A 57,671-nucleotide genomic window follows, 5' to 3' on the forward strand; every position below is an offset into this window, starting at 1 on the left:
TTCCTATGCGCTGGTCGCGGATGCGGGTGCCGGCAAGGTCACCCTGGGCGGTCCCGTGGGCGCCACCCAGGCGCTGAAGCTGTTGTCGGCCGGTGGGTCCACCGTCACCCTGGGCGCCGTCACCACCACCGGCCTTCAGGATTATGCCGGTACGGTCACGCTGGCCGGCGATCTGGTCAGCACCACGGGCGGTTCCATCCGCCTGGGCGGCCCCGTCACCCTGGCGGGCGACAGCGCCATCGTCACCGCCGGCGCCGCCACTGACGATATCCGCATTACCGGCGCGGTGAACGGCGCCCACGGTCTGCTGGTCGATGCCGGCATCGGCAAGGTCACCCTGGACGGCGCCGTCGGCGCCGCCAGTGCCCTGAAACTGTTCTCCGCCGGCGGTTCCAGCGTCAGCCTGCGCGACGTGACGACGACAGGCCAGCAGGATTATGCCGGCGCCATCACCCTGAACGGCAATCTGGTCAGCACCCTGGGCGGCACCATCCGCCTGGCCGGTCCCGTCACTCTGGCCGGCAACAGCGCCATCGTCACTGCCGGTGCCGCCACCGATGATATCCGCATCCAGGGCGCTGTCGATGGCGCTTACGCCCTGGTGGCCGATGCCGGCCGCGGCCGGGTGCTGCTGGGCGGCCCCGTCGGTGCCACCCGCGCCCTGACCCTGCTGTCCGTCGGTGGTGCCAGCCTGACCCTGGGCAATGTCACCACCAGCGGTGCCCAGGATTATGCCGGTGCCGTCACCCTGAACGGCAATCTGGTCAGCACCAATGGCGGTACCATCCGCATCGCCGGTACCACGCAGCTGACGGGCAATAGCGCCATCGTCACCGCCGGTGCTGCCACCGATGATATCCGCATCTCCGGCCCCGTCGATGGCGCTTACGCCCTGGTGCTGGATGCCGGCACGGCCCGTGTTGACCTGGCCGGCGCCGTGGGGGCCAGCCGCGCCCTGTCCAGCTTCGCGGCCGGCGGCGGCATCCTGTCGCTGCGCGGCGTCACCACGTCGGGCCTGCAGGATTATGCCGGCGCCCTGACCCTGTCAGGCGATCTGGTCTCCACCCTGGGGGGGGCCATCCGCGTCGCCGGCCCCGTCACCCTGGCCGGCGACAGCGCCATCGTCACCGCCGGTGCTGCCACCGATGACATCCGCATCAGTGGCCCCGTCAATGGTGCCTACGCCCTGGTCGTCGATGCCGGTGCCGGCAAGGCCGATCTGGCCGGTGCGGTGGGCGGCACAACGGCCCTCAAACTGCTGTCCGTCGGCGGTTCCACCGTCGCCCTGCGCGGCGTCCGGACCACGGGCCAGCAGGATTACGCCGGCACCATCACCCTGAATGGCGACCTGACCAGCCTCACCGGTGGCGCCATCCGTCTGGGCGGCCCCGTCACCCTGGCCGCTGACAGCATGATCACCACGGCCGGTTCGGCCACCGACAATGTCGTGGTCACCGGTGCCGTCACCGGCCCCTATCGCCTGACCGTGCGGGCCGGCACCGGTGCCGTCGGCCTGGGTAGTGCCGTCACCGGCCTGACGGGCCTGGATGTGGCCGGCGGCACGGTGGCCCTGGCCGCGCCGGTCAGCGTCACCAATGCCCTGATCGCCAGCGCCACCCGCCTGACCACCGGTACCCTGTCCGCGGCAACCGTCACTCTTGCCGGGACGGATGCGCTGACCGCCGGTGCCATCACTGCCAGCCAGGATGTTCGCGTCACGGCTGGCAAGGGCGCCACCCTGGCCGCTATCACCGGTCGCAACGCCACGGTGACGGCCGGCGACGCGCTGACCACCGGTGCCGTCACCACCACCCAGGACACCACCGTGACCGGCACCAAGGCCGTGACCCTGGGTGCTGTCACCGCCCGCAACCTGACCGCCACCGCCGGCACCAGCCTGACCCTGGCCGGCATGACGGGGGAGGGGGCGGTGCTGAGCGCCGCCACGCGGATCGCGTCCACCGGCACGCTCAGCCTGTCGCGCAGCCTGGTGCTGGAAACGGCGGGCACGGCCACCGGCCTGGATGTGCGGGCGGGCGCGCTGACCTATCGCGGCACGGGCCGTTTCGCCGCGTCCGGTACCGTGGCGGGCGTGTCAGGCACCGATGCCGCCGACCTGATCAGGATCGACGGTCCGCGTTCGGGCACCTACCTGTTCACCGACCGGCCGGTCTTCGGCGTGGCCACACTGGTGGAACGCCACCGGCTGGATATTCCGCAGGCCGATACGGTACCGGCGGATGCGGGTGATGTCCGCTCCGCGCCCTTGGTCCTGGACCCGGCCCTGGTAAAGGATGATCTGATCAGCTTTGCGGATTGATCGGGGCAACCCCCGGTCGTTCGGTCGCAGCAACTGGGCATTGACCCCGACCCCGCTTGGGATCATTAAAACAACCATGACCGGGGCAATTCTTTCTCGACCAGCGATGTTGGCGCGGTGTCTGGCACCGTGGCTGCTGCTGCTCGCCCTGCTTTTGCGCGGCATGATCCCCGGCGGCTACATGCCGAACATCGATCCGGACAATGGCAAGGGCTGGCTGGTCATCTGTACCGGCGCCGGTTCCTCCCTGATCCAGGCTGATGGCGGGGACGCGGACGCCCCCGCCGATACCGGCCATCCGGGACTGTGCCCCTTCATGGCCATGGGTCTGCTGGGCCCCGTTTTGCTGCTGCTGGCCCTGCTGCTGCCGGTGCGGCGCGATGGCCGCGCCTTGCGAGCCTTTGCGGTGCCGCTACGCCGCCGCCTCTGGGCCGGCGCGCCTCTGGGCGCGCGCGCGCCGCCAATGTCCTGGGCCGTCTGACACCTTTTCATCCCAGGATCATTCCCGATATGGCGCCGCCCGCTGGAGACCTTCGTGCTCGCGGGTCCGGCCGCCGGAGGATTTTGCAGTGCCCCGCACGTATTTTCGCGCCCGCAGCCTGGCTTCGGTCGCGCTGATCGCCCTTTCCACACCCGCCGTCGCCCAGGAAATCCAGGTGGCCGATGCCGCCCCGGTGCAGGAGGTGATTGTCATCGGCCAGCGTGACGCCCCCATCACCATCGTCCCGCGCGGTCTGTCCGTCTCGCTAGGGGCGGAACAGTTCGCGGCCATCAATGCCGTGAATGTCGAAGACCTGATGAAATACGCGCCGAATTTCTTCGTGCGCAAACGCTTCATCGGCGATGCCAACGCCGTTCCCGGCTTCCGCGGCACCCATTCCACGCAATCGGCCCGCTCGCTGGTGCTGGTGGATGGTTTCGTGGTGACCAACCTGCTCGGCAACAGCTTCGGCTTCCCCCCGAAATGGGGTGTGGTCGGGCCGGGCGAGGTGCAGCAGTTCGATATCGTCTATGGCCCCTATTCCTCCCGCTATCCCGGCAATTCCATGGGCGGCATCATCTCCATCACCACCAAGCCGCCCCAGGAAGGGCTGGAGAGCTTCGCCACCGCCCAATATTTCATCCAGCCCTACAAGCAATACGGCACTGATCGCAATTTCGACGGTTACACGGGCGAGGCGGGGTTCGGCTGGAAACAGAAGGATGGGCCGTGGAGCGCGCGCCTGTCCTATCGGCGGCTGCAGAATGACGGCCATCCCCAGCAATTCTATCAGCTGACCCCGGCCACGGGCACGGCGGCATCGACGGTGGTGACCGGCGCCGTGAATGATCCGGGCCTGATCACCAAGGCGCCGGTATCCGGTGCCTATTCGGTGGAAGACACGACCCAGGATCAACTGCGCGGCCGCATCGGCTATGATTTCGGCGATGGCTGGAACGCCTCGCTGCTGGCCGTGCTGTGGACCAGTGAGTATGATGGCACCACCCCGACGACCTATCTGCGTGACGCCGCCGGCAACCCGGTCTTCACCGGCCGGGTGAGCGTGGATGGCAAGCAATATACCATGCCCGCCATCAACCTCTCCGTGACCGAGCGCCGGGAGATCCTGGGCGGGGCGAAGCTGGAAGGCCCCATCGGCGACTGGCAGGCCACCTTGAACCTGTCGCGCTTCGTGATCGATAAGCAGCGGGCCCGCGCCTCCACCGGCTATGTGAACGGCATCAACAGCGGGGCCGGCACCGACACCCGCCAGGGCGATGCCGGCTGGTGGTCCGGTGACGGTCAGCTGGAGCGCACCTTGGGCGACCATGAACTGGCCGTCGGCTTCAACAGCTCGCTCTATGAGACCGACCAGACCATCTATGGTGTCACCAACTGGCGCACGGGTGCCACGCCCACCTTCACCACCCGTACCAGTGGCCGCACCAGCCAGATCGGCGCCTTTATCGACGATGCCTGGCAGGTGATGCCGGGCGTGAAGCTGACCGGCGGTGTGCGCGTCGATCAATGGCGGGCCTTTGACGGGCGCATCGGCACACGGGTGTCGGGCAGCCCGAAATACCAATCCTATACCGACCGCAAGGAGACGGCGTTCAACCCGTCCGTCGGCATCCAGGCCGATCTGCCGGACGATTGGGTCGGTCAGTTGAGCTTGGCCACCGCCACCCGCTTCCCCACGGTGGGGGAGCTGTTCCAGGGTAAACTGGACGGCAATAGCAATTTCGACATCAACAGCTTCGATCCCAATCTGAAGCCTGAGAAATCCCGCGACGCCAACCTGATGCTGCGCCGGGCCTTTGAAACCTTCCGTTTCACGGGCAGCGTCTTCTATCAGCGGGTGGAGGATGCGATCTTCAGCCAGCAGGGCTTCAACCAGTTCGGTGTCGTCACCTCGTCGTTCAAGAATATTGATGTCGTGCGCCAGTGGGGCGTGGAGGGGATTATCGAAGCCTCGGATGTCGGCGGCATCGACGGGCTGAATGTCGATTTCAACGCCGCCTGGATCGATGCCCAGACCGTGCGCAACCTGTCGGTGCCGGCGTCGGAGGGCGTGCAGTTCCCGCGCATCCCCAAATGGCGCCTGAACGGCAATGCCCGTTATCGCTTCGCCGATGATTGGCAGGTCTCCACCGGCTGGCGTTATGCCTCGCGCCCCAACACCAACCTGGAAGGGACGCAGCGCGGCGATACCTATGGCTATACGTCGGAACTGATGATCTTCGATGCCAAACTGTCCTGGGACATGACGCAAGAAACCCAGCTCAGCATCGGTGTCGATAATATCGGCAATGACAAGGCCTGGGTCTTCCATCCCTATCCGCAACGCACCTTCACGCTTGAACTGAAATGGAAGGGCTGACGCCATGACGGACCTGTCGATCAAGGCCCCGAGCAGCGCCGGAACGGGCAAGTCTTCCGGCGCCGCCGGAAAGGGCTGGCTGGATTATCGCACGATCTGGCGCTGGCATTTCTATGCCGGCCTGTTCTGCGTGCCCTTCATCGTGGCCCTGGCCCTGTCCGGTGCGCTCTATCTGTTCAAGCCGCAGGTGGAGGCCCTGATCGACAGGCCCTATGACAGCCTGACACTGACCGGCCCGGCGGCCGACGCCAACGCGCAGGCCTTGGCGGCGGTACAGGCCGTGCCGGGCGCGGCCTTGAAAACCTATATCCTGCCCGTGGCGGCGGATGACGCGGTCCGCGTGCTGGTCCGCGACGGGCAGGGGGAGATGTGGCGGGTCTATGTCCATCCCCAGACCCTGGACATCCTCCACAAGATCCGGGAGGAAGACCGGCTGATGAACCAGATCAAGACCTTCCATGGCGAATTGCTGATGGGGGACCGGGGGTCGTGGCTGGTGGAACTGGCGGCCTGCTGGGGTATCGTCATGGTGGTCAGCGGGCTTTATCTCTGGTGGCCGCGTGAGCGGTCCGGCTGGGCGGGGGTGCTCTACCCCCGCCTGTCGGCCGGTGGGCGCACCTTCTGGCGTGATCTGCATGCCGTGGTCGGGCTGTGGATCTCCTTCCTGGCCCTGTTCCTGCTGCTGACCGGCCTGCCCTGGGCCACCGTCTGGGGCGGGGCATTCAAGGCGGTGCGGCAGGCGACGGGCACCGCCGCCGTCAAACAGGACTGGACCACCAGCCGCAGCGCCGAACGCGCCGCCCATGACGCGCATGAACATGATGAAGACGCGCCCATGGACCATGGCGGCCTGTCGATGGCGGACATGATGGTCGGGGCCGCCACCCTGTCCGACGTGGTGGCCCGCATCACGCCCCTGAGCCTGCCGGCGCCCGTACATGTGAACATGCCCGCCAAGCCCGGTGGTCCCTGGGCCGTGCGTTCCATGACCGCCAACCGGCCGCAGCGTGTTTCCATCGACCTGGATGGTGCCACGGGCGAGTTGCTGCGGCGGGAGGAGTTCGCCGACCGCCATGTCATTGACCGCGTCGTGGGCGTCGGCATCGCCGCCCATGAGGGGCAGTTGTTCGGCCCCTTCAATCAGTTCCTGGGCGTCGCCGCTGCCCTGGGCTTGGTGCTGCTGTCGGTCAGCGGTGTGGTGATGTGGTGGATACGCCGTCCCGCCCGCCATCTGGGCGCCCCGCCGCCCCTGCGCATCAAGGGCAGCCCGGCGGTGATGGGGATGATCCTGCTGGCCTTCGCCCTGTTCCTGCCGCTCCTGGGCCTGTCGGTGATCATCGTGGCGCTGATCGACCTGGCCCTGCTGCGCAACTGGCAGGCGGGGCGTCGATGGTTAGGTTTGCGTAATTAATACCAGATCCCGGTGAGTGCAACTTATCGGAATCTGGTACGGCGGCGACTGCCGCCGCGCCGCTCGTGCGGCGTGAAGCCAAGGGCGCGGATGCGCCCGCCCGGCTTTTGAGGGAACTGCCAACCGATCCAGCGCGCATTTGCATATATTCGCCAATCAAATGCCATGCCTGCCCTGCGTGCAGCACCTTTGACAGGGGTGCTGCGATGCGGGATAAAGGCGGTGCATGAAAGAGACTGATTTCGACGCTTTGCATGAAAGCGCCACCGCGTTCCCCCGCATCGGGGCTGGCGCGGACATGGACCGGGCGGATGCTACGGTCATCCCCTTCCACCGTTATACCGATTTCGACCGCCGCTGGCCCGTGCCGGGGCTGGGCGAAGTGCTGGTCGTGCCGCTGGGCGGCCTGGGCCGCATCGGCATGAACTGGACCCTCTATGGCCATGACGGCGCCTGGGTCCTGGTCGATGCCGGCATCGCCTTCCCCGATCAGGGGGTTGAGGACGTTGATTGCGTCATTCCCCATCCGGCCTTCTTGGCCCCCATCCGCGACCGGTTGCTGGCGCTTGTCGTCACCCACGCGCATGAGGACCATATCGGCGCCATCGACCGGCTGTGGCCGCAGGGCGTGGATTGCCCGATCTGGGCCACGCCATTCGCGACCAAGATGATCGCCCGCCGCCTGGATGAAGCCGGCGTGCTGGACAAGGTGACGCTGAATACCTACCCGGTGGGCGGGTCGTTCAACATTGGGCCCTTCGGCTTCCGCACCATCCGCATGACCCATTCGATCCCGGAGCCGGTGGCGCTGGCCATCGACACCGAAGCCGGCACGATCCTGCATACGGGCGACTGGAAGTTCGATCCGGAGCCCGGCATCGGCCTGCCCACCGATATCGACGCCCTGCGCAAGCTGGGGGACGAGGGCGTGCTGGCCATGCTGTGCGACAGCACCAATGCCCACAAGGACATGCCGCAAACGTCGGAAGCGCAGGTCCGCCGCGCCTTTGACAAGCTGTTCGCCAGCCGCAAGGGCCAGATCGCCATCTGCTGCTTTGCCACCAATGTGGCGCGCGTGGCCTCGGCCATTTCCGCCGCGGAGGCCGCGGGCCGCCATGTGGCGCTGGCCGGCCGCTCCATGCGCAACAGCGAGGAGACGGCGCGTGACCTGGGCCTGCTGGACCATGTGCCCGTGCCCCTGGCCGAACCCGCCCACCTGAAGGGTCTGGACCGGAACAAGATCGCCCTGATCTGCACGGGCGGGCAGGGTGAGGAAAAGGCCGCATTGGCCAAGCTGGCGCGCGGTGAACGCCGCTTCCCGCCGTTCGGCGCTGGTGACACCGTTGTTCTGTCGGCCCGCGTCATTCCCGGCAATGAGGAATCGGTGGAAAAGGTTGTCTCCAAGCTGCGCGCACGCGGCGTGGAGGTGCTGATGGGGACCGAGCTGATGGGGGGCGAGCCGCTGCACGTCTCCGGCCATCCCGGCGCCAATGAGCTGCGTGAACTCTATGCCCTGGTCCGCCCGCGCATCGCCCTGCCGGTCCATGGCACGGAAATGCATCTGGAGGCCCATGCCCGCCTGGCCCGCGCCGCCGGCTGCCAGTCCGCCATCATGGCGGAGGAGGCGGAGGTGATCCGCCTGTCCGACGGTGGCTCCCGCGTCCTGGGCCGCGTCACCGCCCCGCTGCTGTCGCTGCAAAGCGACCCCCGCGGCGACCGCGTGACCTATGATCCCGGTAAGGTGCTGGTCGCCGGACAGGTGTAAGACCCGTCAGATAAGCATTCTCCCGTCATCCCGGCGAAAGCCGGGACCCAGGGGCGACAGGACCAAACCTCTACGCTGCTTGGATCAAAGCTGCCGACAGGTTGGGCATTTGGCCCCTGGGTCCCGGCTTGCGCCGGGATGACGGAAGAGAGGTACATTATTCAATTGCGACGGAATGTGCTGTCCTCACTCACCCCCGCCCCTTGGTATTGACCAGCGCCACCCCGCCCAGTGCCAGCACCCCGCCGGCAAGCGTCGTCCAGACGGGCAACTCGCCCGTCAGCGGCACGGCCACGGCCGAGGCGACGACGGGCACCATATAGAGAAAGTTCGACCCGCGCGCCGCGCCGAAATGGCCCAGCGCATAGGTCCAGGCGGCATAGCCGATGGCGGCGGGGAACAGCGCCAGGAACAGCAGGGCCGCCTGCACCGGCGCCGCGGCCACCAGAAACTGCCGCACACCCTCGCCCAGCCAGGGCGACAGCCACAGGGCACCGGTCAGCAGCGTCAGGGCCGACGATGGCAGCGCCCCGTACCGCCCCACCAGCGGCCGTTGCAGCACGAAATAGGTGGCCGTACACACGGCGGCCCCCAGCAGCAGGCTGGCCCCGCTGCCCAGGCGCAATCCCCCCGGCTGGCCCGATGCGATCAGGCCGACGCCCGCCATGCTGATCCCCATGCCCACCCAGGCCCAGCGCCGGAACCGCTCCTTCAGGAACAGGGTGGCGAAGATCACGGTCAGCACAGGGGCGACATTGACGATGAAACTGGCCGCCCCCGCCGATACCGTCTTTTGCCCGGTATTCAGCAGCATATTGTACAGCGCGATGCCGATGCCGCCACAGGCCGCGAAGCGCATCGCGTCCAGCCCGCGCGGCAGCGCCGGCCGCTTCCACAGCAGGAAACCCAGCACCAGCAGCCCGGCCAGCGCGAAGCGCAAGGCCGCCAGCGGCAGCGGGTCCATGCCGCCCAATGCCACGCGAATGGCGGGAAAGGCGCTGCCCCAGCTGGTCACCGTGACCAACACGGCCAGGGCCGGCAGCAGGCTGGGGCGGGGCGTTTCGCTACAGATGGCGGTCATGATGGGTCCGTGGATGGGGCTCAGGGGTCAAGCATGCCCCATCGCCAGCTGTTGACATAGCGCACTGATGGGGTCACAGCTGTACGTATGACGCACAGCTTGTCCCTGCCGCCGCTGGAAAGCCTGACCGCCGTGCTGGCGGCCGGGCGCACCGGGTCCTTCTCCGCCGCCGCCTTGGAACTGGGCGTCACCCATGCCGCCATCAGCCGCCGGGTACAGGCGGCGGAGGCCTGGCTGGGGGTGGCCCTGTTCGAACGCCACGGCCGCGGCGTGCGCACCACGCCCGATGGCGACCGGTTCATTGCGCGGGTGGGGGAGGCGTTCACCATGATCGCCCGCTCGGGTGACCAGTGGCGGCACAGGCGGGGGACGGAGATCGTGCGCCTGTCCATCCTGCCAGCCTTCGCCAAGCTCTGGCTGTTCCGGGCGCTGGACCAGTTGCAGGATGCGCATCTGCGCTTCGACATGGTTGTGGAACATCGCCTGGCCGACCTGGACAAGGGCGAGGTGGACATCGCCGTGCGCTGCGGCAACGGCCAATGGACGGGCGTCAACAGCACGCCCTTGTTTCGGGAGATGGTCTATCCGGTCGCCGCCCCCGCCCTGGCCGCCCGGCTGGGTCGTGATGCCGCTGTGCCGGCCATCCTGGCCGAAACCCTGGTGCATGACAGCACTGTCACCTCCTGGCGGGCCTGGCTGGCGGCGCAGGGCGTGGCCTATAGCAAGCCGCGCCCGCAGGATATCAGGTTCGAGGATTACGATACCGTCCTGGCGGCGCTGGAGGTGGGGCTGGGCATCGGCATGCTGCGCTCGCCCCTGGGCGATCCCTGGGTGGCCGATGGGCGGCTGGTGCCGGTCAATCCGCTGTGGGTGCCCAACCCCTATCTCTATCATTTGGTCACCCGCACCGGCACCCCGCGCCCCGCCGTGGCCGAGGCGCGGGACCGCATGCTGGCGCTGGCCGCCCGGTTCACCCCTGTGGCGCCACCATCAGCGCGTTGACCTGACCATAGGGCATGACATCGGCGCAGATCGGATCGGAAATCCCGTCCGCCAGGAACGAACCCGACAGCGACGCCACCCGGCCCCAGACATGTTCGGCCAGGGCCGATCCCGCCGACAGCCGCTTGACCCCCAGCCGGCCCAGTTCCGCCGCCGGCAGCAGCCCGGGCCGGGCCATCACATTCAACGGCAGGTCAACATTGTCCGATATATGTTTGATTTCCATAGGATCGGTCACGCCGGCCGGGAACAGGCCGGACGCCCCTGCCGCTGCATAGATCGCCCCGCGCTGCACCACCTCCGCCGCCCTTTCCCCCGCCGGGGCCAGCCCGCGCAAGTAAACATCGGTGCGGGCATTGATGAACAGGCCCGGCCCCACGGCGGCGCGGATGGCCCGAATCTTTGCAGCCAGCAATTCCGGCGTGCCGGCTCCATCCTCAATATTCACGCCGACAACGCCGGTATCCACGATGCGCCGTGCCAGATCGGCCACGGCGGCGGGATCGTCGCTGTATCCGGCCTCCATATCAATGCTGACCGGCAGGTCCGGCACCACCCGCACGATATTGGCGGCGGCATGCAGCAGCAGATCGGCCGGAAGCTTGTTGCCATCCGCCACGCCCAATGCCCAGGCCAGCCCGGCGCTGGTGGTGGCGATGGCCTTGGCGCCTAAGCTGCGCATCATGCGGGCACTGCCGCCGTCCCAGACATTGCAGAGGATCAGGGGGCTGTCACCCTTGTGCAGGGCGTGGAAGGTGGAGAATCTGTCGCTCATGATGCCTTTTCCAGAAAAAGCGGGATGTCGGGAAGGTTCAGGTGGCGGCGCGCATAGGCCCCCCAGGGATGCCATCGTCGTTCCCCCTGATCAATCGGGTCCGGCCCGTCCCAGGGCGCCGGTACGCGCCGTCCGGGTCGGTCGGCCACCAGCGGGGCCAGCGCCGGGTCCTGGGCCAGATGCGCGTTGATCGTGGCCATGTCCGCCGACAGGTCGAAACGCCGCCGCAGCCGGGTGGCGATACCCGATAGGGATGTGATGTCGCCCGTGCGGATCACGGCCTTCAGCGCATCCTGACCGGCCAGGGCCGTGACCATCACCTCGCCATCCGTCAGCACCCGGTGCCAGACCCCGTCCACCACCCGTTCCGCCGGGTCCGCCTGTGCTGCGATGGCGTCCAGCAGGTCCGCCCAATCCAGCGGCGGGCGATAGCGCAGGCGCAGCACCACGCCGTCCAGGGCCACGCTGCCCGCCGCCTTGTCGGATGCCAGCGCCTGACGCCGCAACTCCCGCGGCGCCCGGCCATACAGCGACTGGAACGTCTCGTTGAAGCGCCGGATGCTGCCGAACCCCGCCGCCAGCGCCACCTCGGCCATGGGCAGCGCCGTCTCGTGCAGCAGCTGCTTGGCGAACAGCACGCGCCGCGTCTGCGCCACGGCGATGGGGCTGGCGCCCAGATGCTGCTTGAACAGCCGGCGCAACTGCCGCTCGCCTAAGCCCAGCCGCAAGGCCAGCGCATCGACGGAGCTATCCTCCCCGTCCAGCGCCCCCTCGGCAATCAGGGCCAGCCCGCGCGACACGGTGTTGGACGTGCCGCGCCACACGGCCAGGTCGGGTGCCGCCTCCGGCCGGCAGCGCAGACAGGGCCGGAACCCCGCCTCCTGCGCCGACGCGGCCGTAGGGTGAAACCGGCAATTCTCCGCCTTGGGCGTGCGTGCCGGACAGATGGGCCGGCAATAGATGCCGGTGGTCAGCACCGCTGTGAAGAACCGCCCGTCAAAGCGGGCGTCCCTGGTCTCAACGGCGCGGTAGCAGGCGATGGGGTCGAGCGTTTCCATGGGCCCGATCCTGCCATGGACGGGGCTTCACGGCTCGCGGTTTTCGGACACGGACGATCATTCCACAGCCCGCTTCGGCAGCAGCACCCCCGCCAGTCCCCCCGCCACCAGCACCATCAGCAGCGGTACCGCCCACACCGGTGCGGCGAATTTCAGCAGCAGCCAGCCCAGCCCGGTCAGGGCAAAGCCCAGCAGCATCTCCCCGAACAGGGCAATGATATTGCTCTGATAGCGTTTCTGGAATGCCTTTCGCCCGCCCAGCACCGGCCCCTGCCGCATATCCATCAGCAAGTACAGCGTCACCGACAGCAACATGACCAGCCACAGGATCAGCGCCGACCAGGGCGTGGCGGTCGCCACGTAAAGGCACGCGACCGTCGCCGGCACGATGGCCGGCAAGGCAGCGGCCAGCAGCCGGTCGCGCAGCATCCGCCGTGCCGGTACGGGTGCCGTGCCCAGCAGGTCGGGCGCATCCTCCCCCGCAAAGGCCAGCCAGACCAGGGCGCCGGCCAGCAGGCCGGCCACCGGCACCACGCCCATCCAGCCAAACGCCATCACCTCTCCCGACGCGGTGGTGATGGATTTGCCCAGGCTGGGCAGGGCGATGGGGGCGGCGACCAGCAGGATGGAACAGACCTGGGTCAACAGGCTGGGATCGCGCAGGATCAGGCGCCATTCCTTCCACAGCACCGTTCCGGTCACGCCCCGCACCGCCATGGCCAGAGGGCCGGTATCGGCGCCGGCCTTGCGGCGCGGCGTGGCGTCGGTCCCGGCGGCGGCATTGATCGAGCGGACGAAGGCCGGGCCCAGGCGCATGGTGACCAGCGCGAACCCGCCGATGGATAGGATCAGCAGGATCAGCAGCGGCAGCGGCTCGCCGGTGATGGCGGCCCCCAGCCAGCGCAGCGGTTCCAGCGCTGGATTGTCGCTCATGTCGGCCAGGGCCTGGAAATTCCGTCTCTGCGTGGCCTTGTCGGCGGTGCTGTTCATGTTGGGGATCTGGGCGGCCAGGGCGGCACCGATGCCGATCACCCCGCCCATCACCTGCGCCACCGTCCGCGCCCGGCGCGCGCCGACGATCCTGACCAGGGCCAGCACCAGCAGGAAGGACAGGGTGACGGACAGCAGGCAAAGCGCCGGCAGGGTGACATAGCCCACCAGCCAGCGCACCGATCCCACGATGGCGCCGGGATTCATGAAGCAGGCGGCCATGGTCAGGCTGCCCACCATCACCGTCAGCCCCACGGCCAGCAGCCGCACCGGCAATATCGTGCCGGGCTTCAGCGGGGAGGACAGCAGCAGGTCCAGATCGCCGCGTGTATAGATGGCATTGACGGTCAATTGCAGCGATGCCGCCAGCATGATGGCGGCGGCGAACATGCCCATGCTGCCGAAGATCAGCTGTATACCCTCATCCGTCACTTTCAGCTTGGACAGTCCATAGATCGACAGGAAACCGATCCCGTGCATGAACAGCACGCCGACGATCAGCAAGGCCCAGGCCCAGGGCCCCGTCTTCTTGGTGCGGAACGCCAGCCGCAGCTCATGCCGCAGCAGCCAGGGCAGGCTGCCCGGTGCCATCAGGCTCATGCCGCCACCGCCTTGCCCGACACCAGGTCCAGGAACAGCTCCTCCAGCGATGCGCCGTCGCGCCCATGGCGCTGGCGCAGCTCCGACAGCGTGCCTTCCGCCAGCAGCCTGCCATGCTGGATGATGCCGATCCGGTCGACCAGCCGTTCCGCCACCTCCATGATATGGGTGGTCAGGATGATGGTGCAGCCGGCCCGCGCCTTCTCCGCCAACAGATCCTTCACCTGCCGGGCGATGGCGGCGTCCAGCCCGGTCAAGGGCTCGTCCAGGATCAGCAGGCGCGGATCATGGATCAGGGCGCCGGCCAGTGCTGCCTTCTGCTTCATCCCGCGTGAGAAGCCTTCGCACCGCTCATGGCGATGCTCATGCAGTTCCAGCCGGGTCAGCAATTCGTCGGCCCGGTCGGCCGCCGTGCGCGCATCGATGCCCCACAGCCCGGCCACGAATTCCAGATATTCGATGGGTGTCAGCTTGTCATACAGCATCGGCTCGTCCGGCAACCAGGCCACCTGCCGCTTGGCGGCCACCGGGTCGGTCGCATTGTCGATGCCGAACACCCTGATGTCGCCGGCACTGGGCGTCAGCAGCCCCACCACCATCTTCAGCGTCGTGGTCTTGCCGGCACCGTTGGGCCCCAGCAGCCCATAGAATTCCCCCGGCCGGATGCTCAGATCGATGCCTTTTACCGCCTCCTTCTCACCATAGGATTTGCGCAATCCGCGGATTTCCAGGGCGGGGGCGGTGTCGTTCATGGGATGCCAACCGGGGTAATGCCGAAGGGAAGCTATAGTTAACAATATTCCCGAACAGACAGAAGCCTTGATGCTTCCTATCCCCGCGAACTGCGCATCCCCGGCCGCTTTTGTACCACCGGATCGGCCAGCAGGCCGGCATAGGCCTCACTTTCCATGGCGACCAGCGCTACGCGCTCATGGGCGTCATGGTGCAGGCCGTACCCTTGCTTCTTGACCAGCGGAGAGGCGCGCAGGCAGGCCTGGGCCTTGGCGAAAAAGGTTTCCGCCGTGACCGGCTCCTTGCGTTCATTCTCCACCGCCAGCAGCAGCGCGTCGGAGGTCAGCTGATAGGGATTCTGGCTCAGCAGGGCGAATTGCCGGTGAGCGATTGTGCCGGGCTTGGCGGGTGGGGTGCCGACGCTCACCGGGCAATCTGCCGACACGGTGATCAGAGTGTTGTGATAGTTGGTGCTGTGCATCCCGGTTCCCCCCGCATCGCCGTTGAACCGTCAGCATAGCAAAACGCCGCCGTGGATTCTTCCACGGCGGCGTTCCGTACCTCAACCCAAACCTGAAAAATCGGGCTTACGCGGCGTCCATGTCGGCGGCGACGGACAGCTTGATGATCCGGTCGGGGTCCTTGACCTCGCCATTGCGACCGGCGCCGCGCTTGATGGCGTCCACATGCTCCATCCCGTCCGTCACCTTGCCCCAGGCCGTATACTGGCCGTCCAGGAAGCGGGCATCGGCAAAGCAGATGAAGAACTGGCTGTCGGCGCTGTTCGGGTTGGCGGCGCGCGCCATGGAGCAGGTGCCGCGCACATGCGGTTCGCGCGAGAATTCCTGCGGCAGGTTCTGGCCGGAACCGCCCATGCCGTTGCCATCGGGGCAGCCGCCCTGGGCCATGAAGCCCTCGATGACGCGATGGAAGGTCAGGCCGTCATAGAATCCCTCGCGCGCCAGCTCCTTGATGCGGGCAACGTGCTTGGGCGCCAGATCCGGGCGCAGCTGGATGGTGACGCGGCCGCCGGCCAGGTCGAGATACAGGGTGTTTTCCAGGTCCATTTCAATCATCCTTCGCGCCGGTTGCCCCGGCTCTCGGTTGCATGCCGATCCGCACCATAGCGATATGTCGCCGGTATGTGAACAGGGGGGAGGGGATGGCCCACCTGCTATTTCGGGGGAGGTTGCGGCTTGTTTAAGGGGGCGGTCGCCGCCGGTTTGGATGGGCGGGGCGGGTCGGACTGCACGCGGATACTGATGATCCGGTCCGCGTCCTTCACCCAGCCATCCTTGGCCTTGTCGCCGGATTTCAGCTTGTCGATCAACTCGATGCCTTTCACGACATGGCCCCACAGCGTGTAATTGCCGTCCAGCGTGGGTTCCTGCGACCGCATCAGGATGAAGAACTGGCTGTCGCCACTGTTGCGGTTCAGGCCGCGTGCCATGGACACCGATCCGCGCACATGCGGTTCCTTGCTGGGCTCCAGTTCCAGCCAGCGGCCGGTGCCGCCCCTTCCCGTGCCGCTGCGGTCGCCGGCCTGGGCGATATAGCCGGCCACGACGCGATGGAACGGCACGCCATCATAGAATCCGCGCCGCACCAGCTGCTTGATCCGCGCCACATGGATGGGGGCCAGATCGGGACGCATCTGGATGATGACCGTTCCCGTCTTCAACTCCATGACCAGCGTGTCATCGGGATTGGCCGGCGGCCGTGCCGCCCCGGCCATCGGCACGGCCAGGAACAGGCAGAACAGGATCAGAAGGCGTGAAAGCATGGGCGGTATCATCTCTACCTCGTTGCGCCCGCCACGATAGCGGCCGCATCCTTGCATGGAAAGATCGGGATGCCGCACCGGGCGGCGGAATTTGCCGGGACGATCGATTTGCGGCTGAAACAAAAGGTGATGATCGCGGCCGGTGTGACGGCCCTGGCATTGCTGGGCCTCTGGCTGGCGCTGCCCGGTCTGCTGGCGGCGCGCTGGACGCAGGAATTGCGCGCCCTGGGCTATCCGCAGGCCGAACTGGCGGTGGATGATCTGGGCTGGACCCGTGCCACCGGAGCCTTCTCCCTGGGGGGGGAGGACGGGGCGGATCGGTTCGAGGCTGACTATACCCCCTTCGGCCTTTGGCAGGGGCGTCTGTCCGGCCTGACCGTGCGGGGGCTGCGGCTTTCTCATCCGGTTGGCCTTTCCGCCACCGGTCTGCCCGCCAATCTGCCGCTGGATGGGCCGTTCCATTTCCAGGATGCGCGCCTGACCCTGGCCTTGCCCGGCGGCATCGGCACGCTGCCGCTGACCCTGGATGCCGGCTTTACGCCCGTATCGGGCGGCTGGCATGGCGAAGGGCAGGGAATAGTGGCCCTGGGTGTGACCGGCGTGCCCGCCCGCTTCACGGCCGATTGGCGGGACGGGGCCTTGTCCACGGCCGGCTTCTCCTTCACGCCCACGCCCGGCGGCCCGCGTCTGGCCGGGCAGGGCCATCTGCGCTGGCTGTCGCCCGGCGGCGGCTGGACCGGTGACCTGGATGTGACGGCCGCCAGCCTGCCCGACGGTCTGCCGGACCTGTCGCTGCGGTGGAAGGACGGGCAGGGGCAGGCGGTGCTGGACTGGAAGGGGGCCGCCCGCCTGGACGCGCTGCTGGACCCGGCTGGCCAGGGTCGCCACCGGCTCAATGCCAGGCTGCGCGTCACCGACCTTGCCGGTTTTGCCGCCCGCCTGGGCCTGCCCGACCCCGGCGTCACCGGTGGCCCGTTGGAAGCCGACCTGACGGCCCCGGACGTCGTGCTGGCAACCGTGCCCGCCATCTGGCCCGACCTGTCGCTGCGGCTGGAGGCGCGCGGCATCGGGATCGGCCAGGGGCCGCGCGACAATGCATTGCTGCTGGGCGCCATGGCCCGGCGCATCGACGGCCAATGGTGGCTGTCGCCCCTGCCGGACCTGCCGGGGGCCCTGTCCGTCCCCACCCTGGGGCTGGAGGCGCGGGGCCTGCTGCTGACCGGCAGCACCAGCCTGCCGCTGGACCTGGATTTGCGTGCCGCCAGCCTGCGCCTGCCCTGGCTGGCCCCCTCGACGCTGGCCGCCAAGCTGCGGGGAATGCCCGCCAACGACCTGCGCCTGGAATGGACAGCCGCCAGCCAGGATGGCGGCGTGCACCTCTCCGGCGGAATCGACCTGGATGCCACCGGCGGCCGCCTGCTGGCCAAACTGGCGCCCGTGCATCTGCAGCCCGGCGATGCCCCCCGTCTGTTCCCCGGCGCGCCGCTGCCACCGGCACTGGCGGGCACCATTGCCGGCCGCCTGTCCGCCGCCTGGACCGCAAGCGGCATGGAGGGTTCGGCCGACCTGCTGCTGGAAGGGGCGGGCCTGACCCTGCCGGGGCTGCGCGTCGCCGGGATCAATGGCGTCCTGCATGTCGACCGGCTGTCGCCGCTCTCCATGCCGCCGCAAGCCATTGCCATCGGCCTGTTCGATCCCGGCCTTGCCCTTTCCGGCGGTGCCCTGGGCTTGGCCCTGCCGGGCGATGGCGTGCTGCGTCTGGCGCCGGAATCTTTTCGCTGGGCCGGCCAGCAGGTCACCCTCCCGCAGACCTCGTTCCGTCTGGGCAACGATTACCTGGACCTGACCCTGGATATCCCGGCCACGCCCCTGCCTTCGGCGCTCGCGGCCCTGGGTATCGACGATCTGGGAGCTGACGGAACCTTGATCGGTTCGGTTCCGATCCGGATAGATGCCCATGGCGTCCGCCCCGGCCGGGGTGGCCTGCGCGCCACCGCCCCCGGCCGGCTGTCACTGACCGGTGCCGCCCCCTGGCTGGACCCTGTCCGCAATGACAGTCTGGCGCTGGTCACCCGCGCCCTGGCCGATTACCACTACAGGTCCATGGAACTGTCTCTGACGCCGCACGGACCTCGCCTGTCCCTGGATGGTGCTAACCCGTCGCTCTATGGCGGTTACGCCATGCCCATGAACCTGATGCTGCATTCGGCACCGCCCGCCACGCCCGCGCCGGTGCCCGCCTTCGCCACGGATGCCATCAGCGCTTTCAAGGCGCGCAAGGATTAGGCTAGAACGGGGGACAGTGACAGGAGCCGCCCGCTTGATCGAACGCGCCATCGATTTCGAAACCGCCAATGAACGGCGGGACAGCGCCTGCGCCGTGGGCCTTGCCGATGTGTTTCGGCCGGACACCCCGATCTTTCGCCGCCTGATCCGCCCACAGCCGGCCCGGTTCTCCCCCTTCTGCGTGGCGGTGCACGGCATCCGTCCCCATGACGTGGCCGATGCCCCGGTCTTTGCCGGGATCTGGCCCGATCTGGCGCCGCTGCTGGAAGGGGCGACGATCCTGGCGCACAATGCCAGCTTCGATTCCGGTGTGCTGACCGCCTGCCTGCTGGCGGCGGGCCTGCCCGTGCCGCCCGTGCGCTTCATCTGCACAGTGGACCTGGCCCGCGCCGCCTTTCCGCAATTGCGCAGCCACAAGCTGAACATCGTGGCTCACCATCTGGGCATCGAATTGAACCATCACGAGGCCGGCAGCGACGCCGCCGCCTGCGCCGCCATCGGCCGGCATGTGGCGGGCATGCTGGGTGTGGCCAGCGTGGCGGAGGCTGCGGACCGTCTGGGCGTGGGGGCCCGCCGCACCCGCCGCCCCGCCGCCATCGCGCCCGCCGCATCGCTGGGCGCCCCGGCCCTGCCATCCCCCTCCGCCCGCGTCGATGGCCAGAATTTCGTCCTTACCGGCACCCTGATGGCCTGCTCGCGCCCCGACGCAGCCCGCGCCATCGCCCTGGCGGGCGGCACCTTCCAGGCCTATATCCGCCAGGATACCGACTGGCTGGTGGTGGGCCTCTCGCCCGGCAAGACCAAGCTGACCGCCGCCCAGGCGCGACAGCAGCGCTATGGCCGCCTGCGTCTGCTGGACGAGGCGGAATTCATGGCCATGCTGGGGATTCATTAAGCTTATAAAGCACGAAAGCCGCCGTCACTGCTGACGGCGGCTTTTCGCGCAACCCTTTGATCGGGCTATCGAGAGAATGGTCGGAGCGACAGGATTCGAACCTGCGACCCCTAGACCCCCAGTCTAGTGCGCTACCAGGCTGCGCCACGCTCCGACCTCTCGATCGAACATCGTCCGGTTTTGGCCGTCCGTCGTTCGGGCGCGGAATATAGACACGAGTTTTTGGGGATGCAACGTTTGTGTCAGGGAAAATGCATTTTCCTGCCTGACCTGCCCGATACGCGGGGGCAACGCCCTTGCTGCAACGGGGGACGGGACAGCCCAGCCGGGCTTGCATCAGGGCTCAACACCAAGGAATCCCTTGCATGAACACCACTATCTGCCTCGTCTACATCACCACGCCCGATCTGGCCGTGGCCCGCGCCATCGCCACGCAGATGGTGGAGGAAGGGCTGGCCGCCTGCGCCAACATCCTGCCGGGCATGGAATCAGTCTATCGATGGCAGGGCGTGGTGGAACGCGCGGCAGAAGTGGTGCTGATCCTGAAATGCCGCGCGGAAGGGTTTGACGCCTTGTCTGCCCGCATCCGCGCCCTGCATCCCTATGACCTGCCCTGCATCATCGCTCTGCCCATCACGGCGGGCCTGCCGGACTATCTGGCCTGGCTGGCAGGGCAAAGTGCAGCCGGGGGCGGGGGAGGTTCGACCGACCGTCAAGGTTTCATGCCGCCGGTTTGAGGCAGGCTGGCCGTTTACTGCTACCGGGAACGGAAAGGCTCAATCCGCCAGTTCCGCCCGGATGGCCAGCATCCGGTCCATATTGTCCAGGAACAGGCGCGTCAAGGCCGGGTCCAGGTGGCTGCCCGCACCTTGTTCCAGATGGGCGCGCACCGCCTCCAGGCTCCACGGCTCCTTATAGGGGCGGCGTGACAGCAGGGCGTCGAACACGTCGCAGATGGCGACGATGCGGCCGCTGAGGGGGATATCCTCCCCGGCCAGCCCGCCCGGATAGCCGCTGCCATCCCATTTCTCATGATGGGTACCGGCGATCTCCGACGCCAGGTCCAGCAGCAGCAGGCCGCTGCCGGCCAGGATATGCTGGCCGATGCTGGCATGGGTCTTCATGATCACCCATTCATCGGCATCCAGCTTGCCGGGCTTCAGCAGGACGCGGTCGGGAATGCCGATCTTGCCGATATCATGCAGCGGGGCGGCACTGGCGATCTTGGTCACCATCAGGGCGGGCAGGCCGGCCAGACGGGCCAGTTCGCCCGCCATGCGGCCGATACGGGTGACATGCTGGCCGGTATCCTCGTCGCGGAACTCCCCGGCCGAACAGAGGCGGCGGATGATCTCCGCGCGGGTGCGCTCCAGTTCCGCCGTGCGGTCCTGCACCTGCCGTTCCAATATTTCCGCCTGCTGGCGCTGCGCCTTGTGCAGCAGGTGCAGTTCCAGCAGATTGCGCGACCGGGCGATCAGTTCCCAGAAGGCATAGGGTTTGGTGACATAATCACGGGCGCCGGCTTCCAGCGCGCGGCGGCGTGACCCTTCATCATTCTGGGCGGTGACGACCAGCACGGGCGGGGCATCGGTGCCCATTTCCGCGCGCAGGCGGGTGATGAAGGACGGGCCGTCCAGTCCCGGCATGCGGTAATCCAGCAGGATCAGGTCAGGCGGGGTGCGCTTCGCCATGGCCAGCCCCTCATAGGGGTCGGTGCTGCTCTCGATATTCTCGAACCCCGCCACCTCCAGCATGCCCAGCAGCAGCTCGACATTGGCGGGCAGGTCGTCGACGACCAGGATGTGCGCGGCCGACAGCTCCTCGCTGAGCGGGGTGGACAGTTCGATCATGACGCGACGGTTCCTCCGGCCAGCGCCTCATCCAAGGCGGCCATGAATTCCGGCACGCGCAGCGGCTTGGTCATATAGCGATGGAAGCCGGCAGCCTTGCCGCGCTCCACCTCGCGGGGCAGGGCGTTGGCCGACAGGGCCAGGGCCGGGATGCCCGACGTGGCCGGATCGGCACGCAGCCGGGCCAGCACCTCGAACCCGTCCATGCCGGGCAGGTTGATGTCCAGGATGATGATGTCGGGCAGGTGGGTGCGTGCCAGCTGCAGGCCCGATCCCGGATCGGCGGCGACCAGCAGGCGGAACCCGCCCAGACTGTCGATCAGGTCCCGCATCAGCTGGATGTTGGCGGGATTGTCCTCCACATACAGCATGGTGCGCTGGTCACCCGGGCCGGCGCGCTGGGGCAGATTGGCCCGCCCGGCATCCAGCGTCTGGGCCGAGGCGGCGGATGGCAGCTCGAACAGGAAGCGGCTGCCCACGCCTTCCGTGCTTTCCACGATGATGGTGCCGCCCATGGCCTGCACCAGCCGCTGGCAGATGGTCAGGCCGATGCCTGTGCCTTCCACCGTGCCATGCTCGCGGCCCAGGCGATTGAAGGGCTGGAACAGCTGGTCGATACGATCGACGGGGATGCCCAGGCCGGTATCGCTGACCGACAGGGTGACCCGCCCGTCCTTGCCCGGACGGATGGAGACGGTGACCCTGCCGCCGGGGTGGTTATACTTGATGGCATTGCTGGTCAGGTTGCTCAGCACCTGTACCAGGCGCGTACGGTCGGCCACGATGCCGGTGCCCGCATTGGCGATGTCCAGGGTCAGGGTCACGTTGGCGCTGTCGGCCACGGGCTGCATGTTGATGGCGACGTCGCGGGCCACGGCGGCGGCGTCCACCGGCTCCAGCGACAGCGACAGGCGCCCCGCCTCCACCTTGGCCAGATCCAGCACCTCATCGATCAGGTGCAGCAGATGGGTGCCCGCCTTCTCGATCTGGGTGGCCGCCCGCTCCTGCTTGGTGGTCAGCGGTTCCTTGGCGCGGTTATAGAGCAGCAGCTGCGCGAACCCCATGATGGAATTGAGCGGCGTGCGCAGCTCATGGCTCATGCTGGCCAGGAAGTCGGACTTGGCCTGGCTGGCGGCTTCGGCGCGGGCGCGGGCCTCCTCCAGGTCGACGGTGCGTTCGGCCACCCGCTGTTCCAGCGCCAGCTTGGACTGTTCCAGCTCCGCCTCGATCAGGCGGCGGGCCTGCATTTCCTCGCCCAGCGCCAGGAAGGACCGGCGCAGCTGTTCGGCCTCGCGCGCGGCGGCGGCGGAGATGCGGCGGTCGGCGATGCCGGCCACCAGGGCCAGCACCAGCAGGCCATAGGTGGCGGCCGCCACGGCGCCGGCCAGGATCAGGCGGGGAATGCCCGCTTGCACGTCGGGCAGGCTGGGGTCCAGCGTCACCACCAGCGCACCCATGCCGGTATAATGCATGCCGCAGATGGCGATCCCCATCACCAGTGCCGCGGCCACGCGCAGGCCGAAACGCTGCGGCGTCAAGGCCAGCCAGAGGGCGACCGTGGCGGCGACCAGGGCGATGACCACCGACAGGGCGAACAGGCCGGGCCTGTACCCGATGGTGCCGGGCAGCATCAGTGCCGCCATACCGGTATAATGCATGACCACGACGCCCATGCCGACCAGCATGCCGGCGCTCAGCAGCCGCACAGGGCTCATGCTGTCCCTGACCAGCCACAGGCCGACGGCCACCACCAGGATCGGCACGGCCAGCGACAGCAGCGTCAGTCCGCCATGGAAACTGAAGGGTGCGTCCAGATTGAAGGCCAGCATGCCCAGGAAATGCATTGCCCAGATGCCGCCGCCCAGCGCGGCCGACGCGGCCCCATGCCAGGCCCAGCGCACCTTCCCCTCCGCATGGCGCAGCCGTTCGGCCAGATCCAGCGCGACGTAGGAGGCGAAGACCGCTGTCAGAAAGGAGAGCGCGACCAGCCAGGTGTCATGGCTGGTGACGGCACCGTCAGCGCTGGTGAAGCACAAACCAAGAATTTCCATATGGGGCCGGCGGTTCCAGGGCGGTCGATTTTCGATGTCTGTATCGAATATAACCGAAGTCGGAAAGGTTAAAAGCGCGAATGAATGTCGCCCTATCCTCATGGTCGGGGCGGGGACGACGTTTCTGTCGCGTTTCCATGTCAGGTGGTGCCTGATCTATCCCGATGCACTGCCGCGACCCGGCACATAGCGTCGTATTCTGGCGATATTGATGCGGTGCAGGGTGCCGCCATACGATGGATCATGGGCGTCATGCGATTGCCGTCACTGTCATTGAGGGGAAGGCTGGTTCTGCTGCTGTCGGCAGTGATATTGGTCATGTCCGTCGTGCTGGTGGTGGAGGATCGGTCGCGTCGCGCGGATGCGCAGGCGCAAGCCCTCGACCGGGCCATGGACATGGCCCGCTTCGCCGCCGCCCAGCATGCGGATATGATGTCCAGCCTGCAAAGGCTGGTGGCCGTGGCCGCCAGCCGCGTCTCGCGCGATGTGGAATGCGATCGCGGCCTGGCCACCTTGAAGGGGGCCCAGCCCTGGGTCTCCAACATATTCATTGCTCGGCCCGACGGATCGATCCGCTGTTCGACGGCCCCCGACGATGAAGAGATCAACCTGGCCGACCGGGAATATTTCCAGCGCGTGCTGAAAACGGGCCGGCCGGCGATCAGCGGCTATTTGCGGGCCCGCGCCACGGGCCGGCCGGTTATCGTCTATGCCCAGCCGATCATGGCGGAAGGCCGCCAGATCGTCGGCGTGGCGCTGGCCGGGCTGCTGCTGGACTGGCTGGATGGCATGGCGGCCCGCCTGCTGGAGGTGGCGCCCGACGCCACGCTGGTGGCGCTGCATGCCGATGGCACATTGATCGCCCATTACCCGGCGCTGGACACCCTGAATGGCAGCGACATATCCGATGTCCCCTTCGGCCGCGCCGTGCTGGACCAGCAGGGGAGCGGCACCTGGGTGGGGCCGGGACTTGACGATGTTGAAAGGTTGATGGCCTTCGTGCCGCTGTCCACCGGCGACCTGCGCATCATCGTCTCCTACCCGCGTGATCAGGTCCTGGCGGGGGCGGAACGGGAATTCCACCGCAACATGGCGGCCCTGCTGGCCCTGTCGCTGCTGGCCATGCTGATGGTCTATGTAGGCGTGGCAAATACGGTGCTGGACCCGCTGTCCCGCCTGATCGGCACCGTCAGTCGCCTGGGAAGGGGGGAACTGGGCCTGCGCGTCGCTCCCGGGGGGGGCGAGATCGGGGCCCTGGCCGGGGCCATCAACGATATGGCGGCCAGCCTGCAGCGCCAGGCGACCGAGCTGGCCACCCGTGACGCGCAATACAGGCTTCTGTCCGAGCAGGGCAGCGATGTGGTGGCCCTGCATGCGCTGGATGGCACCTATCTCTATGTCTCGCCCACCTGCGCCTGGATGCTGGGCTATACGCCCGAACAGCTGGTGGGTGCCGCGCCGCAGGATCGCTGCCATCCCGACGATGTACAGATGATCGAACGCGTCCCCCCCATCTTGGCGGCCGGGATGGCTTGCGCCCCGTTGACCTACCGGCTGCGCCATGGCGACGGGCGCTGGATCTGGGTGGAGACGGCTTTCGCGCTCGCTGCCGATGATCTGGCGGGGCAGCGCATCGTGTCGGCCACCCGCGACGTGGGTGACCGCGTTGTGCAGGAACAGGAACTGCGCGCCGCCCGCGACCGGCTGGGCGAACAGGCGGACAGCTTGCAGGCTCTGGCCGCTGACCTGGACCGTGCGCGGTGCGTGGCGGAGGCCGCGGCCCGCGTCGCGGAGACCGCCAATCAGGCCAAATCAGAATTCCTGGCCAATATGAGCCATGAGGTCCGCACCCCGATGAACGGCATCATCGGCATGACCGGCCTGCTGCTGGATACGGCATTGTCGCCCGAACAGCGCGGCTTTGCGGAGACGATCCGCGAGAGTGCCGATGCCCTGCTCTATGTCATCAACGACATCCTGGATGTCTCCAAGCTGGAGGCCGGCAAGCTCGACCTCGACAATATTGATTTCGCGCTGGATGAGATCGTGGAAGGGGTCGTGGCGCTGCTGGCGCCGCGCGCGCAGCAGAAGGGCGTGACCCTGGTGGCGGAGATCGATCCCGCCGCCGCCCGCGCCTATCGTGGCGACCCGGTTCGCCTGCGCCAGATCCTGCTCAATCTGGCCGGCAACGCCGTCAAATTTACGGAGGAGGGGGTCATCTCCATTGATGTCCGCACGGTGGATGACGGGAACCCCCAGCCGCCGGGCACCACGCGCCTGCGTTTCACGGTGTCGGACACCGGCATCGGCATGACGCCGGATCAGATGGGCCGGTTGTTTCAGAAATTCACCCAGGCTGACAATTCCATCACGCGGCGTTTTGGCGGCACCGGCCTGGGCCTGACCATCTCCCGCCAGTTGGTGCAGCTGATGGAAGGCGACATCCAGGTGGAAAGCCGGGTGGGGCAGGGCAGCCGTTTCTGGTTCACCATCTCCCTGCGGCCCGCCGCCGCCCCGCTGCCCGACCGTCAGAACATCCAGCAATGGTTGCAGGACCTGTCCGCCCTGGTTGTGGATGATATGGAGACCAATCGCCGCATTCTGTCGCGACAGCTGGAACGGCTGGGCATGAAGGTGACCGCCGCCAATGGTGCGCCGGCCGCGCTTGCCGAGCTGGAACGCTGCTTGCGCGAGGGCACATTCCCCGCTGTCGTCCTCATCGACCATACGATGCCGGGCATGACGGGTGACGCGCTGGCCAGCTGGCTGCGCGGCCATCCCTCCTTCGCGGGCATCCGGCTGGTGCTGGTCTCCTCCACCGGCGGGCTGGACGCGGGTGATCCGGCGGCCGACCTGTTCGACGCCATGATCGCCAAGCCGGCCCGGCCGGCCGATCTCCGCGACCTGCTGGGCCGCCTGTTCGCCCCCGCCGGGGCGGAACCACCGCTTCCGGTGCCGGCGCTGGCCGATGAAAGGGGCCGGGGGCGCCGCGTGCTGGTGGTGGATGACAATCCCGTCAACCGCAACGTGGCCCGCCTGATCCTGGAACGCGACCTCTATGGCGTGGATCTGGTGGAAGATGGGATGCAGGCCATTGCGGCGGCGGAGTCACGCCGCTACGACCTGATCCTGATGGATGTGCAGATGCCCGGCATGGATGGGATCGAGGCGACGCGCCTGATCCGCACCCAGGAAAGCCAGACCGGCCAGCGCCGCACGCCCATCATCGCCATGACCGCCAATGCCATGGTCGGCATGCGGGAAAGCTATCTGGAGGCGGGCATGGACGATTACGTCTCCAAACCTTATGAGCCCAAGGCACTGCTGCTGGCGGCGGCGCATTGGGCGGGCAACCGCGATGGCACGGCGGACGATGCCGGATACCGCGCTCAACTGGAACCCGATATGGACCTGACAGACCATCCCGTTCTCGACCCCTCCGTCCTGGCGGGGCTGCTTTCCTTCACCGATGCGGCCGAATTTTCCGACCTGATGAGGCGGTTCATCGGCACCGGCGGCGAGCGCACGGACCGCATGGCGCGGCTGCTGGGTGATGCGAACTGGGATTTGCTGCGGCGCGAGGCGCATTCCATGATCTCGCTGGCCGGCAATTTGGGCCTGCGCCAGATCCAGCATCTGGCCGCCGGCATCGAACGCGCCCTGATCGACGGCGACCGCGAAAGGGCGGCGATGCTGGTCACCCGCCTGCTGGAACTGGCGCCCGGCGCCTGGGACGCGGTGACCGCCCATGTCGATACCCTGATCCCGCGCCAGGCCGTGGCGTCCTAGGTCCTTGCCCTTACCCCCGCCAGCCGTGCCGTCACCTGATCCAGCAACCCCGCCCAGTCGCCCGCCGCCGGCTGGCGCAGCAGGGTCATGGACCGGTACCAGGGCGTCTCCCCCTCGGCTGCGTCGCCCCAGCGCCAGTCGGGGTGGCGGCGCAGCAGGGTCCAGACGGGCACGCCCAGCGCGCCGGCCAGGTGGCAGGGCGCGCTGTCGATGCTGACCACCAGATCCATCTCCTCGATCAAGGCCGCCGTGGCCTCAAACCCATCCCCATCCCGCAGCACGAAATGCAGATTGTCCGGCACCGACCCGCGCAGCCGCTGCAGGCCGGGCGGCGACAGGGCATAGAAATCGATATGCGGCGACCGCGCCAGGAACGGCGCCGCCAGGCTGTCGGGAATGGACCGGACATCATCTTCGGGATGCAGGTTCGATCCCCGCCAGACGATACCCACGGCCGGACGCTGGCGGGTGCGGCGGCGCTGGCTGATCCAGGGCGCCGCCGACAGATAGCCATAGCCACCCGGCAGGCTATCGGGTGTCGCCCCAACCATCAGCGGAATGGACATCGCCATCAGCCGGTGGCTATGCGCCGATACCGTCACCTGTTCCGGCGTTGCGAAGCGCAGATTGGCGACGTGGTTGAAATTGCCCGACAGCAATGACAGCAGCAGGGGCCGGACCATGAAGGTGACAGACCGCGCCCTGGCCGCGATGGCGGGCAGCCAGCGTGCGACCATGATCATGTCGCCATAGCCCTGTTCGGTGCCGATCACCAGATCGGCGCCGGCCACCGCCGGGTTCCAGTCGGGCAGGGCGGATAGCTGCTCCCGGATGGCCAGCGACGGCCCATCGGCCATATCCCACCGCTGCTCATAGGCGGCCAACCCTTCCGGCCATTGGCCCAGCTTCAGCAACGCGGTGGCCAGGTTGATACTGTTGGGCGCAGGACCGGGCCCCCGCAGCGCCCGGCAGCGGCGGAGGGCATCCAGCGCCGGCCCCGTCTGTCCCGCCATCAGCCGGGCCGCCCCCAGCAGCGCCCAATTTTCCGGTTCCGTGCTGTCCGGATCGCCCGCCATCAGCCGGCCCATGGCGGCCATGGCCGCGTCGGCATCCTGCAGCCGCAGATGCGCACGGGCCAGATTGCGCAGCAGGATCGGTTGGTCGCCGGTCATGCCCAGCACCTTGACCAGGCACTCCACCGCCATCGACCAATTGCCCTGCGCACCGGCCGCCATGCTGCGGTCCATCAGCGCCTGGGCGTCGGCGGGGTTGCGCATCAGGGCGATCCCCGTGCGGCGCAGTTCACCCTGCCAATCCATCTCCGCCCGCCTTCCGATGACCGCCCGATGACCAAAATTCGCATGGGTCCAGGAAAAGAAAAAGGGCGCTCCCACAGGGGGGAACGCCCTTTCTCCGTACCAAACCCGGCGAACCGGGACCAAACGCGATTAGCGCTTGGAGAACTGGAAGCTGCGGCGGGCCTTGGCCTTACCGTACTTCTTACGCTCGACGACGCGGCTGTCGCGGGTCAGCAGGCCGGCGGCCTTCAGCGGCGGACGCAGGCCCGGCTCGAAATAGGTCAGGGCCTTGGAGATGCCGTGACGCAGCGCACCGGCCTGGCCCGACAGACCACCACCGGACACGGTGGCGACGATGTCGAACTGCTCGACGCGGCTGGTGATCTGGAACGGCTGGTTGATCATCATGCGCAGCACGGGACGGGCGAAATAAACCGCCAGTTCACGACCGTTCACGGTGATCTTGCCGGTGCCGGGCTTGATCCAGACGCGGGCGACGGCGTTCTTGCGCTTGCCGGTGGCATAGGCGCGGCCGAAGGCGTCAATCTTGGGTTCCACCGGGGCGGCCGCAGTGGCGACGACGCCGACGGCGGCGCCGGCCTTCAGGTCAGCGAGGCTGTTGATCGTGGCCATTATCAGGCGCTCCGCTTGTTCTTGGCGTTCTTGGCGGCGAGATCCAGCACGACCGGCGTCTGGGCGGCGTGCGGGTGCTCACTACCGGCATAGACGCGCAGATTGCTCATCTGCTGACGACCCAGCGGGCTGCGCTTGATCATGCGCTCGACGGCCTTGATGACGACGCGCTCGGGGAAGCGGCCATCCAGGATCTGGCCGGCCGAACGGCCCTTGATGCCGCCCGGATAGCCGGTGTGCCAGTAGAACATGGCGTCCTGGCGCTTGTTGCCGGTCAGGGCGACCTTCTCGGCATTGATGACGATGACATTGTCACCGCAATCCAGGAACGGGGTATAGGTGGGCTTGGTCTTGCCGCGCAGAATCAGGGCGATCTGGCTGGCGAGACGACCCAGGACAATGCCCTCCGCATCGATGAGAATCCACTTCTTCTCGATCTCGGACGGCTTCAGGTTAAAGGTCTTCATCGGAGCACTCGGGCTTGAACGGATGAAGGCGCCAACCACCAGGCTGGCACCGAAGCGGATGGTGATGTAGGGCCAATCGCCATTCGCCGCAAGCAGAAAATGCAGCATCCACAAGGGTATGCGAAACGGTATTATAATACCTTATTCAGAAACCCCTTGAATTCATTGAGTATTTTCAAATCGTCATTCAGGCCTTTGCCGCCATCCGGTCCGGCCATGCGGCGGTGACATGGTGCGGTTGCGTGGGAACCTACCGCCATCGCCATCGTTCCCTTGCCAGTTGTCCAATAATGACGGAGGCAGAAATGTACGCGATGATCGGACGGACGGCTGCGGCTGGCCTGCTCATGATCGGCATCCTGGCCGGGTGCGGCAACAACATGCAGGAACGCGTCGCGTCCGGCGCGCTGATCGGCGCCGGCACGGGCGCCGTGCTGGGCGGCAGCGTCGGCAGTGCCGCCATCGGCGCCCTGGCGGGTGCCGGCACCGGCGCCGTGGTCAACGAGGTCGACAAGAGCAACGACAAGAAAAAGCGCCGCCGCTGATCGGGCGGTTCGCCCCAGGGGGGACGGGTTTGTCGATCCCCGCTTCCTCACGCATGGCACCCCTGACCTTTGGGCCGGGTGGCAACGCCCTTGGCCCGCGCCCAAATCCCCCGCATGCTGGGGGTGCAACAGGCAGGGACCGACGCCATGAACCACGATCATTACCCCGATGACCTGATCCGCCATGTGCTGGACAGTGCCCGGACCATCGCCGTGGTCGGCGCCACGGCCGACCCGGCCAAGCCCAGCTTCTATGTGATGAAATATCTGGCCGACCGTGGACATCGGGTGATCCCGGTGAACCCGGCTCTGGCCGGACAGACGGTGCTGGGCCAGCAAGCCTATGCCAGCCTGGCCGACCTGCCGGAAAAGCCGGACATGGTCGATATCTTCCGTCGTCCCGACGCCGCCGGCCAGGTGGCCATCGACGCGGCCGAACGCGGCATCCCCTATATCTGGATGCAGTTGGGCATCCGCAACGACGCGGCGGCGGCCCAGGCGGAGGCGTTGGGCAGCACGGTGATCATGGACCGCTGCCCGATGATCGAGGTGCCGCGGCTTTACTGAGACCACCTCTCAGGTGCGATAGAACAGCGCCCAGATGGCCAGCGCCACGACCCCGAACAGGAAGGCCAGCATATAGGTCTTGATCGGCACCGGCACCTTCTCGTCCGGTCCCGGCCTTGCCGCCCCACCGCGCGCCGCCGGCCTGGGCTTGGGCTTGGTGCGTTCACTGCCCGCTACCAGGGTGGGCTTGGGCCGTCCATCCTTGCGCGGGTCATGCAACTCGATCAGGCGCCAGTCGAAATCGGCCAGGGCCTCGTCGCTGACGAAATCCACCTGGATCAGGCGGACGGGACCGGCCCCGTGCAGGCCGACGGCATTGCGGAATTCCTGGCGGCCCGCCTTCAGGTCTTCGACCAGCGACAGGGTCTCCCATTTCGCGCCCTTGGGCCGCTGCACCGCATATTTTCGTTCCGTCACCCGTGCCGCCCCTTACTCGCCCGCCTGCAACAGGGCGCCGCGCCGCCGCGCGTTGCGGAACGCCCCCAGGAAGTATAGGGACGCCAGCCCCAGATAGAAAAGATTGAGAATGACGGCCCAGCCCAGCCGGGACCATTCCAGCGTCCCCTGGAACAGCACGGCGCGCATCCCCTCGAACACATGGGTGGCAGGGATGGCGACGGAGATGTACTGCACCATCGGCGGCAGCGACGACAGCGGGTAATAGACCGCTGAAAACGGCGCCAGCACGAACACCGCCATCCAGCACAGCGACTCCGCCCCCAACCCATGGCGCAGGATCATGCCCGAGGTCAGCAGACCCACGCTGATGCCCAGCAGCATCAGATTGGCGAAGAACCCGGCCAGCGGCAGCCCCAGGTCGAAGATCGACATGTCGAAGAACAGGATGGACAGCAGCACTGGCGGCGCCAGCCCCAGCAGCACGCGGATGAACCCCATCACCACCAGCGACAGAACCCATTCCCAGGGGCGCAGCGGGCTGACGAACAAATTGCCCAGATTGCGCGACCAGAGTTCCTCCAGGAAGGTGATGCTCATCCCGATCTGGGTGCGCACCAGCACTTCCCACAGCAGCACGGCGGAGATCAGCACGCCGGCGGCATTGGCCAGCAGCGATGTCTGCCCGCGCAGGAACTGCGACATGAAGCCCCAGACCATCAACTGCACCGTGGGCCAATAGCAAAGCTCCAGGATGCGCGGCCAGCTCTGCCGGATCAGGAACCAGTTGCGCATGACCATGGCCATGATGCGCCGGGGCGACCCGCCAAGCGGGCCGGGGCTGGCGGTCGGGTGATCTGAACGGTTCATCATGTCCTGCATCGTGGACGGCAGATATAGCCGATTGCCGGACGCGCTAAAAGCGAGAAACCCCCGCCGGTCGCCCGGCGGGGGTCTGCTGATCGTCGTCGATGGTCGGGCCCATCGCCGGGCCGCACGCATCAGACGCTGTAATACATCTTGTACTCGATCGGGTGCGGCGAGGTTTCGAACGCCAGCACTTCCTGCATCTTCAGCTCGATGAAGCTCTCGATCATGTCGTCGGTGAACACGTCGCCCTTCTTCAGGAAGTCGCGGTCGGCCGACAGGCTTTCCAGGGCTTCGCGCAAGCTGCGGCAAACCGTCGGGATTTCCTTCAGTTCGTCGGGTGGCAGGTCGTACAGGTTCTTGTCCATGGCATCGCCCGGATGGATCTTGTTCTGGATACCATCCAGACCGGCCATCAGCATGGCGGCGAACGCCAGGTACGGGTTCGCACCCGGATCGGGGAAGCGGACCTCGACGCGCTTGCCCTTCGGGCTCGACACGTGCGGGATACGGCAGGAAGCCGAACGGTTGCGGCTGGAATAGGCCAGCAGCACCGGCGCCTCATAGCCCGGGACCAGACGCTTATAGCTGTTGGTCAGCGGGTTGGTGAAGGCGTTCAGGGCGCGGGCATGCTTGATGATGCCGCCGATATAGAACAGGGCGGTTTCCGACAGGTCGGCATACAGGTTGCCGGCGAACAGCGGCTTGCCGTCCTTCCAGATCGACTGGTGGCAATGCATGCCCGAGCCATTGTCGCCGAACACCGGCTTGGGCATGAAGGTCGCGGTCTTGCCGTACTGATGGGCCACATTATGGACCACATACTTGAACAGCTGCATGCCGTCGGCCATCTTGACCAGCGTGCCGAACTTGACGCCCAGCTCATGCTGCGAGGCGGCGACTTCGTGGTGGTGCTTCTCCACCTCGACGCCCATCTCGCCCAGCACGGTCAGCATCTCGGCGCGCAGGTCCTGGGCGCTGTCGACCGGGCCGACGGGGAAATAGCCGCCCTTCACGCCCGGGCGGTGACCCAGGTTGCCGCCCTCATAGGAACGGCCGGAATTGTACGGGCCTTCCTCGCTGTCGAACTCGTAGGACACCTTGTTCATCGAGACTTCGAACTTGACGTCGTCGAACACGAAGAACTCGGCTTCCGGACCGAAATAGGCGGTGTCGCCGATCCCGGCCGAGGCCATGTACTTTTCGGCGGCCTTGGCGATGGAGCGCGGGTCGCGGCTATAGGGCTGGCGGGTGGAGGGCTCCAGCACGTCGCACAGCACGGTCAGCAGCGGCTGGGCCGAGAACGGGTCCATGACGGCCGTGGACAGGTCCGGCAGCAGGGTCATGTCGGACTCGTTGATGGCCTTCCAGCCTTCGATCGACGAGCCGTCGAACATCACGCCGTCGGTCAGCAGATCCTCATCGACCGTGGAGAGGTGCTGGGAAACGTGGTGAACCTTCCCCTTGATGTCGGTGAAGCGGAAATCGACATACTTGACGTCGTTTTCCTTGATCAGATCGAAGAACTTGTCCAGATCAGACATAGCCTCTGCTTCCGTGGTTTGAGGTTTGTCGCGGTTGAAACCGGTCCCGGGGTGGGGACGCCGGTGCTGGCGTTACTCCATCCCCGGTCCCTTTGAAAGAAAATTCTTAACCCTCTCGCCGGGCGGCACCGGTTGTTGCGGCGATACCCGGAAAAGCGTCAGATGGCGTCGGGACCACGCTCGCCGGTGCGGATGCGGATCACCTCCTCCACCGGGGTCACGAAGATCTTGCCGTCGCCGATGCGGCCCGTATGGGCGGCCTGCTGGATGGCCTCGACGGCGCGCTCCACCAGACTATCATCCATGACGACCTCGATCTTCACCTTGGGCAGGAAGTCGACGACATATTCCGCCCCCCGGTAGAGTTCGGTATGGCCCTTCTGGCGGCCGAAGCCCTTGGCTTCGGTCACGGTGATGCCCTTGATCCCCACTTCGTGGAGGGCTTCCTTCACCTCATCCAGCTTGAAGGGCTTGATGATCGCTTCAATCTTCTTCATCGCGTCCCGCAGCTCCAAATTTCGGCGCCGGCCCGGCTGACACCAGCCTGACCGACGCGGCCTCTTTATAAGCATGCCCCATGCCAGTCGCACCTGCCATGGGATCACGGGCATTTGATTATGTTTTTTCCGAAAAATGATCAACAAACAGGCAATTAACTGTTCATATTTTAAGCCTTAGGCCAAAAAACTGCGCATTAACCATGCGAAGCGCCCCTGTTGGGGCATTTGTCTGCTTCATAATATGGCGTGCGCAAAGCGGGTGGGTGACCCTGCATTTTTTCTGTATCGAATGCTTGACGTCCGGAAACGTCTGGGGCATACAGCGGCTCCCGGCGGCGGTGGTAGCTCAGTTGGTAGAGCTCTCGGTTGTGGTCCGAGTGGTCGCGGGTTCGAGTCCCGTCCATCGCCCCATTCTCCTCCTTTGTGGGGAGTGAAACAAGGTCGCCTCCGGGCGACCTTTTTCGTTTCCGGACCCTGGCGTCCCTGGCGCACAATGCCTTCCGCAGAATCCAGAGCGGTTTCAGGGTGCCGGAAACCGCTCCGGCGGCGACTGCCGCCGCGGCGCACGTGCGCCGTGAAGCCAAGCCCACGGATGTGGGCGCCGGCGCCTGAGGAACGGGGAAACCGCATGGCCACGGAAATCCTGACCGTCAGCCAGATGTACGCGGCCGACCGTGCCGCCATGGCTGCGGGCATATCCGGCCCGGCCCTGATGGAACGCGCCGGCATGGCGGTGGCGCGCGAAGCCATCGCCCTGTGCGCCGGCCGGCCCATGCCGGTCTCCATCCTCTGTGGGCCCGGCAATAATGGCGGCGATGGATTCGTGGCGGCCCGGCATCTGGCGGCCGCCGGCTGGCCCGTACGCCTGGGCCTGCTGGGGGATGCGGCATGTTTGCAGGGTGATGCCGCCTGGGCGGCGGGTACGTGGAATGGTCCGGTCGAGTTGGCAACTCCCGCCCTGTTCGACGGTGCCGTTCTGATCATCGATGCGCTGTTCGGCGCCGGTCTGAACCGGCCGCTGGACGGTCAGGCGCTGAAACTGGTGCAGGCCATGGGCGCGCCAGGGGGGCTGCGGCGTGCCCGCATCCTGGCCGTGGATGTGCCCAGCGGCGTGTCGGGCGATGATGGCGCGGTCCTGGGCGGCGCGCCCATGGCCGATGTCACGGTCAGCTTCTTCCGGCCCAAGCCCGCACATTATCTATATCCGGCCAGAAGCCATCGCGGCCGGCTGGTCATTGCCGATATCGGCATCCCCGATGCGGTGCTGGGCCCCCTCGCGCCCACGCTCGCCGCCAACACTCCTGCTCTCTGGCGCCCCATCTTCCCCCGTCCCGTCGCCACGGGCCATAAATATGGTCGCGGCCATGCCCTGATTCTGGGCGGTTCCACCATGACCGGTGCCGCAAGGCTGGCGGCACGGGCGGCCTTGCGGTTGGGCGCCGGGCTGGTGACCCTGGCATGCGCGCCGGCGGCGCAGCTGGTCTACAGCCTGTCCATGCCCAGCCTGATCGTGCAGCCCCTGGAGGGGGAAGGGGCCTTTGCCCGCCTGCTGACCGACCCGCGCCGCAACGCGGTGCTGCTGGGCCCCGGCGCCGGTCCCGGTCCGCTGCTGCGCGATGCCACCCTGGCCGCCCTGGGTGCGGGCCGCACCGGTGTGCTGGATGCCGATATCTTCACGACATTCGCCGGTGATCTGGCCGCATTACGCCGGGCCGGGCTGGATGACCGCTGGGTCCTGACCCCGCATGAGGGCGAATTCACCCGCCTGTTCGGTGATCTGCCGGGATCGCGCCTGGAAAGGGCGCGCCGCGCCGCCGCTGAGTCGGGGGCCATCCTGCTGCTGAAAGGGCCCGATACGATCATCGCCCATCCCGATGGCCGTGCCCGCATCAACCATGACGCCCCACCCGACCTGGCCACCGCTGGCAGCGGCGATGTGCTGGCCGGCCTGATCCTGGCCCTGCTGGCCCAGGGCATGGATGCCTTTGATGCCGCCAGCGCCGGGGCCTGGCTGCATGGCGCGGCCGGCCGCCATTGCGGCCGCGGCCTGATCGCGGAGGATCTGGCGGAAGCGATCCCCGCTGTTCTTCGTGAAGATGATTTATGAATAACAGATGCTTATAACTATATTCTCATGCATTGCATAAGAATTGAAACTACCACTTCCGGGCAGTGCCACCCCCTTCGTTTCGTTCCGGAAACCAAAGGTGACGGCGTTTCAGGCACAGGTGTAGCCAGAAAGATGTCCTAATAAGCGCAATGTGTCCTGGCCCGCTTCCATTGATTTGCCTAAAATCCCGGATAATTGCTGGGAAGATAATCGCAATATTTCATTACACATCATTGCGCAGGCCGGTTGAATGCATTAACTTCTGCCCATTCAACAGGCGGTACCACTTTTGGGAAACGGGCTGTCCGATCTGTCAGGGCCCGGTACGAACCGAAATGGGGGGGCGTTGCGATGAGCGTGTCGTTGTTCAAGCGTTCCAAACCGGTCGCCGAACCTGTACCCGGCGCCGTCTATCAGCGGACCATCTTCAACACGGTGGAAACAGCCCGCGTGCTGTGCATCACCCAGGAAGGTTTTCCGCTTCCCCATGTGCGCTATCTGGCGCGCAATGATGTGGTGGACGGGCCCGACCCGCACGGCCTGCGTCGTGACAAGGGCGCTGTTCGCACCCTGTCGGTCGACAGTTTCACGCGCCTGTTCGGCAATCCGTGCGCGGGCTGATCGTTTCACCTGATACGAATTTGCTGGTATAAGGCGGCGGGGCCTTCCGCTGCCGCCTTCTGTTACCGGTCTGGCGGCGGACAGCCATTCTCCTGGCCATCCGGAACGCTCATCATGCCCGACATCCGCCCCGTTCCCCCGCGCACCGCCAGTGATGACCGTCGTCTGGCGCATCTGCGCGCCCTGGAACGCAAGGCGCTGTGGCTCAGCACTTGGATGATCCACAATGCCAATCATCTGCGCCCCTCGCGCGATGGGCTGAAGGTCGGCGGGCATCAGGCATCCAGCGCCTCCATGGTCAGCCTGATGACGGCCCTGTTCTTCGACGTGCTGCGCCCGCAGGACCGGGTGGCGGTGAAACCGCATGCCAGCCCGGTTTTCCACGCCATCCAGTATCTGATGGGCCGTCAGACCCAGGCCAAGATGCAGGATTTCCGCGCCTTCGGCGGTGCCCAATCCTATCCGTCACGTACCAAGGACACCGACGACGTGGATTTCTCCACCGGTTCCGTGGGCCTAGGCGTGGCCGTCACCGCCTTTGCCAGCATGGTCCAGGACTATGTGCGCCTGAAGGGCCTGTCGGATCAGCCGGAAGGCCGCATGGTGGCCCTGGTCGGCGATGCCGAGATGGATGAGGGCAATGTGTTCGAGGCCATGCTGGAAGGTTGGAAGCATGACCTGCGCAATGCCTGGTGGATCATCGATTACAACCGCCAGAGCCTGGACAGCATCGTCTCCGACAAGCTGTGGGAACCGATCACCGGCATGTTCCGCTCGCTCGACTGGAATGTGGTGATCATGAAATATGGCCGTCTGCTGCAGGCGGCATTTCTGGAACCGGGCGGCGATGCGCTGCGCCATTGGATCGACACCTGCCCCAACCAGCTCTACGCCGCGCTGTGCTTCAAGGGTGGGGCGGCGTGGCGCGACGCGCTGACCCGCGACCTGGGCACCACCGGCGGCATCCGTTCCCTGCTGGACAGCCATGACGATGCCATGCTGGCCCGGCTGATGACCAATCTGGCCGGCCATTGCCTGCCCACCATCCTCGACATTTTCCACCATGCCGCCAACGGCCCCGACAGCGAACGCCCGGCCTGCTTCGTGGCCTATACGGTGAAGGGCATGGGATTGCCCTTCCAGGGGCACAAGGATAATCATTCCGGCCTGATGAACCTGGACCAGATGGCCGCCTTCAAGGCACAATGCGGCATCGCGGACGGCCAGGAATGGGAGCCGTTTGCCGGCCTGGATGTCGATATCGACGATCTGAAGCGCTTCCTGGCCGAAGAGGTGCCCTTCACATCCACCCCGACCCGCCGCCTGTCGGCCGCGACCATACCGGTTCCGGAACGTCTTGACGTTGCGATCTCGGAACGGATGAGCACGCAGGAGGGATTCGGCAAGATCCTGGCCGATCTGGCCAAGGGCGACACCGACCTGGCCGCGCGCATCGTCACCACCAGCCCCGACGTCACCGTCTCCACCAACCTGGGGGCCTGGGTCAACCGGCGCGGCCTGTTCGACCGGCATGAACGCCACGACATCTTCAAGGAGCAGAAGGTGGTGTCGGCGCAGCGCTGGCAGGGCGATCCGCAGGGCCAGCATATCGAACTGGGCATCGCCGAACATAATCTGTTCCTGATGCTGTCCGCCCTGGGCCTGTCGCACGACCTGTTCGGCGCCCGCCTGCTGCCGGTGGGCACGCTCTATGATCCGTTCGTGATGCGCGGTCTGGATGCGTTCAACTACGCGCTCTATCAGGATGCCCGCTTCATGCTGGTGGCCACGCCGTCGGGCGTTACCCTGGCACCCGAAGGTGGCGCGCACCAGTCCATCGCCACGCCGCTGATCGGCATGGGCCTGCCCAAACTCTCCAGCTTCGAGCCGGCCTATGTGGATGAGCTGGCCGCCATCATGCGCTGGGGCTTTGACCATATGCAGAAGCCCGATGGCGGCAGCCTCTATCTGCGTCTCTCCACCCGCACCCTGGAGCAGCCGGCCCGCCCCCTGGATGCCGGCGCCGTCATCGATGGCGGCTATTGGCGGCATCCTCCGGCACCCGACACCGACCTCGCCATCCTCTATATGGGCGCCCTGGCGCCGGAGGCCCTGGAAGCGCACCGACAACTGCTGGAGGATGTGCCGGGCTGCGGCCTGCTGGCGGTGACCTCGGCCGACCGGCTCTACCAGGGCTGGATGGCGGCGCGGCGTGCCCGCCAGGCGGGGCAGGGGACTCAGGCCCCGGTGGAGCGGCTGCTGTCCGCCTTGCCGCCATCGGCACGCCTGGTAACCCTGACCGATGGCCATCCGGCGGGCCTTTCCTGGCTGGGCGGGGTGCGCGGGCACAAGGTGGCGGCCCTGGGGGTGGAGAGCTTCGGCCAGTCCGCCGACCTGCCCGACCTCTACCGCGCCTTGCACCTGGATGCCGACGCCGTGATCGACGCGGCGGCAAGGGTGCTGCTGGAGTAGCGTGCAAAGGCACCATCCCCCCAGATTCCGCGCTTGGCGCGCCCCAATTCGCTTGCTATACGGGTCGCTCCCACGGGCGGACCCTCAGGTTTGCCCGGCGGGCGGGCGTGGCGGAATGGTAGACGCGCTGGATTTAGGTTCCAGTGTCGAAAGACGTGGGGGTTCAAGTCCCTTCGCCCGCACCATGTTTTGAGTGTTGAGTTTTAACCCGCAACCCACCGCGGCCGCCGGTTTCCGGCCCACCCGCGGGAGCTTCGGTACCCTGAATGGCAGAAGGGACTGGGGCGAACAGACAGAAGACAGGCATTTCGTCCCATGCAGATCACCGAGACCAGCGCTGAAGGCCTTCGTCGCGACTTCAAGGTCACCATCACGGCCCAGGACATCGAATCGCGGGTGCAGACCCAGCTGATCGAAGTCGGCAAGACCCTGAAGATCCCGGGCTTCCGTCCCGGCAAGGTCCCGATGCCGATCCTGAAGCAGCGCTATGGCCAGTCGGTCATGGGCGAGGTGCTGGAAGCCGCCGTCAATGACGGCGCCCAGAAGGCCGTGTCCGACAACAACCTGCGCCCGGCGCTGCAGCCCAAGATCGAAGTGCTGAAGTTCGATCCGGGCCAGGACCTGGAATTCGCCGTGCAGGTCGAGTTGCTGCCCGAGATCGAACCGGCCGACCTGTCCGCCGTGGAAATCGACAAGCCCGTCGCCACCGTGGCCGATGATGACGTGAGCGAGAGCCTGGGCCGTCTGGCCAAGGGTCGCCGCACGACGGAGAAGGTCGAGGATGACCGCGCCGCCGCCCTGGGCGACATCCTGCTGATCGATTTCGACGGTTCCGTCGATGGCGAGAAGCGCCCCGGCATGAAGGGTGAGGATCATGAGCTGGAGCTGGGCTCCGGCTCCTTCATCCCCGGCTTTGAGGAGCAGCTGGTCGGTGCGAAGGCCGGCAGCGACATCACCGTTACCGTCACCTTCCCGGAAGCCTACCACGCCGCCGAGCTGGCCGGTAAGGAAGCCGTGTTCGAGGTGAAGGTCAAGGAGCTGCGGTCGGCCAAGGACGCCGAGCTGAACGACGATCTGGCCAAGAGCTTCGGCTTCGACGATCTCGACGCCCTGAAGGCCGCCATCAAGGAGCGGACGCAGGGCGAATACGGCACGACCTCGCGCCTGCGCGCCAAGCGCGCCCTGCTGGACAAGCTGGCCGAGCTGCACAGCTTCGAGGTTCCGGCCGGCATGGTCGAGATCGAGTTCGAGCAGATCTGGAAGCGTCTGCAGGAAGAGCTGGCCAAGGGCGGTGCCGACGCTGAGGACGAGGGCAAGAACGAGGAAGAGCTGAAGACCGAATACCGGGACATTGCTGTCCGGCGCGTGCGTCTTGGCTTGCTCCTTTCCGAAATCGGTCGCCGTAACAATATCACTGTGACGCGCGAGGAGCTGAATCAGGCCATGTTTGACGAGGTTCGTCGCTATCCGGGCCAGGAGCAGCAGGTTTTCGAGTTCTTCAAGAAGAACCCGCAGGCCGTCGAAAGCCTGCGTGCACCGATTTACGAGGATAAGGTTGTCGACTTCATCCTCGGAACCGTTAAGGTGAACGAGGTTGCCGTGTCGGTTGAAGAACTGATGCGCGATCCGGACGAGGATGAGGTTGCGGCCGCCTGAAAGTGGGATCGGTTGGAACGGCCACGTTTCAACCGTGAATCTCACGGGTGAATGAGGCCGTAAGTTCGAGTACCGCGGGGACCAATCCTGGCCCCGCGGCCGCAGTGTGGAGCGAAGCAGGGATCATGATCGAACCGCAGATGAACGCGCTGGTTCCCATGGTGGTCGAGCAGACCAACCGCGGAGAGCGGGCATACGACATCTACTCCCGCCTGCTGAAGGAGCGGATCATCTTTCTGGTGGGCGGCGTCAATGACGCCGTGGCCAGCCTGGTCTGCGCCCAGCTTCTGTTCCTGGAGGCGGAGAATCCGACCAAGGAAATCTCCTTCTACATCAACTCGCCGGGCGGTTATGTGACGGCCGGGTTGGCGATCTATGACACGATGCAATATGTCCGCTGCCCCGTGGCGACCATCTGCATGGGTCAGGCGTCGTCCATGGGCGCCCTGCTGCTGGCCGGTGGCGCCAAGGGCAAGCGCTTCTCGCTGCCCAACAGCCGAATCATGATCCACCAGCCCTCGGGCGGTGCCCAGGGGCAGGCGGCGGATATCGAAATTCAGGCCCAGGAAATCCTGCGCCTGCGTGAGAATCTCAACGAGATTTTCGTGAAGCACACGGGCCAGAGCCTGGATGTCATTGAAAAGGCTGTGGAACGCGACAAGTTCATGAGCCCGGAGGAGGCCAAGACCTTCGGGATCATCGACGAGGTGATCGCTGGCCGTCCGGGTGGTCTCACCCAGGTGGCGTAAAGCGGAAGCGGTGGCGAACAAGTATATATTGATCCCGCCGCTTTTCGTGTTGTTGAATAGGTGTAGAGAGGGCGTCCATTGTCAGCCCTGGGGTTCCACCATCCGCCACCACGGATGGCTTGAGCGAACCGGAGAAGGCAAGGGCGCCCCCAAGAGGCAGGCATCCCGCAAGGGGTGCCGGGGCGTATCGGTCGGGGGCCAGCCGGGCCACCTTCCATGCGCCATCCGGTGATGTACGGAGCGCAAATGACCAAGTCGACCGGCGGCGACAGCAAGAATACCCTCTACTGCTCTTTCTGCGGGAAGAGCCAGCACGAGGTGCGCAAGCTCATTGCCGGCCCCACCGTGTTCATCTGCGATGAATGCGTCGAGCTGTGCATGGACATCATCCGCGAGGAAAACAAGACCACGCTGGTGAAGTCCCGCGACGGTGTGCCGTCCCCGCGCGATATCAGCACGGTGCTGGATGATTATGTGATCGGTCAGGAACATGCCAAGCGCGTGCTGTCCGTGGCCGTCCATAACCATTACAAGCGCCTGGCCCATGGGGCGAAGCACAATGACGTGGAACTGGCCAAGTCCAACATCCTGTTGGTCGGGCCAACCGGTTCGGGCAAGACGCTGCTGGCCCAGACCCTGGCCCGCATCATCGATGTGCCCTTCACCATGGCCGACGCCACCACGCTGACCGAGGCCGGTTACGTGGGTGAGGATGTGGAGAACATCATCCTCAAGCTGCTGCAATCCGCCGATTACAATGTCGAGCGGGCGCAGCGCGGCATCGTCTATATCGACGAGGTCGACAAGATCTCCCGCAAGTCCGACAACCCGTCCATCACCCGCGACGTGTCGGGCGAGGGCGTGCAGCAGGCCCTGCTGAAGATCATGGAAGGCACCGTGGCTTCCGTGCCGCCGCAGGGCGGGCGCAAGCATCCCCAGCAGGAATTCCTGCAGGTGGACACGACCAACATCCTGTTCATCTGCGGCGGCGCCTTTGCCGGCCTGGAAAAGATCATCGCCGCGCGCGGCAAGGGCACGTCCATCGGCTTCGGCGCCGATGTCCGCGGCCCGGACGAGCGTCGGATGGGCGACGTGCTGCGTGAGGTGGAGCCTGAGGATCTGCTGAAATTCGGCCTGATCCCCGAATTTGTCGGCCGTCTGCCGGTGCTGGCCACCCTGCACGACCTGGACGAGGCGGCGCTGATCGAGATCCTGTCCAAGCCCAAGAACGCCCTGGTCAAGCAGTATCAGCGCCTGTTCGAGATGGAGGATGTGAAGCTCACCGTGCATGAGGAGGCTTTGCGCTCCATCGCCAAGAAGGCGATCGAGCGCAAGACCGGTGCCCGCGGCCTGCGTTCCATCATGGAGACCATCCTGCTGGACCCGATGTACGACCTGCCCGGCCTGCAGGGCGTGGAGGAGATCGTGGTCAACAAGGAAGTGGTGGAGGGCCGCGCCAAGCCGCTCTACATCTATTCCGAACGCGCCAGCCAGGCGGCACCGGGCGCGTAAGCAGCCGGTTGCGATCTGTTTATTGCTGAAAGGGCGGCTCCGAAAGGGGCCGCCCTTTTTCTTGTCCGTCGGGAATCGGCCCCCTATGCCACGATGCCGCGCAAGATCAAATCCCGGTGCAGCACAACCAGCTGTTCGGCCGACTTGCGACCCGATGGCTGGTACCAGTTGCAGATGCCGGTCAGCATGGACAGGATGGCATAGGCGGCGATGGTCGGCTCATCCACGCGCAGGGTGCCGTCCTCGCGCCCCCGGCGCAGAATGTCGATCAGCGTTCCCTCATACCGCTTGCGCAGGCCCACGATCACGCCGTGATTACCCGCTTCCAGGCTACGCAACTCCGAATTGGCAATGAACACCTGCTCGCGCCGGGTGATATGATAGCCGACATGGAAGGCGATGAAGGCTTCCAGCTGCGCCAGCGGCGGGGCCTCTGCCGGCACCGCCTGCTCCACCTCCGCCAGCAGAATGGTCATATGGTCATGGACCAGGTCGAACAGGATGTCCTGCTTGTTGCGGACATGGTTGTAGAGCGATCCCGGCTGGATGCCCACCGCGTCGGCCAGCTGGCGCAGCGTAATGGCCTCATACCCTTTGCGATAGATCAGGGACAGGGCGGCCTTGCGGATCGCCTCCATGGTTTTCGGTCCATGGCTGCCGGCGGTACGGGCCATCAAGGGCCTCTCTTCATTGACAGAATCATCTCCCGCGCAAACTGCGGTGTGCAATGGTCTGCCGTCAACCGGAATCCGCGCATGCGCCTTGCGGAAAGACCCGCAGGATTCCTTGTTGAAATAGCCATTAAAAAAACGTATGACCGTTTCTATAAAGACCATTGGCGGGGGGCTTTCCTCATGCCAGTGGAGGCCGGCGACCGCCGGCCCGGCGCCCATGCGCCGTCAAGCCCAAGCCGCCGGATGGCGGCGCCCGGCGCGTGAGGAAACCAACGTAAGGAGGAAGCGTCCATGCTGCGCAACAGCCTGCCATTGTTCGATTTCGGTCTTGGTGAGACGGCGGACGCGTTGCGCGATGCCGTGGCCGCGTTTTCCGCCGATGAGATCGCACCGCGTGCGGCGGAGATCGACCGTACCGACCAGTTCCCCATGGATCTGTGGAAGAAGATGGGCGACCTGGGCGTGCTGGGCGTGACCGTCGATGAGGAATATGGCGGCGCCGGCATGGGCTATGTGGAGCATATGGTGGCGATGGAGGAAATCTCCCGCGCCTCGGCTTCCGTCGGCCTGTCCTATGGCGCGCATTCCAACCTCTGCGTCAACCAGATCCGCCTGAACGGCAATGACGACCAGAAGCGCCGGTTCCTGCCCAAGCTGGTCAGCGGCACCTTCGTCGGCGCCCTGGCGATGAGCGAGCCGGGGGCCGGCTCCGACGTGGTGTCGATGAAGCTGCGCGCCGACAGACGAGGCGACCGCTACGTCCTGAACGGCACAAAGATGTGGATCACCAACGGGCCGGATGCCGATGTGCTGGTGGTCTATGCCAAGACCGACCTGGACGCCGGCCCCCGCGGCATCACCGCCTTCCTGGTAGAGAAGGGGTTCAAGGGCTTCTCCGTGGCCCAGAAGCTGGACAAGCTGGGCATGCGCGGCAGCCACACCGGCGAACTGGTGTTCGAGGATTGCGAGATCCCGGCGGAAAACGTCCTGGGCCGCGTCAATGGCGGCGTCGGCGTGCTGATGTCCGGCCTGGATTATGAACGCGCCGTGCTGGCCGCCGGCCCGCTGGGCATCATGCAGGCCTGCATGGATGTGGTCGTGCCCTATATCCATGAGCGCAAGCAGTTCGGCCAGTCGATCGGTGAGTTCCAGCTGATCCAGGGCAAGGTGGCCGACATGTATGTCGCACTCAACGCCTGCCGCGCCTATGTCTATGCCGTCGGCCGGGCGGCCGATGCCAAGCGCATCACCCGCAAGGATGCCGCCGGCGCCATCCTGCTGGCGGCGGAAAAGGCCACACAGCTGGCGCTGGATGCCATCCAGATTTTGGGCGGCAACGGCTATATCAACGAATATCCGACCGGCCGCCTGCTGCGCGACGCCAAGCTCTATGAGATCGGTGCCGGCACCAGCGAAATCCGCCGCATGCTGATCGGGCGGGAGCTGTTCAAGGAAACGGCGTGAGCGCTGCAGGTTCCGACTTCTTATACCGTCACCCCGGCGAAGGCCGGGGCCCAGTTCACAAGCACTGAGCCCTACGATACTGGGCCCCGGCCTTCGCCGGGGTGACGGTAGTGTAAGCGGCGAACGGTGTGGTTCCCCTTGAAGGGAGTGGTTCTATGCCCGTCCTTCCCACCCAAATCGACCCGCGCAGCCCGGCCTTCGCCGAGAATGCCGCGTCCATGCAGGCACAGGTCGCCGATCTGCGCGCCACCGTGGGGCGCATCGCGCTGGGCGGTGGCGAGAAAGCCATGGCCAAGCATCTGGCGCGTGGCAAGCTCAGCCCCCGCGACCGGGTGCGCACCCTGCTGGACCCCGGCACGCCCTTCCTGGAATTCAGCCAGTTGGCGGCGCATGAGGTCTATAGCGACGATGTGCCGGCCGCCGGCATCATCACCGGCATCGGCCGCGTCAATGGTCAGGAATGCGTGGTGGTGGCCAATGATGCCACGGTCAAGGGCGGCACCTATTATCCGCTGACCGTGAAGAAGCATCTGCGGGCCCAGGACATCGCGCGGGAGAACAACCTGCCCTGTGTCTATCTGGTCGATAGCGGCGGGGCCAACCTGCCCAACCAGGACGAGGTGTTCCCCGACCGCGACCATTTCGGCCGCATCTTCTATAATCAGGCCACGCTGTCGGCCAATGGCGTGCCGCAGATCGCCGTCGTCATGGGCTCCTGCACGGCGGGCGGCGCCTATGTGCCCGCCATGGCGGATGAAAGCATCATCGTCCAGAACCAGGGCACCATCTTCCTGGGCGGCCCGCCGCTGGTGAAGGCGGCGACGGGGGAGGTGGTGTCGGCGGAGGATCTGGGCGGCGGCGACGTGCATACCCGCATCTCCGGCGTGGCCGACCATCTGGCCGTTGATGACGGCCATGCCCTGGGCATCGCGCGGCGCATCGTCGGCAACCTGAACCGGGTGAAGGCCCCGGAGGTCGATATCAAGCCGGTGCGCGACCCGCTCTACAGCGCCGACGACATTTACGGCATCATCCCCACCGACACGCGCAAGCCCTATGATGTGCGCGAGATCATCGCCCGCATCGTGGACGGGTCGGAACTGGACGAGTTCAAGGCGAACTATGGCACGACCCTGGTCTGCGGCTTCGCGCGCCTGTGGGGCATGCCGGTGGGCATCATCGCCAATAACGGCATCCTGTTCAGCGAAAGTGCCGTCAAGGGCGCGCATTTCATCGAACTGTGCTGCCAGCGCAAGATCCCGCTCTTGTTCCTGCAGAACATCACCGGCTTCATGGTGGGTCGCAAGTACGAGAATGCCGGCATCGCCAAGGACGGGGCCAAGCTGGTGACCGCCGTGGCCTGCGCCAATGTGCCCAAGATCACCCTGATCATCGGCGGCAGCTTCGGGGCCGGCAATTACGGCATGTGCGGCCGCGCCTACAGCCCCCGCTTCCTCTATATGTGGCCCAACGCCCGCATCTCCGTGATGGGCGGGGAGCAGGCGGCCACCGTGCTGGCCACGGTCCGCCGCGATGGGATGGAGGCCGCCGGCAAGAGCTGGAGTGCGGAAGAAGAGGCCGCGTTCAAGGCGCCGATCCGCGAGCAGTATGAGAAACAGGGCCACCCCTATTACGCCTCGGCCCGCCTCTGGGATGATGGCGTCATCGATCCGGCGGATACGCGTTCCGTGCTGGGCCTGTCGCTGTCGGCAGCGCTGAACGCGCCGATCCCGGCGGCGAAGTTCGGCGTGTTCCGGATGTGATGGGGGAAGGCAACGATGAACGAGATCCTGACTGAGATCGACGGGCGCGGGGTGGCGACCGTCACCCTGAACCGCCCGGAAATCCACAATGCCTTCAATGACACGGTCATCGCCGGGCTGACCGCCATCTTCCACGACCTGGGTACCAACCCGGCCGTGCGCGTCGTCGTGCTGCGCGGGGCAGGCAAGAGCTTTTCCGCCGGTGGCGACCTGAACTGGATGCGCCGCATGGCCGGCTACAGCCGGGAGGAGAACCTGACCGATGCTATCGGTCTGGCCACCATGCTGCGCACCCTGAACGAGTGCCCCAAGCCCACCATCGCCGTGATCCATGGTCATTGCTTTGCCGGGGCGGTGGGACTGGTCGCGGCTTGCGATATCGCAATCGCCGCCGATCCGGTGCAGTTCGCCCTGACCGAGGTGCGGCTGGGGCTGATCCCGGCGACCATCGGCCCCTATGTGGTGGCCGCCATGGGGGCGCGGGCCTGCCGCCGTTATTTCCTGACCGCCGAGCGGTTCGGGGTGGCCGAGGCGCACCGGCTGGGGCTGGTGCATGAGGTGGTGGGGCTGGACGGGCTTGACGATGCCGTCGAGCGGCATATCGAACAGCTTCTGGCCGGCGGTCCGCTGGCCCAGGCGGCGTCCAAGGATTTGATCCGCGCCGTGGACCGTCCGCTGGACGATGCCATGCTGGCCGACACCGCATCGCGCATCGCCGATGCACGCTCGGGTGATGAGGGCCGCGAGGGCCTGTCCGCCTTCTTCGACAAGCGCAAGCCGGGATGGGTTAAATGAGCCGTATTTCCAAGGTCCTCATCGCCAATCGCGGCGAAATCGCCGCCCGCGTCATGCGCACCGCCCGCCGGATGGGGCTGGGCACTGTCGCCGTTTATTCGGATGCCGACGCAAATGCCCTGCATGTGGCCAGCGCTGACCAGGCCGTGCATATCGGCCCGGCCCCGGCGCGGGAAAGCTATCTGCTGGCCGACCGTATCATCCAGGCAGCCAAGGCCACGGGGGCGGATGCCATCCATCCAGGCTATGGCTTCCTGTCGGAAAACGCCGCCTTTGCCGATGCGGTGGCTGCCGGCGGGCTGATCTTCATCGGCCCGCCGGCATCGGCCATCCGCGCCATGGGTGGCAAGTCGGAAGCCAAGGCCCTGATGGAAACGGCCGGCGTGCCGCTGGTGCCGGGGTATCATGGCGAGGACCAGGACGACACGCTGCTGGCCAATGAGGCGGCGCGCATCGGCTTCCCGGTGCTGATCAAGGCGTCGGCCGGGGGCGGCGGCAAGGGCATGAAGGTCGCCAATTCGGCCGATGAGTTCCCCGCCGCCCTGGCATCGGCCAAGCGGGAGGCCAAGGCCAGCTTCGGTGATGACCGGGTGCTGATCGAAAAATACCTGGCCCGCCCGCGCCATGTGGAAATCCAGGTCTTCGCCGACAGCCACGGTAACTGCGTCTATCTGTTCGAACGCGACTGTTCCATCCAGCGCCGCCACCAAAAGGTGGTGGAGGAGGCGCCCGCCCCCGGCATGGACCCCGCGGTGCGCGTCCGCATGGGTGAGGCGGCGGTGGCCGCCGCCAAGGCCATCGGTTATGTCGGCGCCGGCACGGTGGAATTCCTGTTGGATACGGATGGCTCCTTCTATTTCATGGAGATGAACACCCGCCTGCAGGTGGAACATCCGGTAACGGAGAAGATCACCGGCCAGGACCTTGTCGAATGGCAGCTGCTTGTGGCGTCTGGCGAACCCCTGCCGCTGACCCAGGAACAGCTGACCATCAACGGTCACGCTATCGAGGTGCGGTTGTACGCAGAGGACCCGGCCAAGGGTTTCCTGCCGCAGACCGGCACCCTGGCGCATCTGCACTTTCCCGAACAGGGCGAGCATGTCCGCGTCGATACCGGTGTGCGCACGGGCGATGCCATTTCCATCTTCTATGACCCGATGATCGCCAAGCTGATCGTCTGGGACAAGGACCGTCCCAGCGCCGTGCGCCGCCTGGAAAAGGCCCTGGCGGAAACGGAAATCGCCGGCTTGAACGCCAATGTCCCCTTCCTGTCGGCGGTGGCGGCCCATCCGGGCTTCCTGGCCGCCGATCTGGATACCCGCTTCATTGAGCGGTATGAGGCGGACCTGCTGCCGGCCGCCGCCCCGCCGTCGGCGCAAACACTGGCCCTGTTCAGCCTGGGCCTGACCCTGTCGCGGCGGTCGGGGGGGAATGATCCCTGGGACGCGGTGGGCGGCCTGCTGCTGAACCTGCCGGCGGTGGACAGCGTCGAATGGCGCGAGCCGGGGGAGGAGGGCGCCAGCCACATGGTGGATGTCACCTGGGTCCGGGGCGGCTTCACCATCGGCGGTCTGGCGGTCTCGGGCCAGCTTGCCACTGACGGCACAATGTCGGCCAGCCTGGACGGGCTGCGGGTCATGGCGCGCTGGGTGCGCTGGGGCGACCATGTCACCCTGTTCCATGCCGGCGGCACCCACACGCTGGTGCTGGTGGACCCGCATGCCGGCACCCATGGCGACCATGGCGGTCATGGCAAGCTGACGGCCCCCATGCCGGGCAAGGTCATCGCCCTGCTGGTGGAGGAGGGGGCGTCCGTGACCAAGGGCCAGCCGGTGATCGTGCTGGAGGCCATGAAGATGGAACATACCCTGAAGGCCCCGTCCGACGGCAAGGTCACCCATCTGCGTTTCCAGGTGGGCGAACAGGTCAGCGAAGGTGTGGAACTGGTGGGGTTCGAGCCGGCGTGAGGGGGGTGTAATTCCTCCCTCCGTCATCCCGGCGGAGGCCCATAAGCGCTAACTTCAGCGATTTGTATTGCCGTAGAAGCCCCTTCTACCGTCACCCCGGCCTTCGCCGGGGTGACGGTAGTGAGGACGGAACTGGTCCGCTCAATCATTTAAGTTAGCGCCTATGGGCCTCCGCCGGGATGACGAACATGGAGAAACGCGGATGACCAAAACGGAAGACATGCAGACTTGCATGAAAAATTCATCCGAGCCCCCGTTCAACTTCGTTTCCCTGCCGGCAAAAGCGGGTTAAGCTTGATGTCGAAGTCGGGAACGGTGAGGAACCGCCATGTTCTCTCGCAGGACAATCCTGAGAGGACTGACCGCCGCAGCGACGCCACTTGTATGGCGTTCAGCGGGTGCCCGGCCTGCAACCTTCCGCATGGTCTATTTCGGCGATTTCGCCCCCTTCTCGCAGGTCGATGCGGCGGGCAAGGTGCGCGGCATGTTCGTGGATGCCACGGAAAACCTGCTGCACGACAAGCTGGGGCAGCCGGTGGAACATCAGGCCTTCCCCTGGGCCCGCGCCCAGGCCATGGTCCGGGGTGGGGAGGCGGATGGTTTCCTGACCGTGCCCACGCCGGAACGGCTGTCCTATGCGCTGGCCAGCGCGCTGCCGGTCTATTCGTTTCCCATGTGCATTATCGCCTCGCCGGACAATCCCCGGCTGGAGGCGCTGCGCCGCGTGCGCAGCCTGGAGGATTTGCGGCCGTTCCGCGTCGGGCACTATATCGGGTCGGGCTGGGCCGACGTGAATTTGCGGCCGCTGGGGCTGGATATCCAATGGGCGCCCGACCTGACCGGGGCCATGCGGCTGGTGGCCAATGGCCGGGTCGATGCACTGGTCGACAATGCCGTCTCCATGCGCCTGCGCCTGACCGCCCCGGAATTCCACGGCAAGCTGGTGGAACTGCCCAATGCCCTGGCGCAGCAGCCTTATCATTTCTGCATCGGCCGGGAGTCCGCCTTCGCGGATCTGATGCCGCAGTTGGACATGGCTCTGGCCAAGCGGCCGGCGGGTCCGGGCAATCCCTTGCCCTCGGCCAAGGCCTCCTGACCCTTTCTCCCTTTGTCATCCATCGGACCTGAGATCATGCACGACATCCGCCTTGTCGAGGTGGGCCCGCGCGACGGGCTGCAGAATGAAAAGACCCTGGTGCCGCTGGCCACCAAGGTGGAACTGGTCAACCGGCTGTCGACCACCGGCCTGGCCATTGTCGAGGCTGCCGCCTTCGTCAGCCCGAAATGGGTGCCGCAGATGGCCGACAGCGCCGATGTCATGCGCGCCATCACCCGCCGCCAAGGCGTCACCTATCCCGTGCTGGTGCCCAACGAAAAGGGGCTGGAGGCGGCCCTGGCCGTGGGCGTGACGGAGGTGGCGGTGTTCGGCGCCGCGTCGGAGGCGTTCAGCCAGAAGAACATCAATTGCAGCGTCGCCGAGAGCCTGGAGCGCTTCCGTCCCGTCATCGACAGGGCCAAACTGGCCGGGGTGAAGGTGCGCGGCTATGTCTCCTGCGTGCTGGGCTGTCCCTATGAGGGGGCGATCGATCCAGCCAAGGTGGCGGATGTGGCCGCCCGCCTGATGGCCATGGGCTGTTATGAGGTCAGCCTGGGCGACACGATCGGCATCGGCAATCCGCGCGCCGCCCGCGCCATGCTGAAACGCGTGGCGGAGGATGTGCCCATGGGCCGCATCGCCCTGCATTTCCACGATACCTATGGCCAGGCCCTGGCCAATATCCTGGCCTGCATCGAACTGGGGGCGCGGGTGTTCGACGGGGCCGTGGCCGGCCTGGGCGGCTGCCCCTATGCCAAGGGGGCGTCGGGCAATGTCGCGACAGAGGATGTGCTGTACATGCTGAACGGCATGGGCCTGTCCACCGGCGTCGACCTGGACGCGCTGGCCGCCATCGGCGACTGGATCAGCGGCGAGTTGCACCGGCCCAATGGCAGCAAGGTGGGCCGGGCGCTGGCGGGGCGCGGGTAGCCACTACTTCGGCTTTCTGTCTCTTTTCGCCTTCCCGGCGAAGGCCGGGACCCAGGGCCAGGCGCCCAACCTATCAGCAGTATTGATTGACGCTGCGTAGAGGTTTGATCTTGTGGTCCCTGGGTCCCGGCCTTCGCCGGGAAGGCAAAAAAGAATGACGAAGCAACAAGGTCGATAGAGCTATACCCCCACCCGTTCCACCTTGTAATGCGACAGGTCGATGCCCGTGGCGCCCGTGGCGATCAGTTCCGCCATGGTCTGGCCCACACCCGGCCCGATCTGGAAGCCCGATCCCGAAAAGCCGAAGGCATGGAACAACCCGCTGGTGGTGGCGCTGGGCCCCATCACCGGCAAACTGTCATCCATATAGCCCTCGATCCCCGTCCACACCCGGATGATGTTCAACCTTGCCAGGGCCGGGGCCAGCCGGCGGATCTGCTGCAACTGGGTCAGGGTATTCTGCGGCTTCACAAAGGACCGGTAGGTCTCCGCCAACGCCGGCCCGCGACAGGACCCGCCCAGCACGATATTGCCGCGCGCCACCTGCCGGAAATAGACGGTTTCCACCTCCAGCGGCGTCATCACCCCCACGGCCGGCGCGATGGCATAGGGCACGGGTTCGGTGACCGACATGGTGGGGCTGCGCGCCGTCAGCTTTACCGGTTCGCCGAACTGCGCCGACAGTTCCCCGGCCCAGGCCCCGGCCGTGATCAGCAGCACGGGCGCCTTGAACACCCGCCCATCCTTGGCCGTGGCGATGAAATCGGTGCCCGCCTTGGCGACATGCCGGATACGGGTATTTTCAAACACTCGGCAGCCCAGCCTCTGTGCCGCCCGCGCAAAGGCCGGGGCCGCCAGACGCGGGTTGGCATGCCCGTCCAGGGCGGAATAGGAACCCGCCAGCACGTCCGGCCCGAAGAACGGGAACCGGTCGCGCAGCGCATTGCCGGTCAGGATCTCCAGATCCAGCCCGTTCTGGCGGGCCTGATCGGCATATTCCTCCATCTTCCCCACATTTTCCGGCCGCTCGCGATAGCAGACGCGGATATGGCCGGACTGGAGATATTCGACATCCGATCCCAGCAACTGATTGGCCTGGCGCCAGATCTCCAGCGACCGGTTGGCCAGATGCAGCTGGTGGATGGGCCGTCCCTGCCGGCGGACATTGCCGAAATTGGTGCCGCTGGCCTGGCGGCCCACCAGATCGCTTTCGATCAGGGTGACGGAAAGACCATGGGTATGGCGCAGGAAGAAGGCGGCAGACGATCCCATCAGCCCGCCGCCAATGATCAGCACGTCGCTGTGCGTCACGGGATTGCTCATCATTCCGCCTCCCCGATAGCGATGGGCAGGGGCTTCACCGGGGCCTGACCGCGCAGGCGCCCGGCCTCGGCGACAGGGAAATCACCATGCGCGGCGATCACTTCCGCCGCCGCATGCCCGCAATAACGGCCCTGGCAACGGCCCATGCCGACCCGGCTGAACGCCTTGGCGCGGTTGGTCTCCGCCGCCCCCGTCACATCCATGGTCCGGCGCACATCGCCCACCGTCACACATTCACACCGGCAGAGGATCGTATCATCGGCCAGCGCCGCCGCTTGGCCGTGCGGCCAGGGGAAGGCCTTGGCCAGACCGCGCGCGAAGCGGCCATAGCGCGCCACCTCCCGCCGCAGCATGATCACCGCACCCTGGTCTACGGGCAATCCCAGGTCGGACAATGCGGCCAGCGCGGCCAGCCGGCCCGACGCCTCCGCCGACCGCGCCCCCAGCACCTTGGCCCCGTCGCCGGCCAGATACAGCCTTGTCGGCGCCTCGGCCCGCCCATCCTGGTCCCGCACGGGCAGGTACTGGCGCGTCAGGTCGTCGAACGCGAAGCTGCAGCGGCCCAGATCGGCCAGCTGTGTTTCCGGGCGCAGGTGATAGCCCATGGCCACTGCGTCCGCCGCGAAAGACCGCTCACTGCCATCCCCCAGCCGCACCGTCACGCCCGTGACCCCCGTCCTGGCATCGCCCTGGATGGCCACCGGCGTCACCCCGGTCAGCAGCGGCACACCGGCGGCCCTGATGGCGCGGGTCAGGGCGATACCGTTCCACAGCACGGACGGCAGGGCCAGCAGGTCGGGCAGGGCGGTGATGCGCGCGGTAAGGCTGGACGTGTCCAGCACCGCCACCACCTTGGCCCCCGCCTTGATGTACTGAGAGGCCACCAGATAGAGCAGCGGCCCGGTGCCCAGGAACACCACCTGCGACCCGATGGAGACGGCCTGCGCTTTCAGCGCCACCTGCGATCCGCCCATGCTGTAGGTGCCGGGCAGGTCCCAGCCCGCCATGGGCATCAACCGGTCCGTGGCCCCGGTACACAGGATCAGGGCGTCATAGGGCAGCGCGTCCTGCGCCGTGCCGCTGGCGGTCCAGACATGGCCGTCCGCGATGTTCCAGACCAGGGTTTCCGGCCGGTAATCGATGCGGTCGCGGATGGTGTCGAACCCGTCATGCACCGCCTTGGCGCGGTCCGCCTCCGTACCGTACAGGTCCGTATAGGGCCGGCGGAAATTGTCGGGCTGCCGGCGATAGATCTGGCCGCCCGCCCGCCGCCCCTCATCGATGACGATGGGGGTCAGACCGGCGGCCACGACGGTTTCCGCCGCCCGTACCCCGGCGGGTCCGGCACCAACGATAACGACCCGCGGCGGGATCACCCGTGGTTCGGCCATGATGCCCCCGGCTGGCTGGTGGTGACGGACATGCCGTCCTCGGCAAGGGTGGAACAGGCGCGCAGCCGGTGGCCGCTCTCGGTCCAGACCCAGCAATCCTGGCATGCCCCCATCAGGCAGAAACCCGCCCGGCCGCCATCGGTGAATTCCGACTGGCGCAGGGTACCGCCCGCCGTCAGCATGGCGACCATCAGCGTGTCGCCTTCCATCGCCCGCACACGGGCACCGTCGACAAAAATCTGGATGGCGGGCCGGTTCCTTTCGGCCAGCCGCACGAACCTTGCCTGGCTCACAATGATCCCTCCAATGCACCCTCTGGCAATGCGCCCTCTGGCCGATGGCACAGGATGATGTTGCCGCTTGGCATCTTGCGTCGCGGCGGGGTGAATTGCTCGCAAGTGCCCGCCACGCGCGCGGCGCAGCGCGGCAGAAACCGGCACAGGTCGGCCCCGTCCTTGGGCTGTCCGATGGCGGGCGGGGCGGGGCGTGCGCCCTGTTCCTCCAACCAGCCCGGCCGCAGCTCCGGCACCGAGCCGATCAGCAGGTCGGTATAGGGATGGCGGGCCGCCCCGTCATAGCCCTGCCTTTGCCCGGTTTCGACCTGCGAACCGGCATATAGCACCATGATATCGTCGGCAATGGCGCGGACCGTGGCGATGTCATGGCTGATGAACAGGTACGCCAGACCCAGCTCGCGTTTCAGTTCGGCCAGCAGGTCCAGGATGGCCGCCCCCACCACCGTATCCAATGCCGACGTCACCTCGTCACACATGATCAGGTCGGGTTTGGCGGCGAGCGCGCGAGCCAGATTGATACGCTGCTTCTGCCCGCCCGACAGGCCGCCGCAGGGGCGGTCGGCAAGGCTCGCCGGCAGCTTGATCAGGTCCAGCAGCTCCGCCACCCGCTTCGCCGCCGCCGGACCCTTCAGACCATGGTAAAAGGCCAGCGGCCGCCCGATGATCTCGCCCACGCAATGGGCGGGGTTCAGCGCCGTATCGGCATTCTGGAACACCAGCTGGATGCGCCGGAACTGTTCCTTGCTGCGCATGGATAGCGACGGCGGCAGGCGGGCGCCGTCGAAATTGATGGAACCTGCGGCGGGCGGCAGCATGCCGGCGATCACGCGGGCCAGGGTCGATTTGCCCGACCCGCTCTCCCCGATCACGCCCAGCGTGGCACCGCGCGCGATGGAAAGGTTGATATCGCGCAGGATCGGCGTGGCACCATACCCGGCGCTCATGCCCTTGATCTCCAGCAGCGGGGCCGCGGCGCCCTTCGGTGCCTCCACGGCCACCCGGTCCGGCCGCGCCGCCGCCATCAGCGTCCGCGTATACTCATCCGCCGGTGCCTCCAGCACCTGCGCCGCCGCCCCGTTCTCCCGCACCTTGCCCTTGTTCAGCACGACGATGGCATCGGCCATCTGCGCCACGACCGCCAGATCGTGGGAGACATAGACGGCGGTCGCCCCCTGCTGGCGCACCGCCTGCTTGAAGGCGCGCAGCACCTCGATCTGGGTGGTGACGTCCAGCGCCGTCGTCGGCTCATCCAGGATCACCAGTTCCGGATCGGTGATCAGGGCCATGGCCGCCATCAGGCGCTGCAGCTGCCCGCCCGACAATTGATGCGGATAACGCTCGCCGATGCTTTCCGGCTGTGGCAGGGCCAGCGACCGGAACAGGGTGATCGCCTTCTCCTCCGCCGCCTTGCGGTCCAGCCTGCCATGGATCAGGGCGGGTTCCACCACCTGGTCCATGATGCGCCGCGACGGGTTGAACGACGCGGCCGCCGACTGCGCGATATAGGACACCCGGTCGCCGCGCAGGGCCGCCAGCCCATCCTCGTCCAATCCCAGCACCTGGGTGTCGCCCACCCGCACGGTTCCGCCCGCGATGTGGCAGCCCTGGCGGGCGTAACCCAACAGGGCCATGGCGATGGTGGTCTTGCCCGACCCGCTTTCCCCGATCAGGGCCAGCACGCCGCCGCGTGGAATGGCAAAGCCGACATCATCGACGATAATCGCCGCCCCGGCCTTCACCTGCAGGCCCCGGACCTCCACATGCATGTCCATGCTCACTCCTTCCCCGCCATGCGCCGGCCGCGGCCGGGCAGGGCATCGATCAGCAGGTTGACACCCACCGTCAGGGTGGCAATCGCCAGGGCCGGCATCAGGATGGCGGGTGCCGCCTCGCCCAGGCCGGAGATATTCTCCCGCACCAGCGATCCCAGATCGGCATCCGGCGGCTGCACGCCCAGGCCCAGGAAGGACAGGCCCGACAGCAAAAGCACGATGAACACGAAGCGCAGGCCGAAATCGGCCAGCATCGGATGGATCATGTTGGGCAGTATTTCGCGAATGGCGATATAGGCCGCGCCTTCGCCCCGGCAGCGCGCCACGGCCACATAATCCATCTGCGCCAGATTGACGGCCAGCGAACGGGCGATGCGGAAGGCGCCGGGAACATAGGTGATGGATGCCACCAGCAGCAGCAACGGTAGCGACGATCCGACCACCGCCACCAGCACCAGGGAGAAGATCTTGGACGGGATGGAGATCAGCGTGTCCATGAACCGGCTCACCCCCTCATCCAGCCAGCGCGGGGCCACGGCGGTCAGCAGCGCCAGGGCGATGCCGGTGGTGCTGGCCAGCAGGGCGGCCGCCAGCGCCAACCCCACGGAATAGCGCGCCCCGGACAGCAGCCGGCTCATCACATCGCGGCCCAGATAATCGCTGCCCAGCAGATGGGCCCCGGTGAAGCCGGCGAACACGTCATGCGCCACGAAGGCGCCTGGATCGTAGGGGGCCAGCAGCGGCCCGAACAAGGCCAGGAACAGCCAGAACAGCACCAGGGACAGGCCGGTGCGGCCGCTGCCGGACAGGCGTCGGATGAAATGTCTCATCGGTTGCGCAGCCTCGGGTTGGCCAGGATGGCGACGGTATCCGCCACCAGCACCAGCAGCAGATATGCCGCACAGAAGATCATGGCGCAGGCCTGCAACAGCGGCATGTCGCGGCTGGTCACGGCATTGACCATCAGGCTGGCCAGACCCGGATAGTTGAAGATCGTCTCCACGATCACCGCCC

General features: G+C 66.5%; 48 protein-coding genes and 3 tRNA genes (1 of these 51 running past the window's edge). 26 read left to right on the plus strand and 25 right to left on the minus strand.

Annotated elements, in window-relative coordinates; genetic code table 11:
- The 5 genes from AC1Q7F_RS24265 to AC1Q7F_RS24285 form a co-directional block, all read left to right on the plus strand.
- A partial coding sequence (locus AC1Q7F_RS24265) for a beta strand repeat-containing protein (RefSeq protein WP_492511116.1) occupies window positions 1-2,320 on the plus strand: 2,320 nt, incomplete at its 5' end.
- A gap of 106 nt (window positions 2,321-2,426) precedes the next feature.
- A complete protein-coding gene (locus AC1Q7F_RS24270) occupies window positions 2,427-2,801 on the plus strand; it encodes a DUF2946 family protein (protein ID WP_492511117.1) in 375 nt (124 codons plus the stop codon).
- An 88-nt stretch (window positions 2,802-2,889) separates the two neighbouring features.
- Complete coding sequence (locus tag AC1Q7F_RS24275; RefSeq protein WP_492511118.1) at window positions 2,890-5,181, plus strand: TonB-dependent receptor; 2,292 nt, start codon at window positions 2,890-2,892, stop codon at window positions 5,179-5,181.
- A 4-nt stretch (window positions 5,182-5,185) separates the two neighbouring features.
- Window positions 5,186-6,592 carry a PepSY-associated TM helix domain-containing protein gene (locus AC1Q7F_RS24280; protein WP_492511119.1) on the plus strand — a complete coding sequence of 469 codons (1,407 nt, stop codon included), beginning with the start codon at window positions 5,186-5,188 and terminating at the stop codon, window positions 6,590-6,592.
- 226 nt (window positions 6,593-6,818) lie between these two features.
- Complete coding sequence (locus tag AC1Q7F_RS24285) at window positions 6,819-8,357, plus strand: ribonuclease J (RefSeq protein WP_492511120.1); 1,539 nt, start codon at window positions 6,819-6,821, stop codon at window positions 8,355-8,357.
- Between the two features lie 190 nt (window positions 8,358-8,547).
- On the opposite strand, the gene AC1Q7F_RS24290 is transcribed toward AC1Q7F_RS24285, so the two are convergent.
- Window positions 8,548-9,438, minus strand: a complete 891-nt coding sequence (locus tag AC1Q7F_RS24290; protein WP_492511121.1) for a DMT family transporter — start codon at window positions 9,436-9,438, stop codon at window positions 8,548-8,550.
- An 87-nt stretch (window positions 9,439-9,525) separates the two neighbouring features.
- Here AC1Q7F_RS24290 and AC1Q7F_RS24295 point away from each other — a divergent pair, with 87 nt between their 5' ends.
- A complete protein-coding gene (locus AC1Q7F_RS24295) occupies window positions 9,526-10,440 on the plus strand; it encodes a LysR substrate-binding domain-containing protein (RefSeq protein ID WP_492511122.1) in 915 nt (304 codons plus the stop codon).
- Here the strand turns inward: AC1Q7F_RS24295 and AC1Q7F_RS24300 are convergent.
- The 7 genes from AC1Q7F_RS24300 to AC1Q7F_RS24330 all read right to left on the minus strand — a co-directional run bounded on the left by AC1Q7F_RS24300 (window position 10,409) and on the right by AC1Q7F_RS24330 (window position 16,378).
- Window positions 10,409-11,215 (minus strand): isocitrate lyase/PEP mutase family protein, encoded by an 807-nt coding sequence (locus tag AC1Q7F_RS24300; protein ID WP_492511123.1) that lies wholly within the window; start codon window positions 11,213-11,215, stop codon window positions 10,409-10,411. The genes AC1Q7F_RS24295 and AC1Q7F_RS24300 overlap by 32 nt on opposite strands.
- Complete coding sequence (locus AC1Q7F_RS24305) at window positions 11,212-12,273, minus strand: bifunctional transcriptional activator/DNA repair enzyme AdaA (protein WP_492511124.1); 1,062 nt, start codon at window positions 12,271-12,273, stop codon at window positions 11,212-11,214. The genes AC1Q7F_RS24300 and AC1Q7F_RS24305 overlap by 4 nt, the downstream gene beginning before the upstream one ends.
- 57 nt (window positions 12,274-12,330) lie before the next feature.
- On the minus strand, window positions 12,331-13,863 hold the full coding sequence (locus tag AC1Q7F_RS24310; RefSeq protein ID WP_492511125.1) for a hypothetical protein: 1,533 nt from the start codon (window positions 13,861-13,863) through the stop codon (window positions 12,331-12,333).
- Window positions 13,860-14,615, minus strand: a complete 756-nt coding sequence (locus tag AC1Q7F_RS24315) for an ABC transporter ATP-binding protein (protein ID WP_492511126.1) — start codon at window positions 14,613-14,615, stop codon at window positions 13,860-13,862. The genes AC1Q7F_RS24310 and AC1Q7F_RS24315 overlap by 4 nt, the downstream gene beginning before the upstream one ends.
- Window positions 14,616-14,692: 77 nt before the next feature.
- Window positions 14,693-15,076, minus strand: a complete 384-nt coding sequence (locus AC1Q7F_RS24320; RefSeq protein WP_492511127.1) for a DUF6157 family protein — start codon at window positions 15,074-15,076, stop codon at window positions 14,693-14,695.
- Window positions 15,077-15,182: 106 nt separating this feature from the next.
- Window positions 15,183-15,662, minus strand: coding sequence for a peptidylprolyl isomerase (locus AC1Q7F_RS24325; RefSeq protein WP_492511128.1), 480 nt, complete (start codon window positions 15,660-15,662; stop codon window positions 15,183-15,185).
- 107 nt (window positions 15,663-15,769) lie between these two features.
- Complete coding sequence (locus AC1Q7F_RS24330; RefSeq protein ID WP_492511129.1) at window positions 15,770-16,378, minus strand: peptidylprolyl isomerase; 609 nt, start codon at window positions 16,376-16,378, stop codon at window positions 15,770-15,772.
- 69 nt (window positions 16,379-16,447) lie between these two features.
- Between AC1Q7F_RS24330 and AC1Q7F_RS24335 the strand changes: the two genes are divergently transcribed.
- Both AC1Q7F_RS24335 and AC1Q7F_RS24340 read left to right on the plus strand, forming a co-directional pair.
- Complete coding sequence (locus tag AC1Q7F_RS24335; protein ID WP_492511130.1) at window positions 16,448-18,664, plus strand: intermembrane phospholipid transport protein YdbH family protein; 2,217 nt, start codon at window positions 16,448-16,450, stop codon at window positions 18,662-18,664.
- Window positions 18,665-18,698: 34 nt separating this feature from the next.
- Window positions 18,699-19,559: an exonuclease domain-containing protein gene (locus tag AC1Q7F_RS24340; protein WP_492511131.1), complete on the plus strand. Its 861-nt coding sequence runs from the start codon at window positions 18,699-18,701 to the stop codon at window positions 19,557-19,559.
- Between the two features lie 77 nt (window positions 19,560-19,636).
- On the opposite strand, the gene AC1Q7F_RS24345 is transcribed toward AC1Q7F_RS24340, so the two are convergent.
- Window positions 19,637-19,713: transfer RNA gene (locus AC1Q7F_RS24345), tRNA-Pro, on the minus strand.
- 211 nt (window positions 19,714-19,924) lie between these two features.
- Between AC1Q7F_RS24345 and cutA the strand changes: the two genes are divergently transcribed.
- Entirely contained in the window at window positions 19,925-20,296 is a 372-nt protein-coding gene (gene cutA, locus AC1Q7F_RS24350) for a divalent-cation tolerance protein CutA (RefSeq protein WP_492511132.1), read from the plus strand.
- Between the two features lie 39 nt (window positions 20,297-20,335).
- Here cutA and AC1Q7F_RS24355 read toward each other — a convergent pair whose 3' ends face one another.
- Together AC1Q7F_RS24355 and AC1Q7F_RS24360 are read right to left on the minus strand one after the other, a co-directional pair.
- On the minus strand, window positions 20,336-21,409 hold the full coding sequence (locus tag AC1Q7F_RS24355) for an HD domain-containing phosphohydrolase (RefSeq protein WP_492511133.1): 1,074 nt from the start codon (window positions 21,407-21,409) through the stop codon (window positions 20,336-20,338).
- Window positions 21,406-23,445 (minus strand): MHYT domain-containing protein, encoded by a 2,040-nt coding sequence (locus tag AC1Q7F_RS24360; protein WP_492511134.1) that lies wholly within the window; start codon window positions 23,443-23,445, stop codon window positions 21,406-21,408. Before AC1Q7F_RS24360 ends, AC1Q7F_RS24355 begins: the two co-directional genes overlap by 4 nt.
- A gap of 267 nt (window positions 23,446-23,712) precedes the next feature.
- On the opposite strand from AC1Q7F_RS24360, the gene AC1Q7F_RS24365 reads away from it, so the two are divergent.
- Window positions 23,713-27,249: a response regulator gene (locus AC1Q7F_RS24365; protein ID WP_492511135.1), complete on the plus strand. Its 3,537-nt coding sequence runs from the start codon at window positions 23,713-23,715 to the stop codon at window positions 27,247-27,249.
- On the opposite strand, the gene AC1Q7F_RS24370 is transcribed toward AC1Q7F_RS24365, so the two are convergent.
- The 3 genes from AC1Q7F_RS24370 to rplM all read right to left on the minus strand — a co-directional run bounded on the left by AC1Q7F_RS24370 (window position 27,246) and on the right by rplM (window position 29,647).
- A complete protein-coding gene (locus AC1Q7F_RS24370) occupies window positions 27,246-28,568 on the minus strand; it encodes a glycosyltransferase family 9 protein (protein WP_492511136.1) in 1,323 nt (440 codons plus the stop codon). The two genes, AC1Q7F_RS24365 and AC1Q7F_RS24370, sit on opposite strands and share 4 nt — an antisense overlap.
- 129 nt (window positions 28,569-28,697) lie before the next feature.
- The gene (gene rpsI / locus AC1Q7F_RS24375; RefSeq protein ID WP_492511137.1) at window positions 28,698-29,180 is read right to left on the minus strand and encodes a 30S ribosomal protein S9; all 483 of its coding nucleotides are present in this window, start codon (window positions 29,178-29,180) and stop codon (window positions 28,698-28,700) included.
- Between the two features lie 2 nt (window positions 29,181-29,182).
- Complete coding sequence (rplM, locus tag AC1Q7F_RS24380) at window positions 29,183-29,647, minus strand: 50S ribosomal protein L13 (protein WP_492511173.1); 465 nt, start codon at window positions 29,645-29,647, stop codon at window positions 29,183-29,185.
- A gap of 305 nt (window positions 29,648-29,952) precedes the next feature.
- On the opposite strand from rplM, the gene AC1Q7F_RS24385 reads away from it, so the two are divergent.
- Window positions 29,953-30,192: a YMGG-like glycine zipper-containing protein gene (locus tag AC1Q7F_RS24385; protein ID WP_492511138.1), complete on the plus strand. Its 240-nt coding sequence runs from the start codon at window positions 29,953-29,955 to the stop codon at window positions 30,190-30,192.
- 90 nt (window positions 30,193-30,282) lie between these two features.
- A complete protein-coding gene (locus AC1Q7F_RS24390; RefSeq protein ID WP_492511139.1) occupies window positions 30,283-30,759 on the plus strand; it encodes a CoA-binding protein in 477 nt (158 codons plus the stop codon).
- A gap of 9 nt (window positions 30,760-30,768) precedes the next feature.
- Here the strand turns inward: AC1Q7F_RS24390 and AC1Q7F_RS24395 are convergent, their stop codons facing one another.
- From AC1Q7F_RS24395 to AC1Q7F_RS24410, 4 genes are all read right to left on the minus strand, one after another.
- Window positions 30,769-31,176, minus strand: coding sequence for a hypothetical protein (locus AC1Q7F_RS24395; protein WP_492511140.1), 408 nt, complete (start codon window positions 31,174-31,176; stop codon window positions 30,769-30,771).
- A gap of 12 nt (window positions 31,177-31,188) precedes the next feature.
- Complete coding sequence (locus AC1Q7F_RS24400; RefSeq protein WP_492511141.1) at window positions 31,189-32,028, minus strand: ABC transporter permease; 840 nt, start codon at window positions 32,026-32,028, stop codon at window positions 31,189-31,191.
- Window positions 32,029-32,156: 128 nt separating this feature from the next.
- Entirely contained in the window at window positions 32,157-33,566 is a 1,410-nt protein-coding gene (gene glnA, locus AC1Q7F_RS24405; protein ID WP_492511142.1) for a type I glutamate--ammonia ligase, read from the minus strand.
- Between the two features lie 158 nt (window positions 33,567-33,724).
- The gene (locus AC1Q7F_RS24410; RefSeq protein WP_416575147.1) at window positions 33,725-34,063 is read right to left on the minus strand and encodes a P-II family nitrogen regulator; all 339 of its coding nucleotides are present in this window, start codon (window positions 34,061-34,063) and stop codon (window positions 33,725-33,727) included.
- A gap of 338 nt (window positions 34,064-34,401) precedes the next feature.
- On the opposite strand from AC1Q7F_RS24410, the gene AC1Q7F_RS24415 reads away from it, so the two are divergent.
- From AC1Q7F_RS24415 to clpX, 8 genes are all read left to right on the plus strand, one after another.
- Window positions 34,402-34,477: transfer RNA gene (locus AC1Q7F_RS24415), tRNA-His, on the plus strand.
- A 217-nt stretch (window positions 34,478-34,694) separates the two neighbouring features.
- Window positions 34,695-36,173: an NAD(P)H-hydrate dehydratase gene (locus AC1Q7F_RS24420; RefSeq protein ID WP_492511143.1), complete on the plus strand. Its 1,479-nt coding sequence runs from the start codon at window positions 34,695-34,697 to the stop codon at window positions 36,171-36,173.
- A gap of 354 nt (window positions 36,174-36,527) precedes the next feature.
- Entirely contained in the window at window positions 36,528-36,797 is a 270-nt protein-coding gene (locus tag AC1Q7F_RS24425) for a hypothetical protein (protein WP_492511144.1), read from the plus strand.
- Window positions 36,798-36,911: 114 nt separating this feature from the next.
- On the plus strand, window positions 36,912-39,269 hold the full coding sequence (locus tag AC1Q7F_RS24430) for a thiamine pyrophosphate-binding protein (protein WP_492511145.1): 2,358 nt from the start codon (window positions 36,912-36,914) through the stop codon (window positions 39,267-39,269).
- A 101-nt stretch (window positions 39,270-39,370) separates the two neighbouring features.
- Window positions 39,371-39,454 (plus strand) — tRNA-Leu (locus tag AC1Q7F_RS24435).
- Between the two features lie 130 nt (window positions 39,455-39,584).
- Window positions 39,585-40,925, plus strand: coding sequence for a trigger factor (gene tig / locus AC1Q7F_RS24440; protein ID WP_492511146.1), 1,341 nt, complete (start codon window positions 39,585-39,587; stop codon window positions 40,923-40,925).
- Window positions 40,926-41,050: 125 nt separating this feature from the next.
- Window positions 41,051-41,674, plus strand: a complete 624-nt coding sequence (gene clpP, locus AC1Q7F_RS24445; RefSeq protein ID WP_492511147.1) for an ATP-dependent Clp endopeptidase proteolytic subunit ClpP — start codon at window positions 41,051-41,053, stop codon at window positions 41,672-41,674.
- 246 nt (window positions 41,675-41,920) lie between these two features.
- Window positions 41,921-43,186, plus strand: coding sequence for an ATP-dependent Clp protease ATP-binding subunit ClpX (clpX, locus tag AC1Q7F_RS24450; protein WP_492511148.1), 1,266 nt, complete (start codon window positions 41,921-41,923; stop codon window positions 43,184-43,186).
- An 83-nt stretch (window positions 43,187-43,269) separates the two neighbouring features.
- Here clpX and AC1Q7F_RS24455 read toward each other — a convergent pair whose 3' ends face one another.
- Entirely contained in the window at window positions 43,270-43,860 is a 591-nt protein-coding gene (locus AC1Q7F_RS24455; RefSeq protein WP_492511149.1) for a TetR/AcrR family transcriptional regulator, read from the minus strand.
- Window positions 43,861-44,151: 291 nt separating this feature from the next.
- Between AC1Q7F_RS24455 and AC1Q7F_RS24460 the strand changes: the two genes are divergently transcribed.
- The 6 genes from AC1Q7F_RS24460 to AC1Q7F_RS24485 all read left to right on the plus strand — a co-directional run bounded on the left by AC1Q7F_RS24460 (window position 44,152) and on the right by AC1Q7F_RS24485 (window position 51,875).
- Window positions 44,152-45,324, plus strand: coding sequence for an isovaleryl-CoA dehydrogenase (locus AC1Q7F_RS24460; protein ID WP_492511150.1), 1,173 nt, complete (start codon window positions 44,152-44,154; stop codon window positions 45,322-45,324).
- Between the two features lie 155 nt (window positions 45,325-45,479).
- Complete coding sequence (locus AC1Q7F_RS24465) at window positions 45,480-47,087, plus strand: carboxyl transferase domain-containing protein (RefSeq protein WP_492511151.1); 1,608 nt, start codon at window positions 45,480-45,482, stop codon at window positions 47,085-47,087.
- Window positions 47,088-47,102: 15 nt separating this feature from the next.
- Window positions 47,103-47,882 (plus strand): enoyl-CoA hydratase/isomerase family protein, encoded by a 780-nt coding sequence (locus tag AC1Q7F_RS24470; protein WP_492511152.1) that lies wholly within the window; start codon window positions 47,103-47,105, stop codon window positions 47,880-47,882.
- Window positions 47,879-49,849, plus strand: a complete 1,971-nt coding sequence (locus tag AC1Q7F_RS24475; protein ID WP_492511153.1) for an acetyl/propionyl/methylcrotonyl-CoA carboxylase subunit alpha — start codon at window positions 47,879-47,881, stop codon at window positions 49,847-49,849. The genes AC1Q7F_RS24470 and AC1Q7F_RS24475 overlap by 4 nt, the downstream gene beginning before the upstream one ends.
- A gap of 421 nt (window positions 49,850-50,270) precedes the next feature.
- The gene (locus AC1Q7F_RS24480; protein ID WP_492511154.1) at window positions 50,271-50,945 is read left to right on the plus strand and encodes a substrate-binding periplasmic protein; all 675 of its coding nucleotides are present in this window, start codon (window positions 50,271-50,273) and stop codon (window positions 50,943-50,945) included.
- Window positions 50,946-50,981: 36 nt separating this feature from the next.
- Window positions 50,982-51,875: a hydroxymethylglutaryl-CoA lyase gene (locus tag AC1Q7F_RS24485; protein WP_492511155.1), complete on the plus strand. Its 894-nt coding sequence runs from the start codon at window positions 50,982-50,984 to the stop codon at window positions 51,873-51,875.
- 180 nt (window positions 51,876-52,055) lie between these two features.
- Here AC1Q7F_RS24485 and AC1Q7F_RS24490 read toward each other — a convergent pair whose 3' ends face one another.
- The 6 genes in view from AC1Q7F_RS24490 to AC1Q7F_RS24515 are tightly spaced (at most 2 nt apart) and all read right to left on the minus strand, a layout consistent with a single transcriptional unit that may run on beyond the window.
- The gene (locus AC1Q7F_RS24490; protein ID WP_492511156.1) at window positions 52,056-53,198 is read right to left on the minus strand and encodes an NAD(P)/FAD-dependent oxidoreductase; all 1,143 of its coding nucleotides are present in this window, start codon (window positions 53,196-53,198) and stop codon (window positions 52,056-52,058) included.
- Window positions 53,198-54,589 carry an FAD/NAD(P)-dependent oxidoreductase gene (locus tag AC1Q7F_RS24495; protein WP_492511157.1) on the minus strand — a complete coding sequence of 464 codons (1,392 nt, stop codon included), beginning with the start codon at window positions 54,587-54,589 and terminating at the stop codon, window positions 53,198-53,200. Before AC1Q7F_RS24495 ends, AC1Q7F_RS24490 begins: the two co-directional genes overlap by 1 nt.
- Complete coding sequence (locus tag AC1Q7F_RS24500; protein ID WP_492511158.1) at window positions 54,571-54,882, minus strand: (2Fe-2S)-binding protein; 312 nt, start codon at window positions 54,880-54,882, stop codon at window positions 54,571-54,573. Before AC1Q7F_RS24500 ends, AC1Q7F_RS24495 begins: the two co-directional genes overlap by 19 nt.
- On the minus strand, window positions 54,879-56,657 hold the full coding sequence (locus tag AC1Q7F_RS24505; RefSeq protein WP_492511159.1) for an ABC transporter ATP-binding protein: 1,779 nt from the start codon (window positions 56,655-56,657) through the stop codon (window positions 54,879-54,881). Before AC1Q7F_RS24505 ends, AC1Q7F_RS24500 begins: the two co-directional genes overlap by 4 nt.
- Window positions 56,658-56,659: 2 nt before the next feature.
- A complete protein-coding gene (locus AC1Q7F_RS24510; RefSeq protein ID WP_492511160.1) occupies window positions 56,660-57,487 on the minus strand; it encodes an ABC transporter permease in 828 nt (275 codons plus the stop codon).
- Window positions 57,484-57,671, minus strand: the final stretch of a protein-coding gene (locus tag AC1Q7F_RS24515) for an ABC transporter permease (protein ID WP_492511161.1). 793 nt of this gene lie beyond the right edge of the window; 188 of the gene's 981 nt are visible here — the last part of the coding sequence; its start codon lies beyond the right edge, outside the window — the gene reads right to left on this strand; the stop codon is at window positions 57,484-57,486. Before AC1Q7F_RS24515 ends, AC1Q7F_RS24510 begins: the two co-directional genes overlap by 4 nt.

The sequence above is a fragment of the Niveispirillum sp. GW835-FHT14G11 genome, from assembly GCF_058793615.1.

Bases quoted from the DNA above. Each gene is read 5' to 3' on its own strand.
- AC1Q7F_RS24270 (WP_492511117.1), top strand. From the start codon at position 2,427: ATGTTGGCGCGGTGTCTGGCACCGTGGCTGCTGCTGCTCGCCCTGCTT.
- AC1Q7F_RS24280 (WP_492511119.1), top strand. From the start codon at position 5,186: ATGACGGACCTGTCGATCAAGGCCCCGAGCAGCGCCGGAACGGGCAAG.
- AC1Q7F_RS24285 (WP_492511120.1), top strand. From the start codon at position 6,819: ATGAAAGAGACTGATTTCGACGCTTTGCATGAAAGCGCCACCGCGTTC.
- AC1Q7F_RS24290 (WP_492511121.1), bottom strand. From the start codon at position 9,438: ATGACCGCCATCTGTAGCGAAACGCCCCGCCCCAGCCTGCTGCCGGCC.
- AC1Q7F_RS24295 (WP_492511122.1), top strand. From the start codon at position 9,526: ATGACGCACAGCTTGTCCCTGCCGCCGCTGGAAAGCCTGACCGCCGTG.
- AC1Q7F_RS24300 (WP_492511123.1), bottom strand. From the start codon at position 11,215: ATGAGCGACAGATTCTCCACCTTCCACGCCCTGCACAAGGGTGACAGC.
- AC1Q7F_RS24305 (WP_492511124.1), bottom strand. From the start codon at position 12,273: ATGGAAACGCTCGACCCCATCGCCTGCTACCGCGCCGTTGAGACCAGG.
- AC1Q7F_RS24310 (WP_492511125.1), bottom strand. From the start codon at position 13,863: ATGAGCCTGATGGCACCGGGCAGCCTGCCCTGGCTGCTGCGGCATGAG.
- AC1Q7F_RS24315 (WP_492511126.1), bottom strand. From the start codon at position 14,615: ATGAACGACACCGCCCCCGCCCTGGAAATCCGCGGATTGCGCAAATCC.
- AC1Q7F_RS24320 (WP_492511127.1), bottom strand. From the start codon at position 15,076: ATGCACAGCACCAACTATCACAACACTCTGATCACCGTGTCGGCAGAT.
- AC1Q7F_RS24325 (WP_492511128.1), bottom strand. From the start codon at position 15,662: ATGGACCTGGAAAACACCCTGTATCTCGACCTGGCCGGCGGCCGCGTC.
- AC1Q7F_RS24330 (WP_492511129.1), bottom strand. From the start codon at position 16,378: ATGCTTTCACGCCTTCTGATCCTGTTCTGCCTGTTCCTGGCCGTGCCG.
- AC1Q7F_RS24335 (WP_492511130.1), top strand. From the start codon at position 16,448: ATGCCGCACCGGGCGGCGGAATTTGCCGGGACGATCGATTTGCGGCTG.
- cutA (WP_492511132.1), top strand. From the start codon at position 19,925: ATGAACACCACTATCTGCCTCGTCTACATCACCACGCCCGATCTGGCC.
- AC1Q7F_RS24355 (WP_492511133.1), bottom strand. From the start codon at position 21,409: ATGATCGAACTGTCCACCCCGCTCAGCGAGGAGCTGTCGGCCGCGCAC.
- AC1Q7F_RS24365 (WP_492511135.1), top strand. From the start codon at position 23,713: ATGCGATTGCCGTCACTGTCATTGAGGGGAAGGCTGGTTCTGCTGCTG.
- AC1Q7F_RS24370 (WP_492511136.1), bottom strand. From the start codon at position 28,568: ATGGATTGGCAGGGTGAACTGCGCCGCACGGGGATCGCCCTGATGCGC.
- rpsI (WP_492511137.1), bottom strand. From the start codon at position 29,180: ATGGCCACGATCAACAGCCTCGCTGACCTGAAGGCCGGCGCCGCCGTC.
- rplM (WP_492511173.1), bottom strand. From the start codon at position 29,647: ATGAAGACCTTTAACCTGAAGCCGTCCGAGATCGAGAAGAAGTGGATT.
- AC1Q7F_RS24385 (WP_492511138.1), top strand. From the start codon at position 29,953: ATGTACGCGATGATCGGACGGACGGCTGCGGCTGGCCTGCTCATGATC.
- AC1Q7F_RS24400 (WP_492511141.1), bottom strand. From the start codon at position 32,028: ATGATGAACCGTTCAGATCACCCGACCGCCAGCCCCGGCCCGCTTGGC.
- glnA (WP_492511142.1), bottom strand. From the start codon at position 33,566: ATGTCTGATCTGGACAAGTTCTTCGATCTGATCAAGGAAAACGACGTC.
- AC1Q7F_RS24410 (WP_416575147.1), bottom strand. From the start codon at position 34,063: ATGAAGAAGATTGAAGCGATCATCAAGCCCTTCAAGCTGGATGAGGTG.
- AC1Q7F_RS24420 (WP_492511143.1), top strand. From the start codon at position 34,695: ATGGCCACGGAAATCCTGACCGTCAGCCAGATGTACGCGGCCGACCGT.
- AC1Q7F_RS24425 (WP_492511144.1), top strand. From the start codon at position 36,528: ATGAGCGTGTCGTTGTTCAAGCGTTCCAAACCGGTCGCCGAACCTGTA.
- AC1Q7F_RS24430 (WP_492511145.1), top strand. From the start codon at position 36,912: ATGCCCGACATCCGCCCCGTTCCCCCGCGCACCGCCAGTGATGACCGT.
- tig (WP_492511146.1), top strand. From the start codon at position 39,585: ATGCAGATCACCGAGACCAGCGCTGAAGGCCTTCGTCGCGACTTCAAG.
- clpP (WP_492511147.1), top strand. From the start codon at position 41,051: ATGATCGAACCGCAGATGAACGCGCTGGTTCCCATGGTGGTCGAGCAG.
- clpX (WP_492511148.1), top strand. From the start codon at position 41,921: ATGACCAAGTCGACCGGCGGCGACAGCAAGAATACCCTCTACTGCTCT.
- AC1Q7F_RS24455 (WP_492511149.1), bottom strand. From the start codon at position 43,860: ATGGCCCGTACCGCCGGCAGCCATGGACCGAAAACCATGGAGGCGATC.
- AC1Q7F_RS24460 (WP_492511150.1), top strand. From the start codon at position 44,152: ATGCTGCGCAACAGCCTGCCATTGTTCGATTTCGGTCTTGGTGAGACG.
- AC1Q7F_RS24465 (WP_492511151.1), top strand. From the start codon at position 45,480: ATGCCCGTCCTTCCCACCCAAATCGACCCGCGCAGCCCGGCCTTCGCC.
- AC1Q7F_RS24470 (WP_492511152.1), top strand. From the start codon at position 47,103: ATGAACGAGATCCTGACTGAGATCGACGGGCGCGGGGTGGCGACCGTC.
- AC1Q7F_RS24475 (WP_492511153.1), top strand. From the start codon at position 47,879: ATGAGCCGTATTTCCAAGGTCCTCATCGCCAATCGCGGCGAAATCGCC.
- AC1Q7F_RS24480 (WP_492511154.1), top strand. From the start codon at position 50,271: ATGGTCTATTTCGGCGATTTCGCCCCCTTCTCGCAGGTCGATGCGGCG.
- AC1Q7F_RS24485 (WP_492511155.1), top strand. From the start codon at position 50,982: ATGCACGACATCCGCCTTGTCGAGGTGGGCCCGCGCGACGGGCTGCAG.
- AC1Q7F_RS24490 (WP_492511156.1), bottom strand. From the start codon at position 53,198: ATGAGCAATCCCGTGACGCACAGCGACGTGCTGATCATTGGCGGCGGG.
- AC1Q7F_RS24495 (WP_492511157.1), bottom strand. From the start codon at position 54,589: ATGGCCGAACCACGGGTGATCCCGCCGCGGGTCGTTATCGTTGGTGCC.
- AC1Q7F_RS24505 (WP_492511159.1), bottom strand. From the start codon at position 56,657: ATGGACATGCATGTGGAGGTCCGGGGCCTGCAGGTGAAGGCCGGGGCG.
- AC1Q7F_RS24510 (WP_492511160.1), bottom strand. From the start codon at position 57,487: ATGAGACATTTCATCCGACGCCTGTCCGGCAGCGGCCGCACCGGCCTG.